This window comes from Pseudomonas sp. PAMC 29040 (genome assembly GCF_003994535.1).
Classification (GTDB): domain Bacteria; phylum Pseudomonadota; class Gammaproteobacteria; order Pseudomonadales; family Pseudomonadaceae; genus Aquipseudomonas; species Aquipseudomonas paraversuta.
This window is the reverse complement of sequence record NZ_RZAA01000017.1, coordinates 1-54,853: the sequence shown is the minus strand read 5'-3', so window position 1 is coordinate 54,853 and position 54,853 is coordinate 1. Positions and strand designations below refer to the sequence as shown.

Sequence of the window (54,853 nt, the reverse complement as noted above, 5' to 3'; positions counted from 1 at the left end):
GCCTTCCGGGCGTTGGCGCGCCCGCTGATAGCACGAGTGCCCCGAATGGCGAAAGCACTGGGGCGAAAGTGCTGCGCGAAGCTGCTGAAAAGCGCTTGAGCGAAGAGGCACAGGCTCTTGCTGATGCAATGGGTCTGCTGGAAGGCGAGGCTCATGCTGAGGAAGCTGAGCGTGCCGAGGCTGCTCGCCTGCTGGCTGAGCAAATGGCCCTGCTGGAGGACGAAGCCCGGGACGAGGATCACCTCCGCTCCGAGCGCCTGAAAAACGCGCAAACCAGCTCCGAAAAGGCCGCAGATCGTGCCGTAACTTTGACCGTGTGGGCGCTTCCTGAAATTGGCGAGTTCCCGGCAACGATCGTCCTCGAAAACCACACCCGAAACCGAATTTCAGTAGCTGGCGCCCGAGTGTTCTTGGCTCCCTACGACAAGGTTGAGGTCGAGGTTACAGAGGATCAGTTCGCCAAACTCGCCAAGGCGCTGACCAGCAGTGCACGGGCGCACAAGTGGGACAACCTCAAAGGCTTGCAGGTGAAATATGACCGTAGAAATTGATCAAAACGCTGGCAGTGCGCCGCGTCCTCTCGCTGAGGCACTGGTGAAGGGGCAGACCTTGCCGTTTCAGGCGTCGTTGACGCACAAGAACAGTAAACCGCTGGTGGTCCCGTCGTCGGGCATTAACACCCCAATTGCACCAGGTGCTCCGGTAAATGTGAAGGTAAAGAGCTTCGAACAGGCTTGGCTGCTTGTTACTGACCTGGCCGAGCTGGCTCGTCGTGCGGGCAATGAGGCGAAAGATTTTGCCGTGCTTACCCCTGATCCTGCACCCGAGCCGACCCGAGAGCCGATCCAGGAACCCGCATCAGCCCCATCCACCGGCAAGGGTTCAAAGCCAGCCGCTCAGGAGGCAAAGTAAATGGGCCAGCCTTTTTCTCGCACAATTGATAAGCGTTCGGGCGTACAGCTCAACTACATCAATGACATGTCGGAAATGCCGAGTACCAGCACCGTAGCGCATAACATGGCCATCGCTGGCCGGTTTGCTCGTGGTCGCATCGACAAGGTGTTTGCGGTATCGCGTAACAAGATCAAGCGCACCTTGGGCGTAGCGACATCGCTGTCTGTCAGCAAGCTGGGTGAGCCATATGTGCATATCAATGAAGCCCTGAAAGCCGGTACGGTCCAGGCCATCGTCTCCCGATTGGTAAGTGCCTCGGCCACCAATAAGCTGATGGTTGCCAAGGTGCCGGTAGAGCCAGAAACCGCTACCTGGTCACTGGTTGATGAGGCCACAGGCGCTACAGGCAAATACCTGATCGCAATTAAGCACCTGGAGTGTTTTTCGGACGGCGTAAAGGCTGAAATTCATGCTGATGCAGCTACCGATGAGTCCGGTGAACCGGCGGCATCCAAAATCATCGTGTTGCAATTGCGCGACGTGGCCACCAACGAAATCGTCCTGGGCCCATACAAGGGCTCGCTCGATCCGGCTGCGCTCGATGAGTTCGGTCAGTCCTATTTCATTGGCGACGTGGTGGGGCAATACACCGATTTGCTGGAAGTAGTCGATGTGGCTGCTGATGCCTCGGTTCCGATTACTTGTGGGTTCTACGGCAAGAAGGACAACAAGGACGCTTATTCGTCGACGACCCTGAAATACTTCACCGAAGGCGCCACGCTGTACACCAGCGAGGATATCGACGCGGCCATTGATCGAATTCGTCGCTCGAAACCGACCTTCACCTACATCTGTTCTGGCGGTACTGAAAACATCACGCTGATTTCCCGCTTGCTGGACCTGGGCAAGGAAATCAACAAACAGGCTCCGTGGGATATCTCTGGTCGATTCACTCCAGAAGCCGCAGCAACTTTCTATAAGTCTGTTGGCGGTGCCACTGACAGCCTGTACAGCCAGTGCTATTGGGCTCCAATCAAAGCTACCAACCCGGTAGTGGGCGGCAAAGCCTTTATGGGGACCTCGGGCATGAACATCGGCCTGCGCTGCGCTCGCAATGCTCAGACCAACGCCAAGGGCATCGCTCCGCGCAATGTCGTGATCGCGGGCAGTGATTATGCGGTTAACCGTACCAGCATGGAGCAGACCTACGAGCCATCTGATGATGAGTTGGAGCTGCTGGCAGAAAGCCGGATCAACCCGGTTCTTTTCAAGGATTACGCAAGCGGTGGCAAATACGCCTGGATCGACTCGTTGACTGGTGCGCAAACCGAAGGCGCTACCAAGTTGATCGCGGTCGTTGAAATGGCTACCTACGTCGACGACACCATTGCGTCGGCGGCTCAAGAAGCCTTGCAGAAGCCAATGGCTAAAGCGATTGAGAAAACGACCAAGTTCGTCGGCACTTTCCTTGAGTCGCTGCAATCGGCGGATTGGTTGCAACCGAGCGATCAACTCGACGGAGCGTGCTACTCGGCCACCATCCAGGCGAATGCTAACCAGCCATTCGAAAAAATGAACCTCGACACGTCTATCTGCTACGACGGTACGTCCCGAATCATCGTTCAGCAGCAGTCCATCGTCCGCACTTAAGGGGTATTACATGGAAAACACACTGAAAAACGTACTCCTTTCGGGTGCGGCAATTAGCAAGGCTTATGCAGCGCCAGCGCAAACACCGGAACTGGCGAAAGTACCTCATCAGGAACTTACACCGCTTGTTCAGGCCATGCTTGACGCGGTAGACCCGGCCAATGCGCCGGCGGTCATGTATACCGATGAAATGCGTCAGGACGCAGTGTCCATCGTCCATGAGTGGGCCGAGTCGGAGCTTGAGACGGGTGAAGGTTTTGCCGACCGTCTGTACGCACTGATTGTTGGGACTGCCTCTGACAGCGATGAGGACCTGACCGAAGACGAAGCGGAATATGCCGCGATGTTGGCTGAGCAGGTGGGCGACTACCTGGAAGGCAAGGGTATCGACTCTGCCGACGTGGAAGCGCTGCTGAGCGGTGATCTTGAGGATAACGAGCTTGCAGCTCGTATCCATGATGCGCTGCTGGACAAGATGCCCCAGGGCGAGGATGCAATGCTCGACGATGCTGACAAGTTTGTTAGCGGCGACGACGACGAAATGCTCGATGCCGTTTACAAAAAGGTCGTAGCTGTTCGTGGTGGCAAGAAGGTACGCATCAAGAAGCGAATCAGCGGTCGTGTACGCCTCACAGCTGCGCAGAAAGGCGCCGTTCGCAAGATGCAGCGCCGCGCATTCTCTGGCGCTGCAAAAATGAAACGCGCCAAGTCGATGCGTGTTCGCCACCGCATTCTCGGTAAGTAAAATATGGCTGACTTTAGCGTTGATAGTTTAGGTAAAACCGTTTCTGCCAGCATTCGCGGCGTCAGTGGGACGGTAGCCGGGAGTACTTCGAACACTCTGCTAGGGTCAGCCACCAAATTCATAGGAGGCGGTGCCGCTGGCGCCGCTTCTGGAATCCTCAAAGCGGGCGTTTCAACGCTAGACGGCTTTGTCGGCGGAACTGCAAACCGCCAAGCCATTGAGGGTGCCATCTCCACTGTTACGGGTACAGTGGCTGATTTGTGGTCTGGGAAGACAAGCGTTAGCCAGATTTACGGGGAAGCATCTGAAAAAGTGATGGGGCTGGTTGATGGCGTCAAATCTGACGATCCTTCTGCCATCATCGGTAACATCATGGGCAGTGTGGGTGAGTACATCCCTGGACTGAAAACCCTAAGTTCTGACCTGGGTGGCGAGTGGGGCCGTCTCTCGCCTTTGCTGCTGGCGCGATTGTTCGTATGCGACTCCAAGGGAGTGGCCGACCTTACTGGCGAGCTTGCTGGCGTTTTTGCTGCGATCAAAGAGGGTTCACTTGAAATCCAGCAGAACTGGGTTTCCCCATTTGAGAACACCGGACCGGAAACAAAAGCACCGGCTTTGACCGGTATGCTTCAATCAGGCTCGCTGGTCCCGGTTCTTAACGCGCTACAGGCTATTTCTCCGTTCAAGGATGGCGCGATATCTGATGCCCTCAATAACGGCTCAGATAAGCTCAAGAGCGTCATGCGGGACCTTGAGGGGCGAACCGGCATCACTAAGCTCAACTCGCGCCAAGTATTCTCTGGAATGCCGCCGATGAAGGTCAATTTCACGCTGCATTTCCGGGCTTTGAGCGATCCTTTACGTGAGGTCGAGGCGCCGCTAACGCGCTTGCTGGAATGGGTTTTCCCGCAAAAGCTGGCCGAAGACGGCATATTGTCCGAGGTTATTAAAACTACCAATACCGTCGAATCGTTTATCCAGGCGCTGTTTCCATCCTCTGCACCCAAGCTCCTGGGTTTCACCTATGCAGGCCGCACCTGGTCGCCCATGGTGATCGAAAGCGTCAGCTTCCCCCTTGATGCTCCGAAAAACTCACAGGGTCATTTCATAGACCTGCCGGTACAGGTTTCCATGGCCACGCTGACCGCGTTGGACCGCCCGGACATCCGCCGTTTCTTCGGTCGTTAATCATCCTTAAACCCTGCAAACCCTGCCCTCTGGCGGGGTTTTTTGCGTGTGACGATTGCCCGGAGTGAACCAATTTCCCAAAGGGTGATTTATGACCGTTTCCAGTATGGCGGTATTGAGCCGCACGTTTCAAAACGTCAACGACATGGGGGCGAAAGCAGTCCAGGCCGACGCAACTATGGTGATCGAAGGTTTCGAAGACATGGTGCTGCTCTGCAAGCAGTTTCCTTGGCCGGTAGCAACCTCCGGGGGGGTGATTGAGCACTGGGGACCACTTGGTCAGAAAATGGGCCAGGCCGCTCAGAACAAGACCATGCAGGAAGGCCCAATTCAAATTAACGAAACCCGTAAGAACAAAGCGGGCGAGTTTTTGAAGCAACTCATCGCCCAAGGTGGGGAGTTCAACGCCACGGTCTTCGCCGGTCGTCCCGACGATTACACCAAAAAAGAAGACTTGAAAAAGTGCATCTTGGTGATGGACACGCCAGATCGCGACTGGGAGAACGACATGCAGGTGTTCATCCTCGCTGGCACCATGACCTTCCACTGGTTTGCGAACCAGTAACCATGAAAATCAGCCAATTAGTTGAACAGTTCCTTACTGAGCTGCCGATTGGCTGTGTGCTGACAGAAGAGCAAATCACCCGCCACCTGCGTGATGCAGTACGCCAGTATTGCGGATATGCCCGCCTGACCAGTGCCCAGTCACTCGATACCGTGCACAGCGATATCTATTCCTCTGTCGCTGCGGCCGTGGACGTGGATCTTACACACAGCGAGCTGGCAATCATCCGGCCGTTGTGGCTGTTGTATAACGAATACGAGAACGCGACGGCTCTGGAAGCCTCAAGGAGCCAGGGGGCCGACCCTTACGGGCGCAATACCTCCGAGTCCAAGCAATCGATTCTGGAGTATGAGCTGAGCCTGCCGCGGCTGGCATTTTCTTACGAAGTGAGGTCGATTTAATGGCCAACATCTTTGAGAGGATGGCGTATCAGGCTATTGAAAAAGTCACCCCTAAGCTGGGTTTGAGCACAAAAGTACTCAAGTACACCACTGCTGCCCGAAACCTGCTCAATGGTGATTTGAGCGGGGCCGCAAACGCTCTCATGGACACCGTTTTTGGGCGCACCAGCGTGTTTTCAGAAGGTGGAAACATCATTCTGGCCGGTGTGTCCTGGGACAAGCAGCTTCAAATGTATGAAGAGGCGTCGAGCATTCTCCGCGAGCGCACGAACCTATGGCATATCGGCGTCGACCCGATAGGCAGGCTGTCCGCCCCGCGCGTCAATCTGCTGGCCACTGAGGTGTCTTTTAACAGCGTCCAGCTTGGGTATGAGCCGATAAAGATAGGCTCAGGGTTCACTCAAGCCCCCACAGGCGCCGAGCCTACAGAGCTACGCATCGTTTGCTATGACGTGGACGGTGAAATCAAAACGTGGTTTGACCGTCTGGGAATGCTTGCCGCGCATCCAGACGGGACCTTTGGCGTGCCATCCGACTATGCAAACACCATCACCGTGACCCATGGCGCCGTAGAGGAAAGCCGGGGTTATTCCAAAAGCTGGGTGCTTGTACCTGTGTCGTGTGAGGCCAACCTTTCGCGAAGCACGGACGAGTTCGCCGCCCTAAATCTGACCTTTACCCAACACGACACATTTGGAGGCCTATGAAGTACATAAACCCCGTAAATACGAGTCGTATTTCGGTTGAAATGTCAGAAATGCGCATTGAAGACGTGGAAAAACTGTGTGAAATCCCGGCTGTCTTTGAGCAGCGCACAACCTCTGAACTGCTACGACGAGTCTGCACGCCAATCGATCGCCCAAATGCCGTGGGCGACCCGCGCATGTGGTCGGTGAATGAGCGCATTTTCGTGGTGGGTAGTTATATGGCCGCCACCCGTGACGATGGTCCTGATTTTCCGGTGGGGACTGACGCATCTGGTGGGCACTTTAGCGACTATCTGCTGGCCGATACGGACTACGTGGGCGACATCCCATTTTCTTTCGATGGCAATGACGCTCTGTACACCCCGCTGCTTGGGTACCAGGCCGAGGTTATCGAATCCTTGATTGCTGGCGGCACCTACAAGAAAACAGATTTTAGCTGGTGGTGCGCTGTAATGGCTGCGTGTGTGCGCGGTGCGAGTGAGGTCGTCGAGCCCTATACCGATGATGCCAGTTACGAGACGTGGCTTGTAAAGCGAATCGACGGCTACCGGAAGTTGGCGGCGTCTGAGTTTGTATCGATGTTCCTCGCATTCTTGACGGTGCAGCAGCGCGGTGCGCACCTGGTGCATGCAGTTACCAGCTCCTACGGCGTAGTGGCGGAGCCTGTATCTGAGCGGCCAGAGGGGGCGCCAGAGTTAGCACCAGCCTGCTTTCCTCCCCATACCTGCATCAGCCACGGGGCGCGTTCAGTTATGGGATTCGTATAACGATGTTCGCGCAGAGCTGGCGCTGTACTTCGGCCAAGACTTAGAGCAGGCCGGAAAACTCACGGATAGCCGTGTGCGCAAGTTGTTCGATAGCAAGCCTTTCAGCAACTGGAAGAGCATGCGCGAGAACGAAAACAAGGTGGTCCAGGCAGAGCTCAACCGCCTTGACGCGATCATTAAATCACTGGGCAACGTGGCGCAAATCATAGCCAAAAAAGGGCTCTGAATCGCGCAAACCGGCCACGGATGGCTGGCATAAAGCCATAGACAATATCGGGCATGAACCATGACCAGATGGGTAAACGATATGGCCGCTGACGCTCAGCGTTTTATGGATACGCCGCTGGCCAAGCTGGGCTTAGGCGTAGCGCAGGCTGTTGCGGCGGGACTGATCATCAGCACCGGGAGCAGCATCACCGCCAAGCTCGACAACATTCAAAACACAGTAAACCAAGGCACGCAGAACATGGCTCTGGTGCAACGTGATGTCCGTCTTTTGGAAGCCACAACTGCCGAACTGCGCACCAATAACACCTCGGTCGAGAAGCGAACTTCTCGCCTTGAATTCAAGGTCGAGCAGTTTGAAAAGGAACGTGCAAATGGCAAGTAATACGCCGGCACAGGTGCCGACGACCTTTAAAAACTGGTTGCGGCAGAAGCTCAAGCCCCACAACACCAAAATTGTCGCCATTGGGTTGGGGCTCGATGCCCTGATGGGGATTATGACCTTGTACAGCGACAACCCCCCGTTTGATCCCGTTATCTACGGGGTACTTTCCGCCATGGTGAAGGGTGCCAACCTGGGCCTTCATTACCTCAGCAAAGCCATCCAAGAGGAAGAGCCCGATGCAGCCTAATTCATTATCCGCAGCCAGCTCAGCGGACATCGACATTCTGGCGCGCACTCTGTGGGGCGAGGCTCGCGGGGAGAGCCAGGCCGGAATGGAAGCGTGCGCGTGGACCATCCGCAATCGGGTGTTCGATGGCAAAAAAAACTCCTGGTGGGGCGAAGGCTATGCAGGTGTGTGCCAAAAGCCTTGGCAGTTCAGTTGCTGGAATGCAAACGATCCGAACTCGCCTTATCTGCGGGGTGCGAAGCCAATCCCTGCAGGCGAGTACAAGAAGGCGCATGCGGTGGCCATGGCGGTGGTGAAAGGTTCGGTACCAGACCCAACAAATGGCGCCACCCACTATTACGCGACTACTATGCCGAAGCCCCCAGCCTGGGCGGCAAAGGCCAAGCAGACTCTTAAGTTGGGCCATCACGTTTTTTTCAAGAACGTCCCGTGAGTATCACGGATGACATTCGGGGAACGATCATCACATTGATGATCGGCGGCGCTGGAGGTATGTGGCTATCTGGTGGTCACTACCGACCTCTACTTGATGACGCCCAAAAAAGCCTGACCAGCGTTGCCGACGAACGTGATAACTGTGTGGCTCTGACCACAGAACAGGGCGTGAAGTTGGGGGATCTGAGGCGCCAGGCCGATGCCCGGGAGCAAGCAGCAAAAGAGGCTCAGGCAGAAGCCCGAACTCAGGCCCAGCCCTATGAAAGTAAGGCGATCCGCGTACTGACTGAGCGGATCGGCGGCGACCAGTGTGTAGCGGCCACGACGGTGATTGACCTGGAGTTGGGTCTATGAGGGTTCAAGTTTTTGTAGGGCTTGCCATGCTGGCGCTGGCGGGTTGCGCCGTACAATCACCTGAACTCCGTACCGTGCGTGTCGAAATTCCGGTACAGGTTCCATGCCGCACGAAAAACGTGGAGGTACCTGTCTTTGCAACAGACAGCTTGAAAAAGACCGACCCCCTTGAGGCAAAGGTGCGAGCCTTGCTGGCTGAACGTCTCCAACGCCAGGCCTACGAAATCAAATTATTGGCTGCTGTAACAGCCTGCCAGTGAGCCGCACGCAAATGTATTCGCCATACGAAGCAGGTCATAAACTGAAAGCCAAACTCTAAAAAGCAACCGGTGTTTTTCATATATGAGTGGCAGCCTGTTTATCGGAAGATAAGCGTTTTTCCTTGGTTTTCGGCGGATTAATGCGCTCCATAACGAAATTAGCCCATCTGTCCATCAGTGGGCGCCGGCGCTCAAGTAGGTTGCCGCGATTGTAGGAGCGAGTCGTGGCGTTGCCGACAGTATGTGAAAGAGCTACCTCGCATATCTCATCAGGGAACTTGGTTTTTTCGGCTGCCCACATACGGAAGGTTGTGCGGAACCCGTGCGGGGTAGCAGTCTCTTCATAGCGGGTCAGGACTCGCCGCATCGAATTGTTCGCCATGACGCCCTTAAGCGATTTGTTCGGGAAAATTAAATCGCTTCTGCCTCTTGTGTGAACATCCTTTAGGACCGCCATGGCCGCATCACTTAAGGGGATCTGATGGGGCTGACGGTTTTTCATGCGCTCAGCTGGAATACTCCAGGTCCTGGTTTCAAAGTCGATTTCATCCCACCTTGCACCCATGGCTTCGCCGCTGCGGCAAGCTGTCAATATTACGAATTGTAGGCAGCGTGCGGCTCGAGTGATATCACCCTCCAATTTCTCCATAAAGGCAGGCAACCGGGAGTAGGGCATAGACTCAAGGTGTGTCGTTTCAGGTGTTGCGCCAGGCAGAATATTTTGTAGGTGTCCGCGCCAGCGTGCCGGGTTATCACCGGTTCGATTGCCGCGAGTCTTTGCGAAGTCGAGCACCAACTCTATGCGGTTTCGCACCCTGCGCGCCGACTCTGGCAATTCACGCCAAATAGGCTCAAGCACAGACATAACCGCATCAGTGTCTACCTCGCTTACGGGCATCAGGCCAATTTTGGGGAATACATGGTCGCGGAGCGAGCTGAACCACTGTGCCGCGTGCTTTTCTGACCATTCGTGCTTGTAGCGCTCGATTCGCTCTAACGCTTCATCCTGAAAGGTGATGGTCTGCTTTGCTTTCTGGTGCTTCTCAGCCAGTGGGTCAATTCCACTATTGATCTGCACCCGTAGCTCCAGGCAGGCAGCACGAGCATCCGCCAGCGACACGAGTGGGAATGAACCCAAGCCCGCATCGTGACGGCGCCCGTCTTTCTGGTAGCGAAAGATCCAGGATTTAGAGCCGGTTTTCGTCACTCGGAGTGCTAATCCATTTTTATCCTGGTATGTCGCAGGCAGAGTGATGTTCTGAGCAGCTTTCTGGGTGAGAGCCATGTTGTGTATTACCTTTTATGCGCGATTTTGTAATTTGCATCTGCAGCGTTCTAGTTTGGTGGCGTGGTTTTCGGCTTTATCGGGCTAGACAGTTTAAAAATCAATGGGGGGTATGACCGAAAACGGCGCGGATAGTGCCGCAAGTACTGGGGATATGGTATCCCCGAACACGTGGGCGTAAACCCTAGGCGGGCTGGCGTTTTGAGGTATTGAGGCATGATCTAACCCACACCGTGCCCCACATATGACCTTGAAAGGTCGACGTGCGCGGGCGGCGGGGTTATCTAGGGGGAGGGGGGTGTTTCAGATAAACGGTAGAATCAGAAGGGCTTATTTCAGATTTTTTTTGCGGATAAATACGTCAGATACCGCTCTGTGTTACCAAATATTTCAATCATACGAGTGGCATGCCTCTGTTCTGAGGTCATTTTGCGCTCAGCTCTCTGGCTTTGTAACTCAGATTGGTATTGCTGCTGGCGATGCAATGCGTTCCCGACCTCGACCGGGAAGAGGTAGCCGGTAGTCACGCTAAGAACCATGATGATTGCGCCGACGCCCACACGGAAACGCTTGGCCAATTTGGGTTCCTCGTGGAGAGCTGGGTGGAGGGCGCGGTAGATGAACGTCAGCGCTATACATAGGACGAACAAGGCAATGGATGTCATAAGTTACCCTTTGAATTCAAACTGAATGAGCCAGCACCACGGGTTGGTTTCTGCTGGCGTATTTGGAAAATTGCTCGCCCAATACGATTGGAATTCGACTAAAGTCGTGTAACCAGCCGCCTTAGAGTCATGCTTACAAAGGCTTTCAAGGCGGGTAATTCTCACGTTTTGGACGCGGCCGGTACCGAACCTGGCCAGCTTCTGAGGGGGGAGTTCTTGCAGTAGCTCGAAAGCGTTGCCCTTTTGAATGGGGGCGATATCGCGGCCAATAAGACCGATTTGAAAGGCGACCCGAACAGCGCGCATCAGGGCATAAGCGTCGTCGACACTTATCCCTATAGCGGCAAGTTCCTGGTGGTTAATAACTGGCTGAGGATCTACAGGGACGATAATCAAGTTGGCCGTCCCGCTTTGAACTTTGGCGCTAATTTGAGGCGAAAATATCATTTTCTGTAACGAAAAATCGGTACTTCCATCATTAGTGCGGGTTAAGTAGTTCATCGGCATTCAAGTACGAACGTGACGTGATCCGCTTGGCTTTTGAAGCCCTCAAAATATGATTCCTCAGCCTTGCGGCAGACCATCCAAATTGCATCCCTGGCTTCGTGATAGGTCAGCGGTTGACCGTTGTGGGTTTGCCATGGCGCCTCTATGGCGTCACCTATTGGGCCGCTCACCGTAACGGTTCCACGCCACTGGACTGGTTTTTTAGGTGTCCGGCCTTTGAAAACGGTATGTTTCCCGTTAAACACTATGCGCATAGCGGGTCTGATCCTTGCTTATCGAGGGTGGACGCTGAATAATGCGGCCACTTTTCTCTGGCCATTAAAGTGGGAAGAAGCCGCGTAGGCTCTAGGGTCTACGCGGCTTTTTTTCGTCTGCTTTTTGGGTTAAATCCCTTGCGGCACTTCCTCGCCGCCCAAGGCTTCCAGAAGGGAGACCAAGAACGTGTCTAAGGTCAGCATCATCAGAACAAAGCTGGATGCAAACTGACCGTCGGCCTCATCGCCACCGTCCGTGTCGGCCTGGTCCTTCAAGACATTTTCAAAGCGCAAGCGGCTGATCGTCAGCTTGTCGTTGAGCACGAATGACAGTTTGTCCTGGTAGGCCATGGATAACTGGGTAACGACCTTGCCGGTGCTCAGGTGCAGCTTGATTTCGTCGCTGGTCAGATCCTGCCCGCGTGCGGTTATAGTCCCGCCGTCCTCGTGGGTATCTCGCAGTAGGGCGCTGTCGAGCAAAAAGAAGCCTGACGGGGCTTTATCGGTTTTTAACCAGTCCGTCATGCTGGCACTTGGAGCGATTTTCACTGCAACCGGGCGCACGGGCAGCGTTCCGATCACCTCGCGCAAGGTCGACAACAAGTCCTCGGCAGTGTTGGCGCTGGACGTATTGACCAGAATTAAGCCGGCCTTGAGGTCAATTGCGGCGAATGTTCCGGATCTGCGAACGAACGCATGAGGCATTAACGCCTGAATGATTTCGTCCTTGATCTGATCACGCTCTTTTTTGTAGACCTTGCGCATCTGCTGGGCTTCGATTTCTTCTACCTTGGCCACCACGGCTTCGCGTACTACGCTGGCCGGAAGCTGGCGTGTTGCCTTGCGGCTAGCGACCAACAAGTAGCCATTGCGCTCATATACCAGCGGCGCGTCTTCACCCTTGCCATAGGGGGCGATAAACCCGTAGGTGGCCAGCTCTTGAGAGTCGGGCTCCCGGGCAGGTTTGGTAGCAAGCGCCAATTGCAGCGCCTCAACATCCATAGCCAATGGTTGGGTGAGGCGGTAGACCAGCAGATTCTTGAAAAACATGAGTGTCCTTAGCGTGTACAGGTAAGCGTGGGCTCGTGGCCCACGGTGATTTAGGCGCCTTGCAGGTGGTGCATGGGCGCGAATGGGATATCGTCTGCGAACTCATCCTGATCTGGAGTTGCGCCGCCTTGCGGGCCTGCTGCGCGCTGCTGATTCTGTGGTGGCTGCTGGCGCTGTGCCGGTGCTTGGCGTGCCGGATGCTGCTGCTGTTGTTGCTGGCCTTGCTGGTCAGCCCGGCCACCGAGTAGCTGCATGACTCCCTTCATATCCACGACGATTTCAGTGGTAAAACGCTTGATTCCGTCTTTTTCCCATTCGCGGGTTTGTAGCTTCCCTTCGATGTAAACCTGCGAACCTTTGCGCAAGTACTCGCCGGCAATTTCTGCGACCTTCCCGAACATCGATACCCGGTGCCATTCCGTCTTCTCGACTTTCTGGCCGGTCTGCTTATCGGTCCACTGCTCGCTGGTAGCCAGGCTCAGGTTAGTGACTGCGTTACCGTTGGGCAGATAGTTAACCTGTGGATCTTGGCCGCACGTACCGACCAGTATCACTTTGTTGACTCCGCGAGCCATAAAAGACCTCTCCCAATCCATCCCTATACATTTTTCGGGAACTGCACCCGCATATGCGCATACGATAATGCCTTCCAGACATTTAAAACAGCGCTTTTATGTATCTATGAGGTTAGTATCTATTGATATCAACCTAAAATGGGGCTGTAGCTACGATGAATCTGGAAGTGTTTGAGGGGGCAGTGACTGCCGAAGAGGCGGTGCAGGCCAGTTACCTGGAGCGCCAGCGCCGACTTTACATGTACGTCGACCTGAGAACCGATGGCGTGCGCCTGGACCTTTTCCGGCACCTGCCGGAAAAGGAGCTGCATATCCTATCGAATCAGATCAGCGTGGCTTGCAATGGCCGGAATGGCGTCACTGAAAAGCTGGCCCGCCGTCTGGAGTACGAGATTGGCATTCCTTTTGGCTTCTTTGATCAGCCGTTACCGGCCCGTGAGTTGCGAGCATCGTTAGCACGCGGGGTGCGCCTGGTACGCAAGCTGGCGAAATACGACCTTGATCAGCAGTGGATGAAGCGCAGTAAAAACAAAATCACGCAGGTTATGGGGGCTGCCGGAGGCTACCGAGGGGTATCTAAAACCCTCTACCTGGAAGTGATCGCAGCGCTTAAGCCAAAGAAAGAAGATGGACTAAGTGCATTAGCCAGAATCGGGGCCGAGGCGCTTAGCAGTGCCAATAAGGGCAAGCCCGATGCACGAGAAAAAGCCATGGAGAAATTGGCAGAAACCACCAAGGGAATACCGCTATACGCGCAGGTGTTGGCCGACCTTGAGGGGAAAAAGATAGGGTAGTCAAGGATGTATAGGGAGCATCAAGAATTTGGCGCTCTTGTTGAGCTATGGTATACAGCACTCCGCATTTAGGGGATTCGCCCGAAACGCCGAATTGGAGACGAAAAAAAAGAACCGTACACCGACCAAGGCAATAGGTTCTTTTTGACGTAGCAAATGACACAACAACCTTACCAATCCAAAAGCATTCCTTGCTTACCCCGCGCTATCGGAAGATGGCGACAAGGGGATCTACTTTGTTGACGCCCCGAGTATATCACAGGCTCGGGATATGCAAACTTTTCCGCGTCTTTCACAAACACCCTAACGGAGCTTCACTGAGCCGGTCTTTTGACTGTGATCCTCAGTGCCCGTTTGTGTCCGCATTTCGCCTTGCCATCAGCATCCAATTATCAGGGGGTGCTCGATGAGCATCATTCGCGCCGCACGAAAAACTCAATTCTACGTTTTGCCTACAGCCACCATCGAAGATGACCGACTTTCGTGGGAGGCGCGTGGCCTGCTGGTCTACCTGCTGCAAAAGCCGGACAACTGGAATGCGAACGTAAAGCGCCTCATTGATCGAACGCAGAATTGCTTTGGTAAGGCTGCTGGCCGCGACAAGGTGTATTCAATCCTCAAAGAGCTGCGCATGGCCGGCTATGTGTATAGCTCGTTTAAACGGATAGGTGGAGCGTTCAAGGGTGTCGACTATGAAGTGTCTGAGGTCCCTGATTTAGAGGCAGGAAGTGCATATATTGCAAGTCTGGAACCTGGGCCAGATCAACCGTTTACGGATTCGCCGGACACGGTGAGAACACCCCCGCCGCTTACGGATTCGCCGGGCACGGTGCCGCCGAACCCGGCAAACCCGGGAGCTTTAACTAGTACTGAAAGTTCAACTAGTACTGAAAAAGCATTAAAACCTATCACTGACCCCGAAGACGAAAAGCAGGGTCAGGATTTGCCCCTCGATATCGATCCTACTCTGCCCCCTGATTACCCAAACGAGTACCCAAGCAACCCAGGCAGCAAGATATTTGCAGCTTGGCGGGCGTACGCCGTGGCCTTTCGAGAGCGGTACAAGATTTGGCCGGTCTACAACGCCACCGTGGGCGGAATCATGGGCAGGGCAGTCGCACGCATCCAAGACGCTGCGCCAGACGCTGCTACCCACTACGTCAAAAACGAAACAGGTACCGCTCTGATCGACAAGCTCCACCCCGTCACAGTCTTTTTGAAGAATTGCGAGGCGTATGCCGGCAAGGCCGTTCTGGCCGAGCAAAGCAAAAAGCGGGCGGACAGGGCAGTAGCAGCCCTTAGGGCGGCGGAGAGCGCCAGCGTATCAGTGCCCACAGCAGCGCCAATCACTCAAAACATGCCGTCGTCAGCAGCCAAGGGCAATGAAGCTCTGAGCGTCCTCAAAGGGCGCCGGGGCAACACGAGCAATTGATTCATCCGTAACACCAAACACTCAATCGCCAGAGAGAAAACAACCATGCGTCATTCAGGTAAAAACCCCAACAAGGCCCAAAACCAGTGGTTTAACGACGTAGCTGACATCGTGGGATGTGTGTGCTGCATGTTAGACGGGAACCATCGGGACTTTACCGAGCAGGCCCACGTTTCGATTCACCACTGCGACGGCCGCACCAAGCCCCACGCCCATTTCTACGTGCTGCCGCTGTGTGCTGGCCACCACCAGCAAGGGTATGGCCCACGGCCTGACATGCTGGCAGTACACGGCAATAAAGCCCAGTTTATCAAGGCGTACGCCCGGGAAATCGAGCTGGTAGAGATTTGTGTGCAGCTGGTGGAAACCTCGGGCCGCGCGGTACCGGCTGGCGTGTATGCCCTGCTGGCCAAGTGGGGCGAAAGCAAACAATACAACGCTGCCTGATGAGTACCAAGGTTTGCCGATGCGGATGCACCAACCTGATCAAATTTGAATCGCTAAACCGAAAGCGCTGTAGCGAGTGAACAAGGGCAATCAGCAATGAATATCAAACGTATCGGCTCCCACACGCTGCCGCTGCCAGTACGCGCCAAGGCCCGCGACTTCGGCTATGACCTGCGAGCTGCTGTTGCTGTAACACTGGAGCCTGGTAAGCGTGTAACGATCCCGACAGGCTTTGCCTATGAGTTCCTGAATGATCAAGGCGCACAAATCTGGCCCCGTAGCGGTCTGGCTGAACAGTACGGCATCGATACGCTGGCCGGGCTAGTCGATGGCGGCTATCAAGGAGAGGCAAAGGTGATCCTGATCAACCACGGAGACGAAACTGTATCGTTTTTGGCGGGGGATAGAATCGCACAATTGGTGATTATCACCCGGGTTTCTCCATCGTTTTACAGTGCTGAAATGGTCGAAGTGGAAGCCTTTACCACTGACTCAGATCGTGGTGTAGCTGGTTTAGGCCATACAGGCATGGCTTAACACGGAATGCTATCTACCTGATATTCAGGGTAGGCAGTGCAGCTATGTACGGGGATAAAAAACCATCCCCGTACTCAATACATAAGTTTTATTCAATAAATAGCTTAGATAATTCAGGGCATAGTGATAATATTGCGTCTTCACCAAAACGCCAGAGAAAAACCCAATGCCCATCCTTCCTCTCATGTTCAGCCGGATGTCGGCGGACCTATTAGCGCACCGTATGCGCTTCCTGGCCTGTCCTGAAATTTTGGCCGACCTGTACGACATCAACCCGCCCGCAGACTTCGACCTGGAGCGTTGGGCAGATACTGCCCGCGCCCTGACTGAGGATCTGCATTCAGGGAAAGCTATTACCCCAAGCCCGGCCACCATAGCGCTGCTGGTCGAATCACTTGAGGGGAATAGCGTCATTGGTAAGGCGCCCATAAGCGCTCGGGCTGGCCTTGTTCAAGTAGCCGCAATGATCGCCAAGCGCTTGGAGCCCTACGCGGGGCGCTCAATCCATCCAGAGGTTCACTGATATGAATCTTCAACCCCTTGCCTCATCTGTGGGGAAGCCAGACTGGGCTGGAGCCATGATTGGAAACCCACGTATCGAGTTCGATGCGCGCTTGTGCACTGGTATCGACCAAATGCGGCTAATCGCCAAGCACCTACCGACATGCACGGTTGCTGAGCTGCTGGTGAGTGGTACCGGGAGTGTAGATTTAGATGCTGCCCGAATAGAGCTTTGCGAAAAGCTGGTGGCTACCATGCTGGAAACCGGCATGGTTGATCACGGCTGTAGCCAGTTCGCCCGGCTATTGCGCTGTGAGTACGCCAACCGGCTGATTCAGGTCATTTCAAGTTATGGCCGGTGCTTCTTCTACAGCCGCCAGCTCGACAGTGTGGCCAGTCTGAGCTTTGACCGCCGCGTGTACCTCCATGATGAGAGTGGCGCAACGATTGAAGCCAAGGCGGCAAGCAAATGGCGGGGCTTTAGCCATGGCGGCACATTGCGCGATCTTGTGCTGAAAATGCGGGACTACGTGATGCGCGGTCAGCGTATTGATCCGGCCTATCTCGGGATCGATCGCCTGCAGGGCGAGGGGAACATTTGGGGCTATGCGCCTGAGCAAATGCGCCGGTGCCGAGAAGCTGCTCAGCAGCTACCGATTATCAACGTAGCAACGTCGCTGGAGAGTGCAGCATGAGTATTCACCTTGGACCTAAGCAGTTTGGCCACCTCGCCATGAAATCCATGTGTGATGAGTGTGGGAACGCTCGTAGCAAAGGCAGCCACGAACGATGCAGCCGGCGGCGCCAGGTCCGTACCGCTGAGCTGTCGTCTTCTTTCAGCCCTCCGTCGATGAGCGAGCTTGCAGCCGCTGCCGCGCACAGGTCGCAAAGCGCCGAAACTCAAAAGCGCTATAACGCCTTAGTGTCTAGTGCTGGCAATGAGTAATCGCACCGAGGAACAGCACGACATGTTTGCTATGCAAGCAGAGGCACCGATGTCGGTAGTTATGGCGCCGGTATCCAGCGATGAAAGCCGAGCGCTCAACGCGGTATATGGCGAGTACCTGGAGCACAGCATCCGCTACTACAAGCTCGATGCACCAGTGGTGTCGGATAGCTATTTCGACAAGCTGTGCAAGACCCTGTTAGCAGGCTGGGCGCTGGTCACACACCGCTACAAGGACATGTGTGATGAATCTGCACTGCTGGCAGGGACAGGCTTTCAGGTGCCGTTCCACAAGCTGGACCCAATCGTCTGGCTTTGCCGCCAGCACGGTGAAACACCTCTTAAGGACATCTACGGGATCGAGCCATGAACAACGACAGAAAAGCATTCAATGATGCTGATGTACTGGCAGACCACAACCGGCTGGTTCGTGAGCTGGACGTATTGCTGAATGGTGAGGCTGGCGCCGCACAACAGGCCAGCCTCTGCGATATCGTGGCTCAGATTCGACGTGAGCGCGCCAAAGAGGTCGATGGTCAAAACGTGCCGGTCCATCTGGTTCGTTCCCCTGGCTCTATTTGCTGGGAAGACATTAGCGGCGAGTCTCTTGAGTTTTGCAGGGCACAGCCGGCGGAATACGAAATTCGCACGCTATACCCCAGCCGGGTCTTGCAGCATCAAGGCGCAGCGGTACAACTCCGGTTCCCTACCATGCTTCGAAAAATGTGGTCTGGCGGGGAGGTTCAGAAGTGGATCGAAGAGCAAGGCCCGCTCTACCACGAGGCTCCTAAATCTCAGGGTGCCGACGCAGCATTGCGAAAGGTCTACGACTTGATTGGCTTGCACTACAGCCATGACGTGTCCGTGCTGCTGGCCAACTTTCAGAACATGAAGCGTTTTTCTGAGTACTTGCACGCCATCGAGCGCGAATTTTTCATGGTCCCGGGCGAGCCCAGCGATGAGCCCGAGGATGCAGGTAGCGATCCGGACGATGAATGTTTGATGAGCTGCTGGGGTAGCACGCAAGAGCAGTATGTCGAGCAGTTCCGAAACGCTCTGGCCTATCTGGCTTCAAAGGCTGGGCCTGCTGGTGCTGGTGCGCCGGAATGACTTCTCATCAAGTTTGGTTTGCCCCCCAGTACGGCGTTGCTGGCAGTTGGCGTACCTGCACCGTAGATCGACATGGCGTGTGGCGCGGCCCAAGCGGCTCCTACATGCCTGCACCCAGCGCTGATCGGGTGAAGCCATGAAAGCCCTCAGCATTAAGCAGCCATGGGCATGGCTGATCATCCACGGCGGCAAGGACATCGAAAACCGCAGTTGGCATACGAAGCTGCGCGGGCGCTTCCTGGTGCATGCCTCCAAAGGGATGACAAAGGATGAATACGCATTTGCCTATCGCTATGCACGGTCTATTGGCGTTATGGATGTCCCGCGCTTCGAGGATCTGGAGCGCATGGGGGTCATTGGGTCGGTAGAGCTGGTAGATAGCGTGAACAGTCACGACTCACCCTGGTACATGGGGCAAAAGGGCTTTGTTCTGCGCGACCCGAAGCCGATGGCTTTCATTCCTTACCGTGGCCGGCTCCAATTCTTTGAAGTGCCGAATGACCTACTGCAGCAAGGGGCTGCGCATGCCGGCGAACAACTAGCCGCGACTGGCCAGGCACCAATGGGAACGCAGGGGAGATTTCTGTGAGTGAGTTTGTATTGCAAGACAGCCGGAGCAATACCGGTGACCGCCTGATGTTCTGGGCAAAGGATGGCGCCGGTTACACGACGAACCTGGACGCGGCACAGCGTTACACAAGAGAGAAGGCGACCAGTCAGAACGAAAGCCGGGAGTCTGACCTACCTTGGCCGCTTGAATACCTGATGGATCGTCACACACTGGCCGTGGATTGCCAGAACGTGAATCAGGATGAAGTGGTAGCAAGGCTGGATGGTGCTGAGCAGGTGTATCTGTACGTTGAGGGCGCGTGGAACGGAAACGATCTGGTGTGGTTGACCCTTGACGGTATGCACAGTTCCAACCTGGCCGATGCGCAGGTGTACGACGGGTGTGTGGCAGGACCTGGAGGTGGTGGCGCACCGAATGGCCTGATAGCCATTCCCAAGACAATGGCTGACGGGCTGTCACGCAAGGTGGTGGCCACCAGCAATGTAAAGCATAAGGAATCGTTGCGCGGCACTGGGATTATGCTGGCCAAGCCCACGAAGTATCGGGCCCAGCGCGACCGCTGCGACCACTGTGGCGTTTTTATTTCGGAAGATCAGCGCTTCCAGGACTGTCCTAAGTGTGGCGGTAGCAACGCGCCATAACTGTCCAAACCGGTGAACGAATCTTTAACGGCAGAGCGCCAAAACGCTTTGCCGTTTTCGTTTGAGGGTTGGTGCAGCGAAGGCTAAGACAGCGCGGGGATAACTGCAAAGCGTTATAGCGTCAAAACGCTAATGACACATTAGCGCTTTTATGTAATTATGCTTCTACTCCGCCAGAGAAAAGGATTCACCCCATGAACGACTATGCAATGCAGGCCCAAGGCCGGGAGCGCGCCAATGGCTAGCTACCTGCTGATTACTCGCGAACTACTGGAGGGTCTGTACAACGACATTAAGGCCCTAGTTCCAGAAATGCCGTGTTTGAAGTCAGAGCAAGGCGCCCGCCGCAATCTGATTCGCATGATTCTTAAGGGGGCGGAGTCGGTGCACGTTCGCCCCCTCCCTGCGACATCCGAAGACATAGAAAGGCAAGCGGCCGAGACGACAGAGCGTCTACGGCAAGCCGAGCGACTGTTGAAGCGTTGCCAGCCGTTGATCGTGGAAGGTGGCCGGTATGTTGAACAGGGGTCTGTGACGGATTCCGTGGAGCGATTCCTCAAGACGGCATACCGAGAGGGTGAATCATGAGCCAGCCAAACGGCCCAGTTCGTCACGACATCATGTTCAGCATGTCCGATGCAAGCCAAGAGCGCGTAAACCTGTTGTTGAGCCAATGCGGCCACAAAAACCTGAACCTGTTGTTGGCTCGCGGGCTGGCGCTGGTGCAATGGGTTGAGGATCAGCAGGATCTTGGCCGCACCATTGGCTCAGTTGTTTACAGCGACGATGGGGCTGACGTGTGTGAGCTTGAAGAACGTCCTGAATTGTTGAAGCCCCAACCCCGTCCGCAGTCGCTGCCTATTCCAGCGAAGACAGTCCCGCCGATACAAGAGCTGGCGCTGGCGGTCGATCCTATCCAGCTCCCAAAGCCGAAGCCGGTGACCATCGCCACCTCCGCGATTGACCCGGCAAAACTGGTACCGCGTCCCAAAAAGCCGGCCCCGATAAAACAGCCGAAGTATCGGGCACCAAGTGGCCGAGAGCAGCAGCTCCGCGCCCACATCCCTAACGACAACGGTCCGGTCAAATCGCACACCTGGGTTCGCTGGAAATGCCAAATGGAAGGCCGTCTGCCTCCAATCCTGATCGGTGAAGACCGAGCGCTTCCGGGAGAGTTGAGCCTTGATCACCTACCGGACCTTGAACGCATGCTGGAGACAGCACGCCACGTATCTCATTTTCGTCTGACGGAAGACGGGCTGGTTTCCTTCTACGGGTTCCAGCCCGGTAACGGAAAGCGCGGCGGCTGGTGCTACTTGGAAGAGTGTTCCTTGCGTCTCTACAAAGATGAAATGTGCGACAGCGGGTTGTTCGCAATCTTCCCGGTGGTGATGGCAGTCGAGTACCTGCGCCGTCAGGCCGGGGCCCAACCCAAAACTGCCCTCGCCTAATCCCAAATTACTAAAAATGATGCGGTTGGCCAGCCTATGGCCTGCCGCGCAATGGAGATTTACATGCCAGTTCGCCACATGACCATGCACCAGATCGACAAGAAGCCAGATGGTACCCCTGCGATCCTGCATATCCGCGATACCGAGTTGCCAGAGTCGTCGGCTACTGAAAACCTGTTGTGGGACCTTAACGAGAGCTACAACGCGAAGGCTGGCAAGTCGTGGGGTTTTTTCCATGCTGAGTCTGGCGCATTTCCATTCAGTGGGTGGCTGGACAAGTACCTGGCCGGCGCCGACGACTTCGCCGCATTCAGCCGTGAAGCGGTGGAGCACCTTACAAAGCTGATGGAAGAGTCCAATCTGTCCGTGGGTGGCCATGTGCTGTTTGCGCACTATCAGCAGGGCCTGACGGATTACTTGGCCATCGCCCTGTTGCACCAACGTGATAGCGTCACCGTCACCGAAAGCCTGGACGTAACCCCGTCGCGTCACCTGGACCTGAGTAAGTTGCACCTGGCTGCACGAATCAACCTGTCCGAGTGGAAGAGCAACAAGCAGTCCAAGCAGTACATTTCATTTATCAAGGGCAAGAACGGGCGCAAGGCTACGGATTACTTCCGTGACTTCATCGGGTGCCAGGAGGGTGTCGACGGCCCGGGCGAAACCCGCACGCTACTCAAGGCGTTCAGCGACTTTGTGGAAAGCGAGGATCTGCCAGAAGAGTCAGCCCGTTTGCGCACCAAAACCCTGATCGATTACGCCACCAGCCAAAACAAAATTGGCGAGCCTATGGGCCTTGAAGAGCTTTCAGGCCTGATCGATGAGGAAAGCCCGCGAGCGTTCTTAGATCACATTCGCAACAAGGACTACGGCCTGTCGGCTGAGATTCCAGCGGACAAACGCACTATCAACCAGTTCCGCCGCTTCACTGGGCGCATTGACGGCCTGTCGATCAGCTTTGAGGCCCACATGCTTGGGTCTAAGGTCGAGTATGACGAAGAGGGCGGTACGTTGACCTTGCGGGGCCTTCCTACCCAGCTCGTTAACCAGCTCAAGCGAGCCAAGGACTAATGGTCGCCTCCACGAACCGCGCTTTCCCATGGGAGTCGAACGGCATCACCTTCGCATCCCGTGGCGAGCTTGAGCGCATCGTGGAGCGTTTTGCGGACGCCGGCAGTAAGAAGTATCTGTCGGCCGCGCAAACTCTCCTACGCGAAGCCATGGCCCACAACAAGCTCAGCGCTGACCAGTGCGCCGATATCAAAACGAGGTTGCACCTATGAGCGCCGTAAAACGTTTTTCAATCGCCCAACTGCGGTTTGCCGGCGGAAAAGAGCACGACGTGAATTATGTGTCGGTGGTGCATTACGACGCTGCGGTGGCCCGCGAGGCTCAATTGAGAGTTGACCGCGATGATGACGCGAACACCTTCAACCTTGAATTGGAAAAGCTGCAACGGAGTGAGGCTGCGCTACGGCTTGAGCTTGGCCGAACTATAGAATCTAAAGAGCACCGTATGGCTGAAAACGCGGCGCTGCGGGAATCGCTGTCTGATAAGCGAGAAGAATTCAACAAGCTAGGTGATCGTTATGACGCCCTACAGCAGCGCCAGACCAGCGTAGACCAGCGGGTAAATGAGCTGGAGGGTTTGTTGCGTGAATGTCAGCCCGCACTAGAGAAGGCTGGTTATTCAACTTGGCAAATAGACGATGCGCTCAAACTGCCCGCCCCGCTGGCTTTGCCCGTGCAGGCAGAGGGCGCAGTCGATGAGTGAGCAGAAAGAGACAAACACTTTGCCCCAGTGCTACCTGGTCACTCTTGAGGTTGATTACGAACAGCCTGATATCATTAAGGGCTTCGGTGGCCAGGCTGAGGCTGAGGCTTTCCGGAGCAACTTGGAGGATTATCAGCGGGCTAGACCTGCGTGGCCGGACGATGGCGCACCACCTGATGAGTGGACACGCGTTGAGGAAGCCAGAGAGGCCTGGCTCTATGCGCATCCTGCTGGCCCTGGTGCCAGTGGTGCGGATAGATTCGGGATCATTGCTGCGCCATTCGTACCACCCATAAGCGAGCAGGCTGAAATGCAGAGCATGGAGACGGCGCCACGGGATGGCACTCGTATTCTGATCAAGAACAAGGCCAGTCTTTTCGAATGCAAGCTGCGAGAATATCAAGTAGTCGGTAGCCAGTGGCTGGAGTGCTGGTTTGTGGATGGCAAGTTTCAGCGCTGGTGTGGTGATGAGAAAACCCGCTCTACCGGCGCCGTTGATCCGATGGGGTGGGCGCCGCTCCCTGATACCCAAGCGCCCGCGCCAATCTCGCGCCGGGCTTTGGAGTCTGCGAAGCTCACGTTAGCCAGTACGCGCTACCTGCTCACGAAGCACTGCCCTAATCACCACTGGATGCCGTCGATAGAAAGGGACATAAAATCGATCAATGAGGCGCTTGCTGCGATGCCTGGGCCTGAAATGGTGGATCTGCCAGCGTTCGACGGGTACCAGGCTCATATCGTCAGAGAGTTGCAGGCGGTTTTTGTCCAGGAATGCGAGAAGGCAGGTATCAAGGTGAGGAAATTATGAGAATCGTTGATCGTAAGACGTTCCTGGCCATGCCTGAGGGTACGATATTCGCCAAGTACGACCCGAGCGTCATCAGGGAGCCCATGGTGAAAGCTGAGTCCATCGGGTCTGAGGGCGAGCTGTTCGACTTTCGCTATACGAGCCTTACCGATGAGGTGGATTGCAGTGGATCGTTTGAGCGTGACGGCATCATGGATTTGGCTGAGATTGAGGGCACTCCTTTCGCCCTACACTTCAATACGCAGTGCCGTGACGGTCTGTTTGATGCTGATCAGCTTTTCGCTGTGTGGGATCGTGACGACGTGGAGGGGCTTATTTCACGGCTACAGTCAGCACTGGCGCAAGGTTACGCCGTCACCCCGGCGGTTGCCCCACGGGAATCTCAAGCCACCCCCACCAATCCTGTAACAGTCGATATTGGCAAAGAGACGTTAATCCTCGAAACAAAGGATAAAAAAGGTGTCGAGTTATATATTTCGGAGTGGGGTGGTGTCTTCATGCTCGATAGCGCATCCGATCGCACGGGGTTTAAGTGCTACTACGAGTTGCCACGGGCATACAAAACTGAGCGCGGTGCCCGGCATGCTGCGGCATTGCTGACATGCGAGAAGCTGGCGTGGAAACAGCCATGAATGATTAGGCGTTAAGGAGTCAATGACTCAACTGGCGCTGACCGACATAGGGCCACCAGATAGAGGCCGTTGAATCTCTTTCATAGTATCGTGCGGAGTCGTACGGAAACTAAAACCGAAAGAGAACGCCTTTTGAACTCTAAGAAGCTGATCCCCTTGGCGCTTACCGCTGCCCTTAGCATGCTGGGCGGTATTCAAAGCGCATCCGCTGGCGTGAGTCTTTTTAAGGACTACGCCTACGGGACCCCCATCGAAAAATACACCCAGTCGGCCGGCTACTACGATTGTTCCAATAGCGAATATAAGGGCCGGTGCACCGACAATTTCAACTTTGTTGGTGAAAAATTCACGGCGGCTTTGTTCTTCCGGGAAGACAAGCTGGTAATGGTGGCGCTGATTGCCCCTTACAAACAGAGCCTGTACCCAAAAGTTTCTGACGCGCTGGCCAAGAACTTCAACATCATTTCAATGGAGAACGAGAAGTCGTTTATTGACATGGTGACGCTGAGAAACACGGCGAAAGACCAGGACGACTACGTTAAGCAGTTCGTGGCGTTTGAGAGCGCTGCGCTTGCTGCTGGCGACCTGACCTATACCTACCTTGAGGTACCGGACATTGTTGGGTATGCGGATGTTGACGCACTCATGGGGGCGTCTCAGGAAGACGTTCGGCGTGCGGCGGTGCGGGTTTTCCGCGATGAAGACTCAGCCAGCGTGGTTGTTCGGTTTGAATTGCCGAATGTGAGCGTACCCCATACCGTCGAATCTTTCTGATAAGGACAAATCCGGCATGATCGCGCCGGGCGCTGGTGCCCAGGTATGACGTGCTCAGAGCCGTTAATCAGTAAGTAGTGGCAGAGGGTAGGCAAGATCATACGGAATCTGAATACTGTGCTTTTGTACAGTTATTTGGTGACCGTTATGTCTTGGTTTGCTTCTGACGAAGAGGTTCAAATTCCTGCGGATATTCTGGCTCGACTTGAGAGTCGCGTAGGCGTGGGATGCTTCGATGAGCCTGAGCGTTCCAGTGTTGAACGCATGGTCGACATCTATCAGAAAATACGCTGGCGTAACATCCAGCTTGAGACGGAGCTAATCGCGGCTCAAACCAATATGGGTTACATGCGTGAGCAGATCGAGGACCTGGTTAGCAGGCTTCGAAAGACTGGCAATGAGCCCCGCAGGTAAATGGCGCCAAGAAGCTAAAGAGTTAAAGCGCCTTAACGCTACAACAGTCAGTTACCTTGCAGGTGGCCCCGCCAGCAGCCTTAATGTAGCTCATACCACTGTAGGGAACCGCCATGCCTGCCTATACCCGCAATGAAAAACTGCTGTACCTGAATCAAGCCCGCCGCAAGGTTCTGGCCATCGCCAAAGCAAACCGGCCATACATTGACCGCGCCGAGGAACACGCTAGAGCCTACGCAGAGGCGTTATATGACGTAGACGCAATCACTGAAACCGAGCGCGTGACTCTGCAGGACGATGCGCGCAAGACAGCTGAGGATCGCGTGCGTTACTTCAATGCAGCAACGCAGGTGTAGTGAGTAATGCGCAACAAATAGCCCCGGGCTGTATCAGGTGCCGGGGTTTTTTTGGCCTTAAATAATATAAATACATAAAATTGATGTATGGAATTTAGAAGCATCTGTATAGTGCTCCGGAGCCAGAAATAGCCAGTCAGGTACCAGGGCATGCCGGATACAGAAAACGTCGTAGAGATAGGCGAGCTAAGGCTTGCGCGAGTTAAGAACGACTACAAGCGCAAGATTGAAGGGTGCATGCACAAGCGTCTGGAAATGGACGATGTGGGCGGAATAGTCACTTGCAGGGACTGTAAACAGAATGTATCCCCGTACTGGGCTTTGACAGCTTTGCGTGAACATTGGAAAGACCATGCCAGCAAGGTGAATCGCACCCTGGAGCTGGCGCAGGCCGAGCGCGGAACCGTCCTGCACCTGGTGGCAGCAAAAAAAGTCGAAAAGGCATGGCGCCACAAGACAATGGTTCCGACATGTCCGCACTGTGCCCGGGGCATCTGTCCAGAGGATGGGCTTGGCGGGGCCATGGTTGAGCGAAGATTTGAAGCAGGCCTGAGGGAGCGGGAGAAAGACACATCCCTTGCCCAAGGGTTAAAGCCATTACCGAAGCTGGCGCCTCGCAAGATCGCTAAAGCCCCTCCTGCCGCGCCTAAGCCACGATCAAAGGTTAAGCCTCGCCCAGTATGGGCAAATGCTCCGGCATGGGCTGACTGGCTCACAGGGGACGTTAAGGGTCGCTGGACATGGCACCAGATAGAGCCGTTCGCAATCCCGGTCACACATGAATACCAAAGCGGTGCCATGTCCGCATTCGCCGGCACCACGCTGGCGCCAGTAGATAGTGCCGGAATCAAAGAGAAGCGGCCCCGGACCGAGACTGCCCCGAAATGATTACCCGCAACCATACAAATCACCGAGTAGGTGCCTGTCACCAGCACGCCAAGCTGACCACCAAGCAGGTACAGGCTATGCGTGCTGACTACAGCGCCGGCCGTGGTGGCTATGTCGCCCTGTCCCGGCTGTATGGGTGCGGGATATCGACAGTCCGGGACATTGTTCAATACAGAACCCGCTGGACTGCATAACTTTTAACTTCACCACCTGGACACCGACCATGAATGACGAACAACGCACCAAGCTGGAAACCAATGTTGCCGAATGGCTGAAAGACCACGTTTACACCGAATTGACCAATGCAAACGGCGTAGAGCTTTGGCGCTGCCAGAAGCCTGGAAGCCACAATCTTGCGTTCGATATCTGTGTGACTCGCTACGGTACTGCTGTGTTTGGCGATATCGGGCACCTGACGTTCGATATCGACGCAAGCTATGGCATTCATTACCTCGCCAATACCGGGCTTCACAATCTGCACGGGAAGCTGGCGGCGTCCTGCAAAGAAGAGTGGATAGACCTGGACGCTATCCTGGATACCTTGCGGGATTGCATTTACGAGGTTCTGGATGATGAAGAGGTTGTCTATCCAGAGGGGCTGTCTGTTCAGTCGCTTATTGGTTGGCTGGAAGCGAAGGACGAGGAGGAATTAGGTCCGGACTTGCCGTTTAGTCAGTGGGTCGAGTTATTGGCGAGTGTAGGGGGTTTCGATGACCGCAGCGGCCGCGACATCGTGCCGGCCTTTGACCTGCTGGCTGAAAGCGAAGAACTGCTGCGCACCAGTGACCTGTGGGAATCGACAATCTCCAAGCCATCCGATCATGTCTGGCGCAAGCTCGTCTACGTGCAACACGCCGCTGGCGCCATCATGGCTCAGAAGGCAGCAAAGGAGGCTGCTCAGGCTCCTGAGTATTGCTACGCCATGGGCCCTAAAGATGATCTTTGGAGTGACGACGGGCTGGCTGCATTCGTGAGCGACCGCGAATTGCCTATGGGGACCGTGATCCAGCGTGCTGTGGTATCCCGTCGTAGCGCCAGCAGCTTCCTGCCTGATGCCAGCGAAGTGATTGAGCACATGGGGAACGCAGCCGACGACGACAATAGCGAGTTTGCTGACGGCTTCCCGAACGAAACGAAAGAGCAAGAGGTTGAGCTTGAACGCCTGTTGAAGCCGCTTAAGTCTTGGGCTGACCGCACTTTTGACGTGAATTTCTACACCGTAGCCGGCGACAGCACTGAGTCCTACGTCGTGACGACTGAGGACGTGGCTGCTGGTGAGGCTTACCGCAAAACCCTGGAAGTAGGGGTGGTGCAATGAGAAGAGACTCAATGAAAGACATCAGTTCTGACATGATCAGGGACTTTATGAAGAAGCCGATAACTGCCGTTAGCACAACCTTGCCCAGCAAGACAGTCGTAGTAGAGACACGCCAGTTGGTGGTTATGCTGCCGACGCCGCCCATGAGTGGGTACACCGAGAGCGGCAACCATCCGGCAATCGATTTGTACAGCTACGATAGCGTTAAATCCGCCATTGAAGCCGCTGGCGGGACGGTGAAGCCATGAATCTCGGGCCAGTACTGGTGGACGTTGCCACCAAGGACTTGAAGGGCGCTGCGCTGGACTGGGCTGTGGGCGTTGTTGAAGGTGGTGCGCCCATCGAAGGCGGTCGCTTGGAGTGGGTAGTGGGGGGTTATCCAGCCGCTGTTACCCCCGGCATGAGCAATAACCCGTACAACCTGGAGCGCCGTGGCTTTGGCTATTGCCCGTCTACGGAGTGGCACGAAGGCGGGCCGCTGATCGACAAGTACAAGCTTAGGATTGATCCGCCGATTCACGGGCATGACGACCAATGGACGGGAGTGTTCTTTACCGATCCAGATGGCGACGATGAATTCGATTCTTACGAGATTTCAGGAGCTACGCCCCTCATAGCACTCTGCCGTGCCCTCGTCGAAGCGAAGCTTGGCGATATCGTCAAAGTCCCGGCCTGCTTGGTCATGCCATAAAGCAAACCTCTAACGGATCGATTCATGCAAAGGGCGCCCATGCTGGCGCCCTTTTTGGTTGGGAAAATGCAGGCATGACGAAACGATGGATCAGCGAAGAACATTTGAAAAGCCTCCCGGCCCGCATGACGGTCCGGGCTCTGAGCGGTGCGCCGCTTACCAAACCTGCGCCGGCGCCCAAGAAACCCGCGACGAGGGCGCCAAGCAAGTCTGTTGCGGCGCTGGCGCCGGTTGTGGCCACGGAGCCGGCGAAGACATCAACGCAGCGTATGCAGGCGCTTGGGCGCCTTCCGGCTGGCGTGATGAACAAGACCGAAGAGGCTTATGCGGCGTACCTGGAGCAGCAGAAACACGCCGGCCAAGTGCTTTGGTACAAGTTCGAAGGGATCAAGCTCAGGCTGGCCGACAAGACGTTTTACACGGTCGATTTCTTTGTAATGCCTGCCAGTCGGGAGCTGGAAGCCCACGAGGTGAAAGGATTCTGGACCGATGACGCCCGGGTAAAAATCAAGGTGGCGGCGGGCATGTACCCAGTGTTCAAGTTCGTTGCTATCAAGAAGGCGTCTAAATCGGATGGTGGCGGCTGGAGCCTTGAGGAATTTTGAGCGAGCCACTTACTGATGCCGTATTAACCGCCCACGAACTATACATTAGCCATTTGTTGTTTTGTGTATCGTGTTACGCCCCAGGCAAGCGTCATTGCAGTGCTGGCCAGCTATTGCGAATTGAGTACGACGCACAATTTTTAATGACAATTTCCGACCTGCGAAAGCGCCGCGACTTGCTTTGTTTAGAGGCTTTGCAGTGCCCTCAAAGGGCCGCAGGGCTTAAGGCTCGCGTCATTGAATTGTTTAACGAGCAGTCAGATGGAAGTGTAGCAAGTTGTCATTAGTGTCACGGCTATAGCCAACTTCTTGCGCCTTTCGCGCTTGCCAAATGTATAGGGATACTTTCTAATCGCCCCATTGAGACATGATCACGAGGGCGTTGTAGATGGATGGGGATAAAAAAAGCGCGGAGTCGCCTAAAAATCAGGCCGCCCCGACGCTGGGTAATTCCTCTGCCTCTGCGCCAGCTCTGTTCTGTGAATCGGAAGATTTGGGGGTTGGCGCTAGTCAGGATGCAATCAGGCGCGCCGAAGAAGCCCGATTGGCAGCTATTACGGGGATGAAACTTCGCAGGGCTCGCCGGTTGGCAGGGTTGAGCGAAAGTCAGGCGGGGTTGGCGCTGGCTCAGTCGGGTATGACCATGATCAGCCTGTACGAAAATGGCCACCGCCAGCCTAGTGCTACGAACCTACGCATGCTTGCGCAGCTGTACGGCGTAACAACTGATTACTTGCTGGATATGCACGACGACATTACTGCGGTGCCAGAAGACGGCAATCAGGCGGTGTTGCGCGGGGTTATCAGCACATCCCTAACGGGCGAGTTTGCTCGCTTTGTTGACGCTCTGACCCACCGCAACGGGATCATGATCGAGGCCCTAAGCCTGGATCGCGTGCTGCTGTCAAAGGTTGCAGAAGTGGCCACTGATCTGGTGAGCGCTTTGGATATTTTCAAAGCCCATGCGCCGCACTTCGAAGACATTCGCGGAGGTGCAAAGCTCGTTCGTTTAGTGGGTGAGCTGCATGTGAGCATGTCCGAACAGATTCGCCGGAGAGCGCGGGAGCAAGCAATGGTCGATTACGAACCTTTTGGTCCAGCCCCGGAACAGATTGCGAAGCAGGTGCAGCAGCTTTTGTTTTAGATGTTGGTGGTGCAGGAGAGGGAGACGTGTATAGCCAAACGTGGCGTCTTCTGGCTTGACCTGCTTGTTAACGCTGGCAGTGGTGCCCCGCAAGTCTGAACTCGATCAGGCTTGCGGGTGTTTTCAGGGTTACGCATAGCCTGAGCGCTTTGGATTAGAGCGCTCAGGTATGCAGTAGGCCGAAAGGCGGTAAGCATGGCCGGTGGTATTCCAGCCGGAAAAAGGCACCAGTAATGCGGGTTGACCATGCGCCTAAGCGTGTTACCTGCTGCATTTCGGATTTGCGCTCTGCGCGAATAGCCTGGCCTTCTTAAGAGGCGCATTCAAAGCGTTATGCGGTCGCTCGTTGTGGTGGTCGGATGTGTGGTTTGCATCGGGCAATGGTGCTCTTAGACAGTGCGCCGGAACACCCCAGCATGGATAACCGACAGGAGAAGGGCATTACCGCCTTTGCGGCGCCGGTCAGCAGCGTTCCATTGGCTGATAGTGGTGGGGGTCTACCAGGACCAACGCCCAAAAAAGTAGCCCGCCGATGCGGGCTATTTTTTTAACGTAAAGCACAAGAAGTTGGCCATTTTACCGTGGTCGATAGCGAAGTTATTACGCACGAGGTTGGATGGATGCCGCGCAAGTCAAAGACTGAAAATCCAGAAATGTCTGGGGATCAACTATCCCCGGCCATTGCTGCTAAGCGCGTTCGTAAACCTGCAAAACCGCGCGCGGTTAAGGTTAACAAGCCTTTACCAGTCAAGAAGGCTGCTAAAAAGTCTGGACACAAGCCGGTTAAGCCCGCCGTTAAACCTGCTGTGCCAAAGGCGCCAAACCGGCATGGGGGGTGCGGGACAACCAGTATAGAAAACCCGGTAAAGCTGACCCTGAAAGAGCGTAAGGCCATTGAAATGGCGGCTTTCCAAGGGTTAGACGCTCGTCAGGCGAAGTTTGTAGACCTGTGGTTGGTGACCTATAACGCTCGGCAGTCCTATCGCGATGCAGGGTTTGCATGCAAGAACGATAACGCCGCCTCGGCAGGCGCCAGTCGACTGCTAAGTAAGGTTAAACATCACCCATATATGCAGGCCCGCCAAGTCGAGCTTTTTTCACGCACGGCCGACATCCAAAACCAGCTTATCGGGACCTATCACGCTGCCTCCTTTGCAGATCCTCGCGAGCTGGTGGAGTACGTGCGCCGGTGCTGTCGCTACTGCTATGGCATTGGTCATAAGTTCCATCTACGTCCTAGTGAAATGCAGCGACGCCGCGATCAGTACGAGGCGGACAAAGCCGCCGCCGAGGCCGATAAAAAGACCATTGGCGACTTCGACGAGTTGGGAGGGCTTGGCTACGACGGCAAGAAGCCACCACATCCCGATTGCCCTGAGTGCGATGGCGAGGGGGAGGGCCGTGCGCTATTCAAAGACACGAGCGATCTGTCACCTGCCGCCTTGGCGCTCTATGAGGGCGTGAAGGAAGGGAAGGACGGGACAGAAATGAAAGTAGCCAGCCAAAAAGGCTACCGCGACACCCTGGCCAAGATGTTCAACCTGAACGTAGAGCCAGCTGTAGTAGTGAATGCCGGTATCAGTGAAGAAGCCCTTGAAGAGATTCTGGCGAAGGCCGAGGCGAACACTCAGCGAAATCGCGAGGCGATGGTTGGCCGCGTGGAAGAGCTGGCCAAGATAGGGATTGTGAATTGAAAGCGGTAGGGCCAACGGCGGACCAGGTTAAGAAGTGCCGCACTGCTACCGGTCTGAGCCAGAGCGCAAGCGCCAACCTGATCCATGTCAGCCGTGCAGCATGGCAGACATACGAAAAAGGCACTGTGACGATGAAGCTCGGCCTGTGGGAGCTTTACCAGTTCAAGACTGGGCAAATTTGGGTTCGTCCGCTGGCCTTGAAGGCTACGCGGCGGGCGACATCACGCCAAGGTAGGCCAGAAAACTTAACGCCATTCTCGGCTAAGTAACAGGAGTAGAACCAATGCAGAAAGTAGAGCGTAAAGCAGCGATTGTTAGCGATAGTGCCCAGTTGAGTATCGAACAGATTCATGCTTTCCGGAAGTTTCTTGAGGCGTGCGGGCTGACCGTGCGCGATGGCAGCGGTGATCAGTTCTTTCACGCCCGTCTACCTGGTGCTAAGCGCTGGACCCCGGTAGAGCGTGGGCGCGGTGGCGTACCGAATACACCGGGTGTACTGCGGATGTACCTGGATAATTTCTTGTCGGTGCCTGCGCCAGCTCTGGAGGCTGTACCCAGCTCCGCGGGCCTCAGCATTTACGCCGCCGATGACTGTGTGCCTCTGTTGGGCAAGCCAACCGTCATGGGTCAGGTTAGCGCCACTAAGCACCGGTCCTGCCTTCTTACGGACAAAGAGAAGGAAGATGCCCAGTACTTGCGCGACCTGCGCGACGACTTCGCTCTGCATGCGCCTTTAGCTATCCCTGGATTTGCCTCACGCACCGACCTTCAAGCCCATGTTAACGCTCGTTGGGAATACGCGGATTTGATGATGGCGGCTCGCGCCGAAAAGTACGGGGATTAACTGGGAGAGTACAAACCTATGCTTTGCCGTTACTGCGCCGGGGATAGGATCGTTTGGCGCAAAGACGCACGCGGTCCGTACACCCATTGCCAGGACTGCAAGCGTCGGAACTGTGAGCGGGGCACCAGTGCCTTGCCTCACGGGCACCACGAATGCGTCCGCGCCCAACTTCAATTGAAAATGCTGTGAGCCCCATATGAGCCAGTCACAGGAAGCACTGTTAAACCGCACCGAACTAATGCGGCGCTCGCGCTTAATGCGCCTCAAACACGCCAACACGGTGCTGGTTGAGATTTCCAAAGTTGGGAGCCGTACCTGGGCGAATGAAGCGGGTGATGTGTGCCGGCTGCGCATCACTCTCGACGGCCGTGTCCATTTTTGCGACCACAACCCACAAACGCCAACCATTGACCTTCATAGCACTGCGAAGGGCGCCAATGGTTTCTGGCCGGGGTTCCCCTATCAGGGCTCCGAGGCGTTTCTGCTACGCGGTCTACGCGACTACGTGGCCAATGGCACGAAGATTTACCGAACATTGCTGGTGCCTCTTGTAGAGGGGCGTCTTGCTCGTGGCTATACGCCTGCTGATCTGACGCAGATTGAGGGGCGATTGAAGTTCGTGCCGATCTTTGTTGAGTGAGGCCGTGGTTGTGGAAGTGGTGAGTCGCAGGAGTGGAGAGCGGCTGATGGTAGAGCTGGAGATTGGCGCGCTGCTGTGGTTGCGCAATGCGCGTGGGGATGTTGAGCAAGCCCCCCGTGCGCATCTGACCAATGATCAATGGCAATTTATTGAAGGGTGGAGGCATGGCGCTTTTTCTGCAACGAACTGATTTTGAATATGCGGCGACACAGGCCGGCATCACTGACCTGGAGCAGGCTGGCGAGGATTACACCAACCCTCACACGCAAGCAGCCTATGCGGTATGGAAGAGCGTTGCCTTTCCGTTGGGCGCCAGCGCTACGCCCCCATTGGCATGGTTGAACATTCGCGGTGGAAAGGCGGTGGGTATTTCCATGACGCGCCCTACTGGCCCCGAGTCGCCTGACTGGGCCAAGCGTCGGGCACAAGGCTGGCAGCCATCTATGCCGATGTACGCCAACGTGCCGGGGGTTGGCCCTGAGGTGCAGCAGGTTATCCGTGAGCTACAGCGCCAGCGCCAAGAAGAGGGCTACTCGATAGAGAGCGATGTCGAGCAGTACCGTAGCGGCGAACTTCCGAAGGCGGCGGCGTGCTATGCGATGCAAGCGGCTGGCGTGTACCCGATGCGCTACACCAGCTTCTGGCCATTCAAGTCGAAGATCAAATCCTGCCAACCGGCTGAGGCGCTGACCAAGGCCGTCGCGCTGATCCTGGCTGAGATTGAGCGCAGCAAGGCGCAAAGCACGCGGTAAGCGCCAGCAAATCAAGCAGTAGGGTGTAAGGGCCGTTTATCGGCCCTTTTTGCGTTTAAGGGATTGCATGGCCAAGGCGAAGAAAGAAAGACAATTGGTGCTCGATGCCGATCCGCGCTGGCCCGCGTTCGTCGCCCGTTATGCCTTTGAGCAGTACAAGTTTGCCGTCGAAGTATGCGGTATGGGGATCGTTGGCAAGCCCGTAACGCACCAGCAGAAGGAGTTGTTTGACGAGGCATCGCCCTATGGCTGCCGGGTGTCTGTGGCGTCTGGCCACGGCTGCTTTGCGCTGGGCACCCAACTCATGCTCGCCAGCGGTGAGCCGATTGCCGTAGAGGACGTAAAGTCAGGCCACCGCCTTATGGGGGCAGATGGCGCGCACTCCACCACGGTCCTGGAGCTTAAGCGCGGGCGCCAGCCAATGTACCGGTTCACTTACTCGGACGGGGGCAGCCACACATTTAACGAGGCGCACATTCTCTGCTTGGTGGCCATAGCGCCCGATGGCGACGTGGGAGTGGGGGCGGAGGTTGAAACTACTGTAGAGCAGTGGCTTACATGGGGGGCAGAGAAGCAGGCCCGCTATGCGACCTATAGAAGCGCTGCCAAGTCATTCCGTCGCCCAGTGCGCAACCTGTCAGTGTCTCCGTTCGTTATGGGCCAGCGGCTGGCGCTATCCGGGGAACTGATCCCCGCCGACTACCTGTACAGCGCTCAAGCGCAACGTCAAGACCTGCTGGATGGTTTAGTGGGGCATGCTGGCGCCCAATTCATTAGTAGGAGCGAGGCTGTCACACGCCAAGTCGGTTGGCTCGCGCGTTCCGTTGGTTGTCATGCGAGCGTAGTCCGCCTGGAGTCTGGCCGGTGGCTGGCCAAGATCGATCTGCAACCTGGAGCCCTGCAGTTTTCAATTGCTTCATGTGAGGCACTGGGGGAGGGCGACTACTACGGCTTCACCCTGGACGGCGATCACCGGCTGCTTGGGCATGACTTCACCGTCTTGCACAACACTGGCAAGACTAGGAGCTTTGGCGTCATAGCGCTTTGGCACCTTCTCTGCTATCGCAACTCAAACACCTATATCACCGCGCCAAAGCTCAAAACGGTGCGGGAGGGCGTGTGGAAGGAAATCACCACGCTCAAGGCGCAGATCGAGAAAGGTCCGCATGCCTGGATCGCGCAGTACATCACCATTCAGGCCGAGAAGGTCTACATCAACACCAAGTCCGCCATCTGGTACGTCACCACCCGTACAGCGCCACGCGGCTCCCCTGAGAACCTTGCAGGTACCCACGGCGATTACCTCCTATGGATGGCGGACGAAGCCTCAGGCATACCGGATGAAAACTTTGGTGTGATCGGTGGCGCCCTTACAGATCCGCGTAACCGTTTCATCATGGCGTCACAGCCCACCCGTAGCAGTGGGTTCTTCCGTGACTCGCATCACAGCAAGAGCAAGCGCCAGGGCGGTGCCTGGACCAGCCTCACGTTCAACTCCGAAGAAAGCACGCTGGTGGGTATCGAGTTCATCAAGGAAAAGCTCATCCAGTACGGTGGGCGCGATGAAATGGAATACCAGATCAAGGTTCGGGGCATGTTCCCGACCAACTCCAGCAAGTACCTGCTGAGCCAGGCACAGCTTGAGCGCGTCATTGAAGGCCCGAACGTCATCCTGCCGGGCGAAGCCTACGGCCACATGATCGTGGTCGACGTGGCGGCGGGCGTAGGGCGAGACAAGACGGTGGCCACGCACATGAAGGTAATTGGTAACGGGGATCGGATGGCGCCCGACCGGCGCCGTATCGAGGTGGTAGCCGTGCCGGTCTACACCAATACCGAGGACTGGACACCGGTGGCGGTCAAGGTGCTGGAGTACGCCGCCCAGTTTTCGAACGTATCCATCATTGTCGACACCAACGGCATGGGTAACCAGTTCCTCAAACGCCTGATAGAGCTTTCTGGCGGCGGGATTCATGCCAAGGGCGTCCGCTGGGGCGAGCTGCCATTCAGTAACGAATACCGTAAGCGATTCCTCAACCAGCGGGCCCAATGCACCGTACACGCGGTAGAGGCAATCAAGGACGGTGTGGTACGCCTGTCACGGGACTACAAAAAGGATCTGATCGACCAAGGCAGCCGGATTCCCTATTTCCTCGACGAGTTGGGGCGCTATCACATCGCCCGCAAACAGGACATGGCAGCCGATGGATTACCATCCCCGGACCTTTTAGACACCATCGCCATGGCTTACCTGGAGTCTGCTGAATACGTGCCGGCGCAAGGCGAATCCGTCAGCCTCAGTACTGACAAGCGTCAGGCGGCCCTAGATGCTGCTCGCGAGGCACTGGCAGGAATAACGTAATAACAATGTTTTGATAATGTTTTATCCGGTGATATGGTGACGCCACCCCACATAATCGGAATAAATGTTATGCGCAAACTGCCACCAATCCCCGGGCCGATAGGTGCCGACCACCTACAGCGAATCAAACAGGACGCCGCGCGCGGGATTGGCGCCAGCTCAGGCGATACGCTGCACCTGCTGGCTGAGGTAGAACGCCTTAACGCAGATAACCTGAGTCTGCGCGGAAGCTGCAAGAAACTTGGCGCGGAGCATGCGGGGATGGTGAGGGCGATCAAGAAGACTGAGGCGCAGCAAAATGATGCTGCGCGCTATCGGTGGTTGCGAGGGCGCGACCTTGACACCATCCAGCAAGGTGGTGTGTTCGCTGGCCAGACACCGCGCAATGTGGTGCTGAACGGTGATGATCTGGATATGGCCGTCGACGTAGAAATCGCGGTGATGGTTAAGGCGGCTTTCTTGCCGTGGAAGGTGAACCCATGACCGAATCAGTGGGAGTGAAACTGAATCTCGGCCTGCAAGGAATCCAAATTGTCTGCGCCACCCTGCTGCCCGCCAGAACCATCTATGTCAGCCCCGACATTTACGAACTGATAGCCAAGGATGGCGCTGGCGCTCAAAAGGAGCACGCTGATTTTCTAGCCAGGGTTGAAGAGTTCAATCGGCTGATGGAAAAGCGGGGACTGATATGACCATTGATTCAATCGCTCTGTCGCTGGGCTATGGCGTGATGCTCGTCGGCGGCGCTCTGGCGTTGCTGTTGATGTTGATCGCTATCGCTCTGGTTCTTAACGCCAAAATCAACCTTCTCGGGAAATACCTGCGGTTCCACTGGGACCTCAAGACCCTGCGCTCGACCATGCGCCAGCTTGAAGCGGAAGGGAAGGTGATCAAGAAGTCGGAGGTGACGCCATGATCTGCCGCAAGACAATGAAGGCCTGCCCTACGCCGGGGATGTGCTCCCCGCATGATGGATGCCCGGCCACTGAGCAAGTCAGTAGCGCATGGCTGGCACAGTTACGCAGCGAATACGTGGCCTATGGTGCGCAGAATGCAGCGCTCAAGACTGAGAATGAGCGTCTAACATCACGCGTAGCTTTGCTCGAAAAGTACGAAGAGGAATGTCTGCGCCTGGTGCGCGAAGCTGAGGCCGAGCGAGACCAGCTCAAGGCCGAGAACGAGCGCCTGCGCGGTCTACTCGCGGAGAAGGTCGTTAACTCCACCATGCTGACCGGGTTGGTTCCGGACGATGGCGGCATGACGCTAGGCTTCGAAGGTGGCGCGTGCGGCATGCTGGCACAGCTCTTCGGTGATCAGTTCTATGAGAGCCCGGCGATCAACTACCTGGAGCTTCGCTTTGACAGCGCCAAGCACCCGGATATTGGCCGGCTGGTTGTCACCCTACAACGGGAAGAGGGAAAAACGCCCGCCGAACTGCGCGGTATAGCCGAGACACAGGTTAGTGCGCTGGCGTTCCTACTCCAGTACCTGGTGGCCAACGAGCACAACCACGACGAGAACCAAAGTGAACGCCACATGGTTATCACTGATGCCGAGTCGTTGTTGGCGCACCTGTCTGGCGCTATGGAGGCTCATACGCTGGTGCCTGACTGCCTCCTTTTGAAACAGCAGCAGTCAGCTGGAAGGTTGAAACATGAAAAAGAGTAAATCTATCCGGGCAGTGATTCGCCATGCCCGCGCACAGGGCCGCGCAGAGGCTGTATCGCTCCTGACCGGCCTTTGCCCCGAGGATGGCATAGATCGTCTGCTGGGAAGCTCTCCAAACGGCGCATCAGGTGATTACAGCAGCTACTGGAAGGTAAATGAGGTTCGCAAACTGCTGTGTGCTGATGCCGATGAATGCAACAAGATCGATAAGCTGGCGGGTGCTCATGAGTGGGTGCACTACCTGGAGTACGACCTCAAGAGGGCCCGCGAAGAGCTGGCGTTAGCGCTGGTTGACGTAGGTCGATTCACTTTTATCAGCGGCGATATGTTGTCAGCTATGGCCCACCGCTATGCTGGCGCCGTTTCTGCCGGCCTGTCGGACGTGCTGAAAGGCCTTGATGCAGCTATGGGTCGAGCAGACTGACGCGGGCCGTAAATGGGATCGCTCGACATTCCAACTTAAATTTGCGGGATTTTTTCGACGGCCGAACGTATATGGATATTTCTTTATCGCCCGTCACTTGTTCCACAACAATTGAACAATAAGGACCTAATCCGATGATTTTGAAGGCGTACAGGGACGCGCGATTTCATTACATGAACGCCAGGGAGTTCGCGGCATTCAAGGCCGATAACAAGTATTTGGTGGGTGTTACTGCAGGTGGGCGTGAGTGGTTATTGCAGGAGGGCTTAACTCTCAAGGCTATAGAGGCCCTGCTACCGGATATGGTGAGGTTGAATCGCGGCGTGCTGGTCAAGCGTGCGCTTCTTACCGAAATTATTCGGGTCAGAGTGGGCAGTAACATCGCCATTACAGTGGTGACTACCGTGGGTAATTACACGCTGGCCCGCCGTAATTGCGTCAAGACGATAGTAGAAATAATTGAGCATAACCTCCGGCGCAAAAAAGCCCGGATTTACCCATTGGAATCGCCAGAATGAACCACGAGAACAATCCCCCCGACCTATCCAGCTTGATCGCTGGCGAGTCGCCCGAAACGCCTGAGCAAGCGCGAGAGCGCATCATCGGCAAGGTTATGGCAAGCCAGCAGGCGCTAGCCGAACAATTCAGCAAGATAGATCACCCGTTCGTCACTGATGACGCCAAAGACGATTACGAGCTGGCGACCCAAGAGTTTAAAGCGCTGATCAACTGCGCGGTGCATATGCCAGAGTCGGTCGAGGGTGTGCGCTTCTTGGCGGACTGGCATGCAAACCGTATGGCTCAAGTCCAATTGCTGCTGGATCACGCCACACCTAACAATGAAATGGTGTTCGGGACTGGCACCCAGCCGGTAGCGATAAACGCGGAATTCTCCAGGGGGATGCGCGCCGCCCTGCTGCTGGTGCAGTCGCTGCTCAGTACGTTTCCGCTTGAGCTGACCACCAGTGAAGAATTAGACGGGGAAAGTCAAATCTCCTGACGCTGATCCGCCATCTAAGAAACCCGCCTTTGAGGCGGGTTTTTTGTTCATAAAGCCTGCAAACCCCATCCGTTATATCGATTTTTCGGGCAATAAAATTACGCCCAATTAAGTGCTTTACGGAGACATAGCATGACGACGAAATGGGGTTCTAAGTAATGGCAACCGTTGAGTTAGATCCGGCCTTGGATATCCTCGGTGTTGTTAGAGAGAAGGATCTCAAAGAGCACGCACAGACCACTGAGTACGCAGTACTCGCTGCTGTGATGCGAAACCTTTCAGAAACTCACAGTTGGGCAGCCACAGATAAATTACTGAATGTGATCCTTGGTATTCGTAACAATGGGATTGTTGACGCAATCCTGGATCGGATGCCGGGCCTATCACTCCTTGGCGATTATGCCTGGTGCATCTGCGACTCTCAAAAAACGGTGCTACTTGGTATTAAGTGGACTGGCGAGGTTGTAATCCATCCATCGGCTGGGGAAGGGCTAACTACTACCCGCATGCCGGGCATGACTATTCTTAGCGATTATGCCTGGTGCATCTGCGACTCTCAAAAAACGGTGCTATTCGGCATCAAATGGTCTGGTGAGATTGTAATCCACCCATCCGCGCTGTCAGGGCTGGCTCCTTCGGGGAGCACTGGATTTGCGTGGGATGAAGGACGGACGGGCCAGCGTGACGTTTTCGTTATGGTCGATGGGGTGCCATATCAGGTTACATCCAGCGGTGATAACACCTCGGCCAATATCCAGTCCGGACAAGTAAGTTACGTCGAGCGAAACGGCATGACGACGGGGCGTACTGTTCCCATGCCTGAGGCTGGGACTATTGCCGACTTTGTAAAGGCGATTATCCACGTTATTTTTCTCGGCCAATCCTTGGCCTGTGGGATCAACTCAGGAACGCCAGTAACTCGACAGCCGCCATCAGCAAACCGAGTGCTCACGATCAAGGACGGCATCCAGTTAAGCGATGAGAAAGGCGTTTTGTCATCGGATATGGTTGTTCCATTTCAGCCAATGGTTGCCAAGACAAAAGAGCCGCCTTGCATGCAGGCTGCCGCCGAGGTGAATCGGTCCCGCTGCCTGCCAGCTAACGCCGGGCTGCTTATCAGCAACCACGGTCGAGGGGCGCAAGGGATTCAGAGCCTAAACAAAGGGACTATCCCCTACGAAAACAGCCTGACCGCGATTCGCGAGGCGAAAGCTGAATGTGACAGGAAGGGGTGGCCGTACTCGGTACCGTGCATCAGCTGGAACCAGGGGCAGCACGACGGGGGGATGGCAGAGGGGGTTTATTACGCGCTGCTTGTGCAGCTGCAGCTTGACTATAAGGCTGACATTCAAGCGATCACCGGAGAGACGGGGCCTCTCCCAATGATCATCACGCAGATGAGTAACTGGACGGCACCGGTTTATAAGCGAGCTTTCAGCAACATCCCGCATGAGCAGTACCAAGTGTCGCTGGACTTCCCTGACCGCTTCGTTGTGGCTGGCCCGCAATATTGGCTGCCAAGCAACACCGACGGTATCCACCTGCCTGCAGACTCATACAGTCGTGACGGTACCGCGTTGTCAGGTGCGTTGGGGGCTCTCATAAAAGGGGAGCGCTGGTTGCCTACGGCCTGCGTAGAGGCCGTGCGTTCTGACACGAAAGTTATTCTGCGATTTAACGTGCCTAACGGGCCACTGGCGATTGATACCGTGAACGTATCTGACCCCGGTTTTTGGGGGCTGCGTTGGGTAGACAGCACTGACAGCGCCACGATCACGGCTGTTCAACTGACCGGCTTTAACACCATCGAGGTGACGTTGAGCAATGTGCCAACTGGTGCACAGCCAATGATTGGAGTCGCTGACATCGGTATAGCTGGAAACCGCGCCGGTCCAACAACTGGGCCTCGTACATGTATTCGCGATAGCAGTCCGCTTTTGGATTGTTTTGGTGTGCCCGTTTACAACTGGGCTTGCCACAACCTCGTACCTGTTACTTCAATTTAAAAAAGGGTTAATACACATGAATATGCGTGGCCAATTAGTTGTTCTTGACATTATCGCGCCGGCAGCCCCTGGTTCAGTGAAGCTCCTTCTCTCGCCGGCTGAGCTGGTGGCTTCGGGTATGGCCGGGTTTACCCATTCGATGAGCCCAAAGTCTGCTGAGGCCGTCTCGGGTGGTGGCGTGAGTGCTTATTGCCGCGTATCAGGCAAGAAGTTGGTTCAAAAGGGCAGGGATCAGTTCGGTTTGAAACTTGCGACCGTTGAAGGAAAGCCAGCTCTGGGCCTTACAAGCTATACCGGCGTGTCGAGCCTTGCCTTTCCTGAAGGGAGTGCTTCGAAATCCTACACTGTGGTTATGATGGTCCACATCCCCGATCCAGCGACGGCACGTCTGAACTTCATGACGGCATTCACGGATGAGACTGCCATCGCTACAGTTTTGCGTTATGACATCACCACCGCATCGCCTACGGTGAATCGTCTCCTTGCCTATGGTAACGCCGTCAATCCGCCGCAAGCTGAAATCGCCCACTCGGTGGCGGGTTGGGCTGCTGTGGTGGTTGACTATGATGACCTTACGCGCACGGTATCTATTGCGGTTAACGGAGTTGGTGATTTCTCTGAAATTATCAAAGCGCAAAACTCATTGGCTGACGAGCATAGTTATTTAGAAGTGGGCTATCACTCCAGTTCTAACGGTTTGCGGCTTGCCAGTGTTGGTGATGTTTTCATTTTCAACAAATCCCTGCGGGCCGACCCTAGCGGTATGGTTCAACTGGGTCACCTGGTTAACGAATTGAAGGCGGAATACTCCGTCGCCTAAGGGCCTGATATGAATGTAGAACCCGCCCACACGGCGGGTTTCACTTTTCTGGTATGCTGAATAAAGGCTATAAATATTTAGCACTAAATTCAGGGGATTGCGTGATGGAAGTGGCAAGGCTGGTTGAGCTATTAGGCAACAAAAAGGCCGTGGCGAAGGCGCTGGGTTTGGCGTTTCAGACGGTTTACTGCTGGGGGCAGTACGTTCCAACGAAGCAGCTACCCGCCGTTATGGTTGCCCTTGAGGCAAAGAGTATCGAGGCCGCTGAGTATTCCAAATTACTCGCGCGTGAGGCCAAGGCGCTACGTCACCAGCTCATGACTGAGTGAGTCCCGCGACTGGCGTGCAAAGCGCCAGATAATCACCTTTCCCCTACATGTGAAACTACGCCCCTGGTTATCAATTGGGGGGGTGGACATGATCGAAGAGTCTCGGTTTTATCGAGAGGTGCGCAGGTTTGCCACCACTGAGCCGACCTATTCCGCAAACTGCCAAGTGATCCGCACGCTGCCCAGTGACAGGCATGACTTGTCTGCGGTCGCGCGGCGAGCGTTTGGTGACGCTACAGAGACGCGGGTGATCCTCGCGGCGGCTGGTCTACCCAATGTCGACGCTGCACTTAAAGAACAGGACCTGGTGCTGCCTACGGTGGGGTATCTGCGTTACCTGAAAGAGAAGTGCGGTATTACCACGGCAGTTAGGACGGTTCGCTAATGGCGGCCAATGATCAGAATCGCACCAGCATGGTCCAGGACGCGCGAAAAGCCGGTAAGCAGGCGCGAGAGGCATTTGAGTTCGATCTAAAGCGCCGGCTCGGGGATCAGAACAAGATTCTGTCTGCTGACGATATGGGCGGGCTGTACGATCCGAAGCGTGCGCTGTTCACAACGATTGATGGCAAGCCCCGCATGCTCACCTTTGACGACATTCTGGCCTTCAAGGCAGCTGTCAAAGACGTGCAACGGATCCATGGCCAGCACAACAAGCAGGTTTCTGGCGGGATACTGGTCAAGAGAGTGATAGACCTGGCCACGTCTGAGGACCGGGAGCGCGCTAACAAGCAAATCCACTTTGCGGTACCGATGAGCAACCGTGCCGGCGTGGTCCAGTTCCAAACCAATGCTGGACCAAACTCCAACGTGTCACGTCACACGGTAATGGTGCAGTTCCTCAGTTACGACGCGGCGCTATCGAGTGGCCAGCCCTCCCATGAGGCCGCCAAGCTGCTGGCGCGCGGCAAGGTCAAATACGATTGCGACTGCAACCGGCACACGTTCTGGTTTCGCTACATCGCCAGCATTGGCAACTTCAACTATGGACGCGCCGAGGACGGTTTCCCTCGGGTCCGTAACCCAAAGCTATACGGAATTGCCTGTAAGCACGTAATACGGGTCATGGGCACGCTGGGGCACGCTGGGACGTTCAATAACTTTGCCCGGAAGATGATCGAGCACGGGCGAAAGACGCTCAGCAATAAGCAGCGGATCATGACCGTAAAAGAGCAGCAGGCCTATATCGATAATGCCGCCAGTGCTCGTAAGCGTGACCGCACTATCAAGACATCAGAAGAGAAGCGCGCCGAGCGTTCCGCCCAGCCAGCACAGCAACGTAAGGCCGTCGAGGCCGCAAAGGTTAGGGCAGCCAATGACGAACTGCGCCGGACGCATGCCAGCAAGGTCAATAAGCCCGTGCCACTGGACAAAAAGATCAAGGCCATGATGAAGCTGGGCTACTCCGAACAAGCCGCCCGGGTTGCAATCACCGCCGCCGACAACGCACAGGGTTAAGACATGCTCAACAACGTCGCAATTCAAATCAATCGGGCCAACCGCCAGCGCACACTGCGGGAGCCTAACGCCATCGACTGCGTGCTCTTCACCAAGCGTGTCGACCGAGAGTCAGACAGTTTCAGCTTTGACGGCACCCCTACGATGGGTGGAGCTGGCGTGATGAACGATGAGGACGAAGTGAATTACTCGTGGGTGTACGCCTGTGACGCCCGCATTCACTTCGCCCAGGGATTTGCCGCGTCCCTGGGGAACACTTCTGATGATGGCGGCCGGTTGAACTACCCCGAGGGAGTGACAGAGGCGTCTATCGAGCCAATCATTGATCCGGACAAGCCGGGTTACGTGCAGCCAGCCAAGCGCATGCTGGTGGCCTTGTTGATGGGGGACGGCCTGATAATCAACTATGAAATCGTAGACGTAACCGGCAATGTGAATATCCCGCCATACACCCGCAAGTACCTGGTCAATCCACGTCCTGACGAGGAAGCAACCGGGGATCTTTAGAGCCGTCCATAGCCTGCAAACCAACGCCCGGAATGGCTAAAAACCGTCTGTACGCTGATCCGTAAATGGGACTAATGCGTACAGACAATGGCCGACGTTAAGAAAGCGAAGAAAGGCCTGTGGGGTTCGCTTGCGAGCACCACACAGCTTTTGCTGGGCGAGGTAAGCAAGGCGCCCGAAAACCGGATGGAAGGAATAAGTACGTTCGATGCTGATTACGTCGGCATTGAAATGCTGCTGGGGGCGAGTGACCGCCCGGCCCGCTCGCGCTCTGCAATCTATCAGAAGTGGCACTACATGATTCAGGACGGGCTTATAAGCACGATCCTGCGCTTGCACGTACAGATGGCGCTTGGCGGTCACGAGACAACCGGCGAAACCATCTTTATTGAGGCAAAACCGAATGCCTCGGCGGCTGATAGAAAGGCAATCGACGAGCTGCAATTTATAGCCAAGATCCTAAACAAGCACGCCCACGGCATGTGCTTCAACGCCTGCGCCTTCGGTGATTCCTACGCCAGGCTGTACACCAAAAAGGGCGAGGGTATGTTTGCCTTCGATAGTGAGCAGCCGTTTGCGCCTCTAGTGCAGCCGTATGTAGAGCTTGGCCAGACCGTGGGCTATATCGTCAGTCTTGGGTCAAAGCTGCAAAGCCGCTTCAATCACTTGGACATGGTGCGCATGCGTATGCCGCGCATGGTGAACCTGCCGCAGATGCGCGCCATCGAGAACGCTCAAAAGATCAACCTGGAAGCCACGGATCTGCGCGATATGCGGCCCTTGCCAGACTTGGTGGGCGGTTCGTTCCTGGAAGCGGCTGAGGTCGACTACGACAACCTGATTTCAGCTCTGCGCGGGATGATCGGTCAGCGTATATCAGGATCGATTGACGAAACGATGATCGGCGCCAACCTTTCGGATATGACCGCGGCGCAACAAAAGCTGTTCATGGACTCGCTGGAAAAGATGCTCAAGAGCATGAAAACCCGGGCAGAGGAAGCAGTACGCACGGGCACGTATGCAACCTCCCGCAACTTCCACGTCATGCCGACCTTCAATGAAAAGCAGCTGACTCAAATCAGTTCGTTTCAGGGCGGCTCCAACTCTGGCGCCGGCGCCAACATCGAAGACGTAATGTTTTGCGCTCGCAAGCTGGCGGGCACGCTGGGCATCGATCTGTCGATGGTTGGCTTTGCTGACCAAATGACCGGTGGGCTGGGTGAGGGAGGGTTTAACCGTACCAGCAGCCAAGCCGCTGAGCGCTCCCGCATCATCCGCTCATCTTTCATGCAGACGGTTAACGACACGATCGATCGTCACATGCTGGCCAAGCATGGCAGGTGCTGGGCTGATGACGAACGCCCCTACGACGTGAACTTTTTCGGCTCTATCGCAGCCCTTGAGGCCGAGAAACAGGCCAGCCGAGAGCGGGCAATCAGCGGCGGCGTAATGCTGCTACAGGGTATGGACCTCATGCGCACCATGGGCCTGCCCGAATCAATGATGGAACAGTTCATGGCCACAATGATGGAAGTCGATACGGACAAGGCCAAGATTTTCGCCAAAGGGATCAAGGAAGCAAAACCGCCAGCGCCTGACATGGGCGGCGGCTTCGGTGGTGATGACAACGAACCGCCACTACTACCGAACAGCACGACAGAACAGGGTGAGGAATGATCATGCGTAAGCGCACAGGAGTTATCAGTTACAACTTGAACGAGCGCGGTCGCGACTTCAATGGCCAGGACCGTGATGTAGACATTGCCGCCGCCATGCGCGTGATCAATGGCCTGTCGGTACAGGAGCTGGTGCGCCAGGGGGACGTGTACGGCTATTTCGGGCACACGTTCCGCGAAAAATACGGCCTTAACGTCCCTGAGACGGTGATCGAGGGCGGGAAAGTGGTAGTGCTTGAGCCAAGCGTGCGCACGATCTACATCAAGTGCCTGCCCGATGGCACCGTGGAGCATGAGCAGGAGTTTTTGAACAACGCGCCGGGCCGTATTGCTGGCCGCTTGTACGACAGCAAGGCCTACGGTTTCAGTTCGGTGTTTCATGCGCCCGAAGAGGGCGGCAAGCGCACGCCAAAAACCTATCACGGGATGGATTTCGTCAAAACACCGAACTACAACACGAATAAGGGCTATGACGCGATGCTAGATAGTGTCGAGCCGGGCGCCATTGAGTCGCTGGGCTTCGCTGGCGAGTGTGCGGCGCTGATGGATAGCGTAGACGCGATCATTGCTGAGAACGAAGCACAGGCCGCTGGCATCAGTGAAGCGTATCTACGCCAGTGCAGGGAAAACGACGATCTGATCGACCTTAATGCGCGCCTGATGCAGCGGCTCAAGGATGGCAAGGGCACTATGCTCGATAGCGCCAGCGCTTCTACGCTTCAACGTGGCTCTGAGTTCCTGCCAAGCCATGCGCAATCGATGCTCGACAGTGCTGACCGCTTCATGTCCGCCCAGTTACCAGACCTTGAGCCAGCTCCCGAGGAAGTGGAAGCCGAGAAGAAGTCCGGCATCCTGGCCAAAAGCCTCGACCTTGTGCGCCAAGCTATCGGGGGGCTCTAAATGAGCATCCTTCCTTCCGATTCGGATGGTTTCCTAACGGCGACGATGAAGGAAACCCTCGACCAGATTGGCCGAGAAATTGAGGTGCTTAAGGCTATCCAGCGAGACACAGCTGCGACCCTTACGCAACTAACCTCTATTGCCAACACGCTGGCCAACCTTCCGCCGCCATCTGCCCCGCCACCATTACCCGGGCCGACCCCAATCCCAAGACCTTTACCGCCGGTGCCACCGGGACGGCCTGATACGCCACCCCCGGGGCCGGCCACAGGCCCGCCCGCACCAGCGCCAGCGCCAGCACCTGGAGCGCCCGAGCGCCCGCCGGGTGATCGTGAAGACAATGGCCGATTCCTGCCTCGGCCACCGGGCCCGGACCTCGGTCCACCCGTCCCAATCCCACCACCAGCAGCGCCTGGAGCGCCAGCGAACCCACCGGCTGATCGTGAAAATAACGGCCGATTCCGGCGTAGGAACCCGGGCCCGAACGGCGAGCCGGAGAGTACTGAGCCTTCCCGGGCCTCTCAAGCTATGGGGGATGCTGCTGACAGCTTAAAAGGTGCTGCGGGGGCACTGGCGTCTGGTGCTGACGGTATTGATCCAACGGTACAGGCTGTAAAAGAGATTAGCGGTATTTTCCGGCCAATGATGGGCGTCCTAAAACCGGTTGGGCGCCTCTTTGGCATTGGCCGCAAGAAAGAGGAACGCGAAAAAATACGCTGGTACAACCGTATTTGGAGTGCCCTCAAAGGTGATCGGCGCGGCGGCAGTGGCGGCATGGGCCTATTGCTGACGGGCCTCCTTTCGATGCTTGGCATGCTGCTGGCGCCGGTCAAGGCGCTGAGCAAGCTGTTAGGGCTGACCAGCTTGCTTAAGGGAGCTGGCGCGCTGGCTGGAGGGTTGCGAGGCTTTGGCGGGGGGCGGGGGGCTGGCCCAGGAAGGCGCGGGGGCCCAGGTGGGCGCGGCGGGGCTGGCGGGGCTGGCGGTGGACCCGGCAGGCGCGGGGGTGGGCCAGAGCCTCGGCCCGGGCAACGTGGCGGACCACCGCGCCCACCAACCCCACCGCGTGCCGGATTCGGTCGCAGCTTACTGAAAAAGCTACCGTTTATTGGTGCGCTGATCGGTGGCGGGATGCTGGCAAGCGACTTAATGGCCGGTGATGATCCGAACCTGACGCCTCAAGAGAACAAAACAAAACGCTATGGAAACGTAGGGAGCGGCGTTGGGGGGTTGGTCGGTGGTGTGCTGGGGATGCTTGGCGGTCCTGCGGGCGCCATAGCTGGCGCGATGATTGGCGACCAACTGGGCGGCATGGTGGGCGAGTGGCTGGCCACCGTTGACCTGACCTCGATTACTAAGGCTTGGAGCGGCATGGTGGCAACGGGCGTCAAGCTCCTGGCCTCAATGACCGACAGCATCAAGGAAGCATTCAGCAAAGCAGTGGATGTCGTGCTGGGCATCAAGGACACCGTTAGCGACAAGGTGCAGACCGCCAAGGATTATGCGAGCGATAAAGCCACCACAATCAAAGACGCCGGCCAGAATCTGCTCAGTAAGGCCACTGGCGGTCGTTACACGGGCGGCTCAAATGCGCGTAAGGATGAACTGATAAAGGCAATGGATGCTGGTGGAATCACTGACCAGAAGTCTAAAGCCATGCTTATGGCCAACGTCGACCATGAAAGCGGTGGGTTTACGCGCAATGAGGAAAACCTTAACTACAGCGCCAAGCGGCTACAGCAGGTATTCCCCAAGTACTACAAGACCCCTGAGGCTGCCAGGGCTGACGCCAACAACCCCGAAGCCATCGCTAACAAGGTGTATGGCGGGCGCATGGGTAACGATAGCGCCGGCGACGGTTTCAAGTACCGTGGGCGAGGAAATATCCAGCTCACAGGCAAAGCTCAGTATGCGGATATGGGTAAGAAACTGGGCATCGATCTGGTGAACAACCCTGAGCTAGCCATGGACCCGAAGTACTCCGCACAGATCGCGGTTCAACATTGGAAAGGATCAGGTGCTAACAAAGCGGCCATGGCAGGCGACCAGGCGCGCGCCCGGCGGCTCACCAACGGCGGCCTCAACGGCATGGGCGATGTCCAGGACAAATATGACGGCTACCTGGCTCAGGCCAAGGCTGGTGATTTGACGCCTACACGCCGCGCAGATGAGGGGAAGGTGCAAGCCCCCAAGGCAGCGAATGCAGCGCTGACCAGTACCATAGCCACACTGAAAGGTGCGCCAGCAGTAGGGGTGAGCCCAATTGCTCCGCGTCTGTCGGTGGCGCCCGCAACCCCGGGGGCGCAAACAGTAGGCGTCATGGCTCCGACAATTTCAGCACCAACTATGGGAATGTCATCTATCAAGCCAGTCAGCGCTGGTCCGATTACTGCGCCGAAGTACTCCGCGCCGGCACCAGATTCTTCAACAGTCAAAATCCCGCCTGTACCGGCAGTGGAAAGACCGTTGTTGACACAAGGTAAGGCCCCCGCTGCACCAACCGTTCAACTGTCGATGCCTCTCAGCCAGAACCTGGAAGACAGACAGATCGCTCATGTCTCCAGCGGCGGGATGGGGATGCTCTAACAGGCCGTACGCAACCTGCAAACCGCCCCGCAATGGGGCGGTTTTTGTTTGCCATCATGCAATCAATAAACCGCTGCTGGTGCCCTATGGCCGACGACACGCTAAACACGGATCTACTTTTCCGCATGATTGCCCATTGGGTGGCCACAAAGCCGAACACCTATTACGGCTCTACCTACGGCGCGCCTACCGAAGACTTGCTGCAAAAGCCACTCAGCTCGCCTATTGCTGACGCCTATCTGGCCAAGATGCGCCAGGACATTGCTGTTATCGGGGAGTTACCACCCGGCACGATCAACATGTACGCGACACATGACGGGCTCGACCGCAAAACCATATTTATCGAAATAAACGGCTCCAGCGTGAGCTTGGCTGACCTAGGAGACGTGAACCGTGGCAGTTACTAAAGATGAATTCATTCAGAAAGCCGTCGATTCAATCGCCAGCTTTCCGAATATTGCTATGCGCTATCAAATTGGCGACCCGCTGATTATTCAAGGCATAGCATCTATGGCCGCTATGTTGGCGGATGTAAGCAATCAGGTGGAAGTAACAGCAGGTGAGCCATTCACCATGGCTCGCGACGTTACAGTGCGCAGCGATGCCGCCGTAAAGGGCATCTTGCCCTTCGGTAAGCCGGCCCTTGCTGCTATCAAGGTTACAAACAACTCCCTTCTGCCAGTACAGGTCTTAGCTGGTCGATCCATTCAGGATGCGTCCGGACGCTACTGGCTGGTTACTGTAGGCGTAAACCTCGGCGCTGGTGATATGGGCTACCTGACAGCCCGACAGGTAAGCTCTCGGGCATTTGTGCATGCGGTCGGTGCAAATACCCCGTTCTACTCGGTGCCTATCAGCCCGGCAGAGGTGGGGTATATCGCCAACGTACTGGTTGACACGTTCGAATACTCCACCAACTTTGCGAACATTGAGGACGGCCAGCGGGTTTACAACATCAAGTCCAATGAGTTGGGCGATATCAGCCTCCAATTCGGCATCACTGGCCTATCAGGCTACCAACCCGCAGTGGGTGAACTGATTTCTGTCACTGTGCAGGATACTGAGGGGGCTGTGACGCTCTCCACTGGCATGAAGTTCTATTTTGAATATACGGGCGGTGCAAGTGACGCACTGGTCGTCATGGAGCTGTCAGAGACGCTGCAAGCTGGCGCTGACCCTATGGATATCACCACCATGCGTGAGGTGTGCTCCTATCCTGGTATTTATGACGACAGCGCTGTATTTGGCTCCAACTTCGATTTTGTGGTGCGCAAGGCCGTATCTCCCGTGAGATTCCTAAGTATTTGGAACGAGGCGCGAGAGGAAGTAATTCGCGGCCCGAAACTGGACAATATCAACACGTTGTTTGTGGCAGTACGCAAGGACGGCACGACAAAGGCAGTTCTTGAAGGGGAGGTGACTACAGTCATTCACCGTGCGGATGATAGCTACAAGATCAAGTTCGTTCCGGTTGTAGATATTGTCGAGCCTCTGGTGCTGACTCTGGCCATCCCATCGGTATATGAGTCCGGCGCTATTAAACAAAAAGTTCGCACGATACTGCTTAACCAATACGGTAAAGACTCTGCCTGGTCAAAGCGTGGGGAAGCAAAGATCCTGGAAAAGGATATCTATGCGCTCATGGTCGAAAACAAGGTGTCGGCGCTAGCGGCCCGTGTGGGGAACCTGGTTGTGGAGAGCATCGGCAGTGGTGGCGTGGCACTCCCTGAGCAGTACCGCTACATCACGGAAGAAAGCCTGGTGGTCAATCTGGTTGAGGCGGACTAATCATGGAGTTGACGCCGCTTGTACGAAGCGCTGAGTACGATGATATTGAAAAAGAATTCAAGGCGCTGTTCCTTAGCCTGTACCAAAGCAACATTGACGATCAGGTCACAGAGGTGGGGTTGTATGGCATGCCTCATATCGGGCCTGATTCGCTGGTAGAGCGAAATCTGGCGGGTGATGGTCTAGCGGTTCTGCGTACAAACACCATGGAGCAGATCCGGCATCTGTTCCACGCATGGCGATATCGCAACCCCCAGCGCGGTACAGCCTTCCTTCGGTCGTATCTTATGACCTTGTTTGGTCCGATTTTCACAATCGATCAGCTCTGGTGCAAGAAGGCGGGCGAGTACCCTGTCGACCTGATGAGCGATTCTGAAATGCTGGCGGCCGGTGCGCGGGAGGCGGACTATTTCCTGACCAGTCGCCTGCGGGTGGACATCGAGGCCGAGTCAGTACCGGTTCGTATCTTGAATGCGGCGCGTACTGCAGTAGCAGCGCGGTTTGTGCTTGAGCTTCGGTCAATACAGCGAATCAAAGCAGCCTACAAAGTTATGTTCGTCGGTAGCGCCGTAGCGGTGAGTCATACCGTTGGGACGGCATACGTTTGGCCGCCCGGTTACCCGCATGACAACGGGCTTATTAACTCGGTAGTTTATGAAGGCCTATTCGTTGCTATTTCTGGCCAGCGCGTGGTTCAAAACAAACCCTAAATGATGCAAATCCCCAGGGTAAACGCTGTTTTTTTCTGGTTAGCATTCACCCATAACCAAACCTTTGGGTGATGTATGTCAGATCCTGTAATTATCAGTCCCACGCTAACACTGGCGGGGCAAGCCCGCGCGTTCGCTGCCAGCAATGACGGTATTGAGCTTAAAATCTCGCATGTCTCCTATGGAGTGGCCCATTACGACCCGACCGGAAATGAGGTGGCCCTCACTTCTCCTGTAGGGCACAAGGTTCCTGTGGCTGGAGCAGCGCGCCCAACGCCCTATCAGATTCGAATGATCAGCTCGTGGCGTGAAGACGTGGGGGATGTCGATATTGGGGAAATTGGGTTTTGGGCGGGTGACGTGCTGGTATTCGTCTGGTCCAAGGCTGACAGAACTATCTTGTCGCGTAAGACAAATGGTGTCTCGTATGTACTTTTCTGTGATCTTTCGTTTGCCTCCGCCCCGGCAAACAGCATCAGCTTTATTATTGATCCTCAAGAGGGAATTTCGCTCGCTGCACTTGCTGCGCATGAAAGTGCCATGCATGCCCACCCTCAATATATTTTGCGAAGCAAATTCCCCGACTATCAAGGTTACTTGTGGGGCATAACAGCAGGCACCGCCGATGCCATTCAGTTAATGCTTCCGGCGATTGTTGATCTGACTGAGTACAGCCAAGGGAACCGCTTCACATTTAAAGCGCTATTTGACAACACCGGTGATACATCGATTGAAGTTAATAGCGCCGGTCCGGTCCAGGTTCTCAAGACTGGTGGCGTCCCCCTCACGGCTGGCAGCATCATCAAGGGAGGGGTTTATGACGTCTTGTATGATGGTGGTAGTTTTCAACTGACGGCAGGCGCAGGATTTGCCAGCGCCGAAGCAACAACCCCCGAAGTAACCACCACTCCAAACCCAAATAGTACGAGTTGGGTATCTGTTCGCCGCCTGATCGAGGCATTGGCGCTCAAGGCTAACTTGAACAGCCCAGTCCTGACTGGGACCCCAAAGGCGCCTACAGCCACTCCCGGTACAAATGACGAGCAGATCGGAACAACGGCATTTATCCAGGAGGCTATTGCAGCACTGGTGAACAATGCACCTGTCTCGCTCAATACGCTAAGTGAGCTGGCGGCAGCCTTGGGTAACGACCCGGATTTTGCGAACACGGTTGCCACAGCTCTCGGCTTAAAGGCGCCGCTGGCATCGCCTAATTTCACGGGAAGGCCTACAGGCCCAACTCCGGATTTCGGTGATAACAGCCTGTCTCTTTCGACAACAGCGTTTGTTCAAAGAGCCATTGCCACGCTCGTTGATTCGTCTCCTGCTGCCCTGGACACTCTCAAAGAGTTAGCCACAGCGCTTGGTAACGACCCGAATTTCGCGACAACAATTGCCACAGCTCTCGGCTTAAAGGCGCCGCTGGCATCGCCTAATTTCACAGGGAAGCCTACAGGCCCAACTCCGGATTTCGGTGATAACAGCCTGTCTCTTTCGACAACAGCGTTTGTTCAAAGAGCCATTGCCGCGCTCGTTGATTCGTCTCCTGCTGCCTTGGACACGCTCAAAGAATTAGCAACAGCGCTTGGTAATGACCCGAACTTCGCGACCACAATTACAACAGCTCTCAGCTTAAAAGCTCCGCTGCAATCGCCTTTTTTTACTGGCCACGTCAAGGCTGACGGCGATATCTATGCAT

71 protein-coding genes and 1 pseudogene are annotated in these 54,853 nt (G+C 55.7%); 66 read left to right on the top strand and 6 right to left on the bottom strand.

The annotated features are described in order from the left end of the window. Nucleotides 1–68 precede the first annotated feature (68 nt). From WG29040_RS23455 to WG29040_RS23390, 15 genes are all read left to right on the top strand, one after another. Nucleotides 69–551 (top strand): hypothetical protein, encoded by a 483-nt coding sequence (locus tag WG29040_RS23455; RefSeq protein WP_218565510.1) that lies wholly within the window; start codon nt 69–71, stop codon nt 549–551. After that, entirely contained in the window at nt 535–912 is a 378-nt protein-coding gene (locus WG29040_RS23450) for a hypothetical protein (protein WP_127197016.1), read from the top strand. The genes WG29040_RS23455 and WG29040_RS23450 overlap by 17 nt, the downstream gene beginning before the upstream one ends. Further along, complete coding sequence (locus tag WG29040_RS23445; RefSeq protein WP_127197015.1) at nt 913–2,544, top strand: hypothetical protein; 1,632 nt, start codon at nt 913–915, stop codon at nt 2,542–2,544. Nucleotides 2,545–2,554: 10 nt separating this feature from the next. Next, complete coding sequence (locus WG29040_RS23440) at nt 2,555–3,289, top strand: hypothetical protein (protein ID WP_127197014.1); 735 nt, start codon at nt 2,555–2,557, stop codon at nt 3,287–3,289. A gap of 3 nt (nt 3,290–3,292) precedes the next feature. Then, on the top strand, nt 3,293–4,477 hold the full coding sequence (locus WG29040_RS23435) for a hypothetical protein (RefSeq protein WP_127197013.1): 1,185 nt from the start codon (nt 3,293–3,295) through the stop codon (nt 4,475–4,477). A 91-nt stretch (nt 4,478–4,568) separates the two neighbouring features. Then, entirely contained in the window at nt 4,569–5,042 is a 474-nt protein-coding gene (locus WG29040_RS23430; RefSeq protein WP_127197012.1) for a hypothetical protein, read from the top strand. 2 nt (nt 5,043–5,044) lie between these two features. Next, complete coding sequence (locus WG29040_RS23425; protein ID WP_127197011.1) at nt 5,045–5,443, top strand: hypothetical protein; 399 nt, start codon at nt 5,045–5,047, stop codon at nt 5,441–5,443. Beyond that, a complete protein-coding gene (locus WG29040_RS23420) occupies nt 5,443–6,150 on the top strand; it encodes a hypothetical protein (RefSeq protein WP_127197010.1) in 708 nt (235 codons plus the stop codon). Before WG29040_RS23425 ends, WG29040_RS23420 begins: the two co-directional genes overlap by 1 nt. Next, entirely contained in the window at nt 6,147–6,917 is a 771-nt protein-coding gene (locus WG29040_RS23415; protein WP_127197009.1) for a hypothetical protein, read from the top strand. Before WG29040_RS23420 ends, WG29040_RS23415 begins: the two co-directional genes overlap by 4 nt. A 73-nt stretch (nt 6,918–6,990) precedes the next feature. Continuing rightward, a complete protein-coding gene (locus WG29040_RS24405) occupies nt 6,991–7,143 on the top strand; it encodes a hypothetical protein (RefSeq protein ID WP_165878386.1) in 153 nt (50 codons plus the stop codon). Between the two features lie 60 nt (nt 7,144–7,203). Next, entirely contained in the window at nt 7,204–7,527 is a 324-nt protein-coding gene (locus WG29040_RS23410) for a hypothetical protein (protein WP_127197008.1), read from the top strand. Beyond that, the gene (locus WG29040_RS23405; protein WP_127197007.1) at nt 7,517–7,774 is read left to right on the top strand and encodes a hypothetical protein; all 258 of its coding nucleotides are present in this window, start codon (nt 7,517–7,519) and stop codon (nt 7,772–7,774) included. The genes WG29040_RS23410 and WG29040_RS23405 overlap by 11 nt, the downstream gene beginning before the upstream one ends. Next, nucleotides 7,764–8,207 (top strand): cell wall hydrolase, encoded by a 444-nt coding sequence (locus WG29040_RS23400; protein WP_127197006.1) that lies wholly within the window; start codon nt 7,764–7,766, stop codon nt 8,205–8,207. Before WG29040_RS23405 ends, WG29040_RS23400 begins: the two co-directional genes overlap by 11 nt. Then, the gene (locus WG29040_RS23395; RefSeq protein ID WP_256681569.1) at nt 8,204–8,563 is read left to right on the top strand and encodes a hypothetical protein; all 360 of its coding nucleotides are present in this window, start codon (nt 8,204–8,206) and stop codon (nt 8,561–8,563) included. Before WG29040_RS23400 ends, WG29040_RS23395 begins: the two co-directional genes overlap by 4 nt. Further along, nucleotides 8,560–8,823, top strand: a complete 264-nt coding sequence (locus WG29040_RS23390; protein WP_127197005.1) for a hypothetical protein — start codon at nt 8,560–8,562, stop codon at nt 8,821–8,823. The genes WG29040_RS23395 and WG29040_RS23390 overlap by 4 nt, the downstream gene beginning before the upstream one ends. 76 nt (nt 8,824–8,899) lie before the next feature. Here WG29040_RS23390 and WG29040_RS23385 read toward each other — a convergent pair whose 3' ends face one another. The 5 genes from WG29040_RS23385 to WG29040_RS23365 all read right to left on the bottom strand — a co-directional run bounded on the left by WG29040_RS23385 (nt 8,900) and on the right by WG29040_RS23365 (nt 13,159). Next, a complete protein-coding gene (locus tag WG29040_RS23385; protein WP_127197004.1) occupies nt 8,900–10,108 on the bottom strand; it encodes an integrase arm-type DNA-binding domain-containing protein in 1,209 nt (402 codons plus the stop codon). A gap of 335 nt (nt 10,109–10,443) precedes the next feature. Continuing rightward, entirely contained in the window at nt 10,444–10,686 is a 243-nt protein-coding gene (locus WG29040_RS23380; RefSeq protein ID WP_127197003.1) for a hypothetical protein, read from the bottom strand. 90 nt (nt 10,687–10,776) lie between these two features. Continuing rightward, nucleotides 10,777–11,274, bottom strand: coding sequence for a hypothetical protein (locus tag WG29040_RS23375; protein WP_127197002.1), 498 nt, complete (start codon nt 11,272–11,274; stop codon nt 10,777–10,779). Nucleotides 11,275–11,663: 389 nt separating this feature from the next. Next, entirely contained in the window at nt 11,664–12,584 is a 921-nt protein-coding gene (gene rdgC, locus WG29040_RS23370) for a recombination-associated protein RdgC (RefSeq protein ID WP_127197001.1), read from the bottom strand. Between the two features lie 50 nt (nt 12,585–12,634). Then, entirely contained in the window at nt 12,635–13,159 is a 525-nt protein-coding gene (locus WG29040_RS23365; protein WP_127197000.1) for a single-stranded DNA-binding protein, read from the bottom strand. Between the two features lie 155 nt (nt 13,160–13,314). Between WG29040_RS23365 and WG29040_RS23360 the strand changes: the two genes are divergently transcribed. The 46 genes from WG29040_RS23360 to WG29040_RS23135 all read left to right on the top strand — a co-directional run bounded on the left by WG29040_RS23360 (nt 13,315) and on the right by WG29040_RS23135 (nt 48,073). Continuing rightward, nucleotides 13,315–13,953: a hypothetical protein gene (locus WG29040_RS23360; RefSeq protein WP_127196999.1), complete on the top strand. Its 639-nt coding sequence runs from the start codon at nt 13,315–13,317 to the stop codon at nt 13,951–13,953. A 406-nt stretch (nt 13,954–14,359) separates the two neighbouring features. Then, on the top strand, nt 14,360–15,385 hold the full coding sequence (locus WG29040_RS23355; RefSeq protein ID WP_127196998.1) for a hypothetical protein: 1,026 nt from the start codon (nt 14,360–14,362) through the stop codon (nt 15,383–15,385). A 45-nt stretch (nt 15,386–15,430) separates the two neighbouring features. Then, complete coding sequence (locus WG29040_RS23350) at nt 15,431–15,832, top strand: Ref family recombination enhancement nuclease (RefSeq protein WP_127196997.1); 402 nt, start codon at nt 15,431–15,433, stop codon at nt 15,830–15,832. 96 nt (nt 15,833–15,928) lie between these two features. Beyond that, a complete protein-coding gene (gene dut / locus WG29040_RS23345; protein ID WP_127196996.1) occupies nt 15,929–16,369 on the top strand; it encodes a dUTP diphosphatase in 441 nt (146 codons plus the stop codon). Nucleotides 16,370–16,535: 166 nt separating this feature from the next. Beyond that, entirely contained in the window at nt 16,536–16,892 is a 357-nt protein-coding gene (locus tag WG29040_RS23340) for a hypothetical protein (RefSeq protein WP_127196995.1), read from the top strand. A 1-nt stretch (nt 16,893) separates the two neighbouring features. Further along, nucleotides 16,894–17,565, top strand: coding sequence for a hypothetical protein (locus WG29040_RS23335; protein WP_127196994.1), 672 nt, complete (start codon nt 16,894–16,896; stop codon nt 17,563–17,565). Between the two features lie 243 nt (nt 17,566–17,808). Continuing rightward, nucleotides 17,809–18,186 carry a hypothetical protein gene (locus WG29040_RS23325; RefSeq protein ID WP_127196992.1) on the top strand — a complete coding sequence of 126 codons (378 nt, stop codon included), beginning with the start codon at nt 17,809–17,811 and terminating at the stop codon, nt 18,184–18,186. Further along, nucleotides 18,183–18,926 carry a hypothetical protein gene (locus WG29040_RS23320; RefSeq protein WP_127196991.1) on the top strand — a complete coding sequence of 248 codons (744 nt, stop codon included), beginning with the start codon at nt 18,183–18,185 and terminating at the stop codon, nt 18,924–18,926. Before WG29040_RS23325 ends, WG29040_RS23320 begins: the two co-directional genes overlap by 4 nt. Nucleotides 18,927–19,062: 136 nt before the next feature. After that, entirely contained in the window at nt 19,063–19,515 is a 453-nt protein-coding gene (locus tag WG29040_RS23315; protein ID WP_127196990.1) for an ASCH domain-containing protein, read from the top strand. Beyond that, entirely contained in the window at nt 19,512–20,138 is a 627-nt protein-coding gene (locus WG29040_RS23310) for a hypothetical protein (RefSeq protein ID WP_127196989.1), read from the top strand. Before WG29040_RS23315 ends, WG29040_RS23310 begins: the two co-directional genes overlap by 4 nt. A gap of 584 nt (nt 20,139–20,722) precedes the next feature. After that, nucleotides 20,723–21,589, top strand: coding sequence for a hypothetical protein (locus tag WG29040_RS23305; RefSeq protein ID WP_127196988.1), 867 nt, complete (start codon nt 20,723–20,725; stop codon nt 21,587–21,589). 63 nt (nt 21,590–21,652) lie between these two features. Next, nucleotides 21,653–22,660, top strand: coding sequence for a nucleoid-associated protein YejK (gene yejK, locus WG29040_RS23300; RefSeq protein WP_127196987.1), 1,008 nt, complete (start codon nt 21,653–21,655; stop codon nt 22,658–22,660). Next, nucleotides 22,660–22,872, top strand: a complete 213-nt coding sequence (locus tag WG29040_RS23295) for a hypothetical protein (RefSeq protein ID WP_127196986.1) — start codon at nt 22,660–22,662, stop codon at nt 22,870–22,872. Before yejK ends, WG29040_RS23295 begins: the two co-directional genes overlap by 1 nt. Further along, nucleotides 22,869–23,363 (top strand): hypothetical protein, encoded by a 495-nt coding sequence (locus tag WG29040_RS23290; protein WP_127196985.1) that lies wholly within the window; start codon nt 22,869–22,871, stop codon nt 23,361–23,363. The genes WG29040_RS23295 and WG29040_RS23290 overlap by 4 nt, the downstream gene beginning before the upstream one ends. Beyond that, complete coding sequence (locus tag WG29040_RS23285) at nt 23,356–24,171, top strand: hypothetical protein (RefSeq protein WP_127196984.1); 816 nt, start codon at nt 23,356–23,358, stop codon at nt 24,169–24,171. Before WG29040_RS23290 ends, WG29040_RS23285 begins: the two co-directional genes overlap by 8 nt. After that, the gene (locus WG29040_RS23280) at nt 24,168–24,803 is read left to right on the top strand and encodes a hypothetical protein (RefSeq protein WP_127196983.1); all 636 of its coding nucleotides are present in this window, start codon (nt 24,168–24,170) and stop codon (nt 24,801–24,803) included. The genes WG29040_RS23285 and WG29040_RS23280 overlap by 4 nt, the downstream gene beginning before the upstream one ends. A gap of 132 nt (nt 24,804–24,935) precedes the next feature. Next, the gene (locus WG29040_RS23275; protein ID WP_127196982.1) at nt 24,936–25,577 is read left to right on the top strand and encodes a hypothetical protein; all 642 of its coding nucleotides are present in this window, start codon (nt 24,936–24,938) and stop codon (nt 25,575–25,577) included. A 147-nt stretch (nt 25,578–25,724) separates the two neighbouring features. Beyond that, nucleotides 25,725–25,991 carry a hypothetical protein gene (locus WG29040_RS23270; RefSeq protein WP_127196981.1) on the top strand — a complete coding sequence of 89 codons (267 nt, stop codon included), beginning with the start codon at nt 25,725–25,727 and terminating at the stop codon, nt 25,989–25,991. A 113-nt stretch (nt 25,992–26,104) separates the two neighbouring features. Beyond that, entirely contained in the window at nt 26,105–26,347 is a 243-nt protein-coding gene (locus WG29040_RS23265; RefSeq protein WP_127196980.1) for a hypothetical protein, read from the top strand. A gap of 150 nt (nt 26,348–26,497) precedes the next feature. Further along, nucleotides 26,498–27,235: a hypothetical protein gene (locus tag WG29040_RS23260; protein ID WP_127196979.1), complete on the top strand. Its 738-nt coding sequence runs from the start codon at nt 26,498–26,500 to the stop codon at nt 27,233–27,235. Between the two features lie 223 nt (nt 27,236–27,458). Then, the gene (locus WG29040_RS23255) at nt 27,459–28,553 is read left to right on the top strand and encodes a hypothetical protein (protein ID WP_127196978.1); all 1,095 of its coding nucleotides are present in this window, start codon (nt 27,459–27,461) and stop codon (nt 28,551–28,553) included. Between the two features lie 11 nt (nt 28,554–28,564). Continuing rightward, on the top strand, nt 28,565–28,801 hold the full coding sequence (locus WG29040_RS23250) for a hypothetical protein (RefSeq protein ID WP_127196977.1): 237 nt from the start codon (nt 28,565–28,567) through the stop codon (nt 28,799–28,801). After that, on the top strand, nt 28,798–29,244 hold the full coding sequence (locus WG29040_RS23245; protein ID WP_127196976.1) for a phage protein NinX family protein: 447 nt from the start codon (nt 28,798–28,800) through the stop codon (nt 29,242–29,244). Before WG29040_RS23250 ends, WG29040_RS23245 begins: the two co-directional genes overlap by 4 nt. 74 nt (nt 29,245–29,318) lie before the next feature. Continuing rightward, nucleotides 29,319–29,849 carry a hypothetical protein gene (locus WG29040_RS24620; RefSeq protein ID WP_256681568.1) on the top strand — a complete coding sequence of 177 codons (531 nt, stop codon included), beginning with the start codon at nt 29,319–29,321 and terminating at the stop codon, nt 29,847–29,849. 388 nt (nt 29,850–30,237) lie between these two features. Next, entirely contained in the window at nt 30,238–30,993 is a 756-nt protein-coding gene (locus tag WG29040_RS23235) for a helix-turn-helix domain-containing protein (protein WP_127196975.1), read from the top strand. A 581-nt stretch (nt 30,994–31,574) separates the two neighbouring features. Next, a complete protein-coding gene (locus WG29040_RS23230; protein ID WP_127196974.1) occupies nt 31,575–32,687 on the top strand; it encodes a terminase small subunit in 1,113 nt (370 codons plus the stop codon). A gap of 283 nt (nt 32,688–32,970) precedes the next feature. Further along, nucleotides 32,971–33,531, top strand: a complete 561-nt coding sequence (locus WG29040_RS23225; protein WP_127196973.1) for a hypothetical protein — start codon at nt 32,971–32,973, stop codon at nt 33,529–33,531. A gap of 196 nt (nt 33,532–33,727) precedes the next feature. After that, nucleotides 33,728–34,171 (top strand): hypothetical protein, encoded by a 444-nt coding sequence (locus tag WG29040_RS23220; protein WP_127196972.1) that lies wholly within the window; start codon nt 33,728–33,730, stop codon nt 34,169–34,171. Nucleotides 34,172–34,217: 46 nt separating this feature from the next. Further along, nucleotides 34,218–34,361 carry a hypothetical protein gene (locus WG29040_RS24400; protein ID WP_165878385.1) on the top strand — a complete coding sequence of 48 codons (144 nt, stop codon included), beginning with the start codon at nt 34,218–34,220 and terminating at the stop codon, nt 34,359–34,361. After that, a complete protein-coding gene (locus WG29040_RS23215) occupies nt 34,336–34,923 on the top strand; it encodes a hypothetical protein (RefSeq protein ID WP_127196971.1) in 588 nt (195 codons plus the stop codon). The genes WG29040_RS24400 and WG29040_RS23215 overlap by 26 nt, the downstream gene beginning before the upstream one ends. A gap of 49 nt (nt 34,924–34,972) precedes the next feature. Beyond that, nucleotides 34,973–37,285, top strand: a complete 2,313-nt coding sequence (locus WG29040_RS23210; RefSeq protein ID WP_127196970.1) for a Hint domain-containing homing endonuclease — start codon at nt 34,973–34,975, stop codon at nt 37,283–37,285. A 69-nt stretch (nt 37,286–37,354) separates the two neighbouring features. Next, a complete protein-coding gene (locus tag WG29040_RS23205; protein ID WP_127196969.1) occupies nt 37,355–37,768 on the top strand; it encodes a hypothetical protein in 414 nt (137 codons plus the stop codon). Next, the gene (locus tag WG29040_RS23200; RefSeq protein ID WP_127196968.1) at nt 37,765–37,977 is read left to right on the top strand and encodes a hypothetical protein; all 213 of its coding nucleotides are present in this window, start codon (nt 37,765–37,767) and stop codon (nt 37,975–37,977) included. The genes WG29040_RS23205 and WG29040_RS23200 overlap by 4 nt, the downstream gene beginning before the upstream one ends. Continuing rightward, nucleotides 37,974–38,201 (top strand): hypothetical protein, encoded by a 228-nt coding sequence (locus WG29040_RS23195; protein WP_127196967.1) that lies wholly within the window; start codon nt 37,974–37,976, stop codon nt 38,199–38,201. The genes WG29040_RS23200 and WG29040_RS23195 overlap by 4 nt, the downstream gene beginning before the upstream one ends. Further along, nucleotides 38,198–38,953 carry a hypothetical protein gene (locus tag WG29040_RS23190; RefSeq protein WP_127196966.1) on the top strand — a complete coding sequence of 252 codons (756 nt, stop codon included), beginning with the start codon at nt 38,198–38,200 and terminating at the stop codon, nt 38,951–38,953. The genes WG29040_RS23195 and WG29040_RS23190 overlap by 4 nt, the downstream gene beginning before the upstream one ends. Continuing rightward, nucleotides 38,940–39,377, top strand: coding sequence for a hypothetical protein (locus tag WG29040_RS23185; protein ID WP_127196965.1), 438 nt, complete (start codon nt 38,940–38,942; stop codon nt 39,375–39,377). Before WG29040_RS23190 ends, WG29040_RS23185 begins: the two co-directional genes overlap by 14 nt. A 134-nt stretch (nt 39,378–39,511) precedes the next feature. After that, nucleotides 39,512–39,895 carry a hypothetical protein gene (locus tag WG29040_RS23180; protein ID WP_127196964.1) on the top strand — a complete coding sequence of 128 codons (384 nt, stop codon included), beginning with the start codon at nt 39,512–39,514 and terminating at the stop codon, nt 39,893–39,895. Further along, nucleotides 39,892–40,377, top strand: coding sequence for a hypothetical protein (locus tag WG29040_RS23175; protein WP_127196963.1), 486 nt, complete (start codon nt 39,892–39,894; stop codon nt 40,375–40,377). Before WG29040_RS23180 ends, WG29040_RS23175 begins: the two co-directional genes overlap by 4 nt. A 158-nt stretch (nt 40,378–40,535) precedes the next feature. Beyond that, nucleotides 40,536–42,383, top strand: coding sequence for a hypothetical protein (locus WG29040_RS23170; protein WP_127196962.1), 1,848 nt, complete (start codon nt 40,536–40,538; stop codon nt 42,381–42,383). 16 nt (nt 42,384–42,399) lie between these two features. Further along, nucleotides 42,400–43,203 carry a hypothetical protein gene (locus WG29040_RS23165; RefSeq protein WP_127196961.1) on the top strand — a complete coding sequence of 268 codons (804 nt, stop codon included), beginning with the start codon at nt 42,400–42,402 and terminating at the stop codon, nt 43,201–43,203. Between the two features lie 53 nt (nt 43,204–43,256). Then, the gene (locus WG29040_RS23160; protein ID WP_127196960.1) at nt 43,257–43,532 is read left to right on the top strand and encodes a hypothetical protein; all 276 of its coding nucleotides are present in this window, start codon (nt 43,257–43,259) and stop codon (nt 43,530–43,532) included. Between the two features lie 88 nt (nt 43,533–43,620). Further along, entirely contained in the window at nt 43,621–43,917 is a 297-nt protein-coding gene (locus WG29040_RS23155) for a hypothetical protein (RefSeq protein WP_127196959.1), read from the top strand. Beyond that, nucleotides 43,917–44,990, top strand: coding sequence for a hypothetical protein (locus WG29040_RS23150; protein WP_127196958.1), 1,074 nt, complete (start codon nt 43,917–43,919; stop codon nt 44,988–44,990). Before WG29040_RS23155 ends, WG29040_RS23150 begins: the two co-directional genes overlap by 1 nt. Before the next feature lie 3 nt (nt 44,991–44,993). After that, nucleotides 44,994–45,497: a hypothetical protein gene (locus tag WG29040_RS23145; protein ID WP_127196957.1), complete on the top strand. Its 504-nt coding sequence runs from the start codon at nt 44,994–44,996 to the stop codon at nt 45,495–45,497. An 87-nt stretch (nt 45,498–45,584) separates the two neighbouring features. Next, nucleotides 45,585–47,174 (top strand): hypothetical protein, encoded by a 1,590-nt coding sequence (locus WG29040_RS23140; RefSeq protein WP_127196956.1) that lies wholly within the window; start codon nt 45,585–45,587, stop codon nt 47,172–47,174. Between the two features lie 2 nt (nt 47,175–47,176). After that, nucleotides 47,177–48,073: a hypothetical protein gene (locus WG29040_RS23135; RefSeq protein ID WP_127196955.1), complete on the top strand. Its 897-nt coding sequence runs from the start codon at nt 47,177–47,179 to the stop codon at nt 48,071–48,073. Nucleotides 48,074–48,209: 136 nt separating this feature from the next. Here the strand turns inward: WG29040_RS23135 and WG29040_RS24395 are convergent, their stop codons facing one another. After that, the gene (locus tag WG29040_RS24395; RefSeq protein ID WP_165878384.1) at nt 48,210–48,458 is read right to left on the bottom strand and encodes a hypothetical protein; all 249 of its coding nucleotides are present in this window, start codon (nt 48,456–48,458) and stop codon (nt 48,210–48,212) included. Between the two features lie 743 nt (nt 48,459–49,201). On the opposite strand from WG29040_RS24395, the gene WG29040_RS23125 reads away from it, so the two are divergent. From WG29040_RS23125 to WG29040_RS24615, 5 genes and pseudogenes are all read left to right on the top strand, one after another. After that, complete coding sequence (locus tag WG29040_RS23125; protein ID WP_127196953.1) at nt 49,202–50,656, top strand: glycoside hydrolase family 19 protein; 1,455 nt, start codon at nt 49,202–49,204, stop codon at nt 50,654–50,656. An 86-nt stretch (nt 50,657–50,742) separates the two neighbouring features. Continuing rightward, nucleotides 50,743–51,063, top strand: coding sequence for a hypothetical protein (locus tag WG29040_RS23120; RefSeq protein ID WP_127196952.1), 321 nt, complete (start codon nt 50,743–50,745; stop codon nt 51,061–51,063). Then, complete coding sequence (locus WG29040_RS23115) at nt 51,050–52,444, top strand: hypothetical protein (RefSeq protein WP_127196951.1); 1,395 nt, start codon at nt 51,050–51,052, stop codon at nt 52,442–52,444. The genes WG29040_RS23120 and WG29040_RS23115 overlap by 14 nt, the downstream gene beginning before the upstream one ends. Nucleotides 52,445–52,446: 2 nt before the next feature. Further along, nucleotides 52,447–53,154, top strand: a complete 708-nt coding sequence (locus tag WG29040_RS23110; protein WP_127196950.1) for a hypothetical protein — start codon at nt 52,447–52,449, stop codon at nt 53,152–53,154. Between the two features lie 75 nt (nt 53,155–53,229). Then, nucleotides 53,230–54,853 (top strand): annotated as a pseudogene (locus WG29040_RS24615) (hypothetical protein); the annotation flags it as partial.

Coding starts and splice junctions, on each gene's coding strand:
- WG29040_RS23415 (WP_127197009.1), top strand. CDS start 6,147: ATGAAGTACATAAACCCCGTAAATACGAGTCGTATTTCGGTTGAAATG.
- WG29040_RS23155 (WP_127196959.1), top strand. CDS start 43,621: ATGATCGAAGAGTCTCGGTTTTATCGAGAGGTGCGCAGGTTTGCCACC.
- WG29040_RS23170 (WP_127196962.1), top strand. CDS start 40,536: ATGGCAACCGTTGAGTTAGATCCGGCCTTGGATATCCTCGGTGTTGTT.
- WG29040_RS23135 (WP_127196955.1), top strand. CDS start 47,177: ATGCGTAAGCGCACAGGAGTTATCAGTTACAACTTGAACGAGCGCGGT.
- WG29040_RS24400 (WP_165878385.1), top strand. CDS start 34,218: ATGGTAGAGCTGGAGATTGGCGCGCTGCTGTGGTTGCGCAATGCGCGT.
- WG29040_RS23315 (WP_127196990.1), top strand. CDS start 19,063: ATGAAAGCCCTCAGCATTAAGCAGCCATGGGCATGGCTGATCATCCAC.
- WG29040_RS23260 (WP_127196979.1), top strand. CDS start 26,498: ATGCCGGATACAGAAAACGTCGTAGAGATAGGCGAGCTAAGGCTTGCG.
- WG29040_RS23200 (WP_127196968.1), top strand. CDS start 37,765: ATGACCGAATCAGTGGGAGTGAAACTGAATCTCGGCCTGCAAGGAATC.
- WG29040_RS23265 (WP_127196980.1), top strand. CDS start 26,105: ATGCCTGCCTATACCCGCAATGAAAAACTGCTGTACCTGAATCAAGCC.
- WG29040_RS23385 (WP_127197004.1), bottom strand. CDS start 10,108: ATGGCTCTCACCCAGAAAGCTGCTCAGAACATCACTCTGCCTGCGACA.
- WG29040_RS23405 (WP_127197007.1), top strand. CDS start 7,517: ATGGCAAGTAATACGCCGGCACAGGTGCCGACGACCTTTAAAAACTGG.
- WG29040_RS23400 (WP_127197006.1), top strand. CDS start 7,764: ATGCAGCCTAATTCATTATCCGCAGCCAGCTCAGCGGACATCGACATT.
- WG29040_RS23430 (WP_127197012.1), top strand. CDS start 4,569: ATGACCGTTTCCAGTATGGCGGTATTGAGCCGCACGTTTCAAAACGTC.
- WG29040_RS23255 (WP_127196978.1), top strand. CDS start 27,459: ATGAATGACGAACAACGCACCAAGCTGGAAACCAATGTTGCCGAATGG.
- WG29040_RS23360 (WP_127196999.1), top strand. CDS start 13,315: ATGAATCTGGAAGTGTTTGAGGGGGCAGTGACTGCCGAAGAGGCGGTG.
- WG29040_RS23220 (WP_127196972.1), top strand. CDS start 33,728: ATGAGCCAGTCACAGGAAGCACTGTTAAACCGCACCGAACTAATGCGG.
- WG29040_RS23180 (WP_127196964.1), top strand. CDS start 39,512: ATGATTTTGAAGGCGTACAGGGACGCGCGATTTCATTACATGAACGCC.
- WG29040_RS23280 (WP_127196983.1), top strand. CDS start 24,168: ATGAGAATCGTTGATCGTAAGACGTTCCTGGCCATGCCTGAGGGTACG.
- WG29040_RS24620 (WP_256681568.1), top strand. CDS start 29,319: ATGACGAAACGATGGATCAGCGAAGAACATTTGAAAAGCCTCCCGGCC.
- WG29040_RS23440 (WP_127197014.1), top strand. CDS start 2,555: ATGGAAAACACACTGAAAAACGTACTCCTTTCGGGTGCGGCAATTAGC.
- WG29040_RS23110 (WP_127196950.1), top strand. CDS start 52,447: ATGGAGTTGACGCCGCTTGTACGAAGCGCTGAGTACGATGATATTGAA.
- WG29040_RS23425 (WP_127197011.1), top strand. CDS start 5,045: ATGAAAATCAGCCAATTAGTTGAACAGTTCCTTACTGAGCTGCCGATT.
- WG29040_RS23120 (WP_127196952.1), top strand. CDS start 50,743: ATGGCCGACGACACGCTAAACACGGATCTACTTTTCCGCATGATTGCC.
- WG29040_RS23445 (WP_127197015.1), top strand. CDS start 913: ATGGGCCAGCCTTTTTCTCGCACAATTGATAAGCGTTCGGGCGTACAG.
- WG29040_RS23125 (WP_127196953.1), top strand. CDS start 49,202: ATGCTGGCAAGCGACTTAATGGCCGGTGATGATCCGAACCTGACGCCT.
- WG29040_RS23160 (WP_127196960.1), top strand. CDS start 43,257: ATGCTGAATAAAGGCTATAAATATTTAGCACTAAATTCAGGGGATTGC.
- WG29040_RS23420 (WP_127197010.1), top strand. CDS start 5,443: ATGGCCAACATCTTTGAGAGGATGGCGTATCAGGCTATTGAAAAAGTC.
- WG29040_RS23225 (WP_127196973.1), top strand. CDS start 32,971: ATGCAGAAAGTAGAGCGTAAAGCAGCGATTGTTAGCGATAGTGCCCAG.
- WG29040_RS23375 (WP_127197002.1), bottom strand. CDS start 11,274: ATGAACTACTTAACCCGCACTAATGATGGAAGTACCGATTTTTCGTTA.
- WG29040_RS23150 (WP_127196958.1), top strand. CDS start 43,917: ATGGCGGCCAATGATCAGAATCGCACCAGCATGGTCCAGGACGCGCGA.
- WG29040_RS23270 (WP_127196981.1), top strand. CDS start 25,725: ATGTCTTGGTTTGCTTCTGACGAAGAGGTTCAAATTCCTGCGGATATT.
- WG29040_RS23175 (WP_127196963.1), top strand. CDS start 39,892: ATGAACCACGAGAACAATCCCCCCGACCTATCCAGCTTGATCGCTGGC.
- WG29040_RS23365 (WP_127197000.1), bottom strand. CDS start 13,159: ATGGCTCGCGGAGTCAACAAAGTGATACTGGTCGGTACGTGCGGCCAA.
- WG29040_RS23165 (WP_127196961.1), top strand. CDS start 42,400: ATGAATATGCGTGGCCAATTAGTTGTTCTTGACATTATCGCGCCGGCA.
- WG29040_RS23290 (WP_127196985.1), top strand. CDS start 22,869: ATGAGCGCCGTAAAACGTTTTTCAATCGCCCAACTGCGGTTTGCCGGC.
- WG29040_RS23140 (WP_127196956.1), top strand. CDS start 45,585: ATGGCCGACGTTAAGAAAGCGAAGAAAGGCCTGTGGGGTTCGCTTGCG.
- WG29040_RS23390 (WP_127197005.1), top strand. CDS start 8,560: ATGAGGGTTCAAGTTTTTGTAGGGCTTGCCATGCTGGCGCTGGCGGGT.
- WG29040_RS23355 (WP_127196998.1), top strand. CDS start 14,360: ATGAGCATCATTCGCGCCGCACGAAAAACTCAATTCTACGTTTTGCCT.
- dut (WP_127196996.1), top strand. CDS start 15,929: ATGAATATCAAACGTATCGGCTCCCACACGCTGCCGCTGCCAGTACGC.
- WG29040_RS23335 (WP_127196994.1), top strand. CDS start 16,894: ATGAATCTTCAACCCCTTGCCTCATCTGTGGGGAAGCCAGACTGGGCT.
- yejK (WP_127196987.1), top strand. CDS start 21,653: ATGCCAGTTCGCCACATGACCATGCACCAGATCGACAAGAAGCCAGAT.
- WG29040_RS23435 (WP_127197013.1), top strand. CDS start 3,293: ATGGCTGACTTTAGCGTTGATAGTTTAGGTAAAACCGTTTCTGCCAGC.
- WG29040_RS23185 (WP_127196965.1), top strand. CDS start 38,940: ATGAAAAAGAGTAAATCTATCCGGGCAGTGATTCGCCATGCCCGCGCA.
- WG29040_RS23325 (WP_127196992.1), top strand. CDS start 17,809: ATGAGTAATCGCACCGAGGAACAGCACGACATGTTTGCTATGCAAGCA.
- WG29040_RS23205 (WP_127196969.1), top strand. CDS start 37,355: ATGCGCAAACTGCCACCAATCCCCGGGCCGATAGGTGCCGACCACCTA.
- WG29040_RS23295 (WP_127196986.1), top strand. CDS start 22,660: ATGGTCGCCTCCACGAACCGCGCTTTCCCATGGGAGTCGAACGGCATC.
- WG29040_RS23305 (WP_127196988.1), top strand. CDS start 20,723: ATGAGCCAGCCAAACGGCCCAGTTCGTCACGACATCATGTTCAGCATG.
- WG29040_RS23245 (WP_127196976.1), top strand. CDS start 28,798: ATGAATCTCGGGCCAGTACTGGTGGACGTTGCCACCAAGGACTTGAAG.
- WG29040_RS23340 (WP_127196995.1), top strand. CDS start 16,536: ATGCCCATCCTTCCTCTCATGTTCAGCCGGATGTCGGCGGACCTATTA.
- WG29040_RS23195 (WP_127196967.1), top strand. CDS start 37,974: ATGACCATTGATTCAATCGCTCTGTCGCTGGGCTATGGCGTGATGCTC.
- WG29040_RS23285 (WP_127196984.1), top strand. CDS start 23,356: ATGAGTGAGCAGAAAGAGACAAACACTTTGCCCCAGTGCTACCTGGTC.
- WG29040_RS23450 (WP_127197016.1), top strand. CDS start 535: ATGACCGTAGAAATTGATCAAAACGCTGGCAGTGCGCCGCGTCCTCTC.
- WG29040_RS23410 (WP_127197008.1), top strand. CDS start 7,204: ATGACCAGATGGGTAAACGATATGGCCGCTGACGCTCAGCGTTTTATG.
- WG29040_RS23320 (WP_127196991.1), top strand. CDS start 18,183: ATGAACAACGACAGAAAAGCATTCAATGATGCTGATGTACTGGCAGAC.
- WG29040_RS23235 (WP_127196975.1), top strand. CDS start 30,238: ATGGATGGGGATAAAAAAAGCGCGGAGTCGCCTAAAAATCAGGCCGCC.
- WG29040_RS23350 (WP_127196997.1), top strand. CDS start 15,431: ATGCGTCATTCAGGTAAAAACCCCAACAAGGCCCAAAACCAGTGGTTT.
- WG29040_RS23250 (WP_127196977.1), top strand. CDS start 28,565: ATGAAAGACATCAGTTCTGACATGATCAGGGACTTTATGAAGAAGCCG.
- WG29040_RS23215 (WP_127196971.1), top strand. CDS start 34,336: ATGGCGCTTTTTCTGCAACGAACTGATTTTGAATATGCGGCGACACAG.
- WG29040_RS23145 (WP_127196957.1), top strand. CDS start 44,994: ATGCTCAACAACGTCGCAATTCAAATCAATCGGGCCAACCGCCAGCGC.
- rdgC (WP_127197001.1), bottom strand. CDS start 12,584: ATGTTTTTCAAGAATCTGCTGGTCTACCGCCTCACCCAACCATTGGCT.
- WG29040_RS23190 (WP_127196966.1), top strand. CDS start 38,198: ATGATCTGCCGCAAGACAATGAAGGCCTGCCCTACGCCGGGGATGTGC.